The organism is Actinomadura sp. NPDC023710, from assembly GCF_040639875.1.
Taxonomy (GTDB): domain Bacteria; phylum Actinomycetota; class Actinomycetes; order Streptosporangiales; family Streptosporangiaceae; genus Spirillospora; species Spirillospora citrea.
In genome coordinates this window covers 19,058-74,912 of the sequence record NZ_JBFAGB010000041.1, presented here as the reverse complement: position 1 = coordinate 74,912, position 55,855 = coordinate 19,058, and the positions used below count along the sequence as shown (strand labels likewise).

The window sequence follows — 55,855 nt, the reverse complement described above, 5'->3', positions numbered from 1 at the left end:
GGGCGGAAAGCGCAGGCCGCACGCAACGACGACCTCATCAGGGAGGCGGCGCGGGCGGTGTTCACCGCCGACCCCGGCGCGCCGATCTCGGCGGTGGCCGAGCACGCGGGGGTCGGGATCAGCGCGCTGTACCGGCGCTACAAGAGCAAGGAGGACCTGCTCCAGAAGCTCGCCGACGAGGGCATGGACCGCTACCTCGCCGAGGTGGAGGCGGCCCTGGACGACGACGGCGACCCGTGGGAGGCGTTCGCCGCGTTCATGCGCCGCTGCCTGGACATCGGCGCGGGCTCCCTCACCATGCGCCTGGCGGGCAGCTTCGAGGTCACCGAGGCCATGGGCCGCAAGGGCCGCGAGATCCACGTCGCGACGCAGCGGCTGCTGGAGCGCACCCGGGAGTCGGGCGGGCTGCGTCCCGAGATCGAGGTCGGCGACGTCTCGGTGATCCTGGAATACCTGCACGGCATCCGGATCGGCGACGACGAGCGGATGAACCGGCTCCAGCACCGCTACCTGGCGCTGATCCTGGACGCCATGAACCTCGCGGACCGGCACGAACTGCCCGGTCCCCCGCCGAGCTGGCAGGAGCTGGTCACCCGCTATGACGACTGAGCTGGGACGACGCGCGCTGAACCGGGCGCTGCTGGCCCGCCAGCTCCTGCTGGAGCGGCACGCCATGCCCGCGCTGGAGGCGATCGAGCATCTGGTGGGCCTGCAGGCGCAGGCCCCGAACCCGCCCCACATCGGACTGTGGACCCGGCTCGCGGACTACGCGCTCGACGAGGCCGGGGAGCTGATCGCCGACCGCCGGGCGCTGCGGATGGTGCTGATGCGCGGGACGCTGCACCTGGTCAGCGCCCGCGATGCCCGCGCGCTGCGGCCGATCACCCAGGTGATCCTCGACAACCACCTGAAGGCGCGGGCGGCCGAGCTGAGGCACCTCGACCTCGCGGACGTCACCGCGCGGGCGCGGTCCCTGCTGGAGGAGGAGCCGCGTTCCGACAAGGACCTGCGCGCGCTGCTGGCCGAACGGTGGCCGGACGAGGACCCGGCGCTGCTGGCCTGGGCCGTCCGCCTCTCCCTGCCGCTCGTCCAGGTCCCGCCGCGCGGGATCTGGGGGGCGTCCGGGATCGCGCGGCACACGACGCTGGAGAACTGGCTCGGGCCCTCGGCGCCCGACCCGTCCCTGGACGACCTCGTGCGGCGTTATCTGGGAGCGTTCGGGCCCGCGAGCGTCCAGGACGTCCAGCAGTGGGCCGGGCTGACGCGCCTAGGCGAGGTCGTCGAGCGGCTCAGCCCCGAGCTGGTGACCTTCCGCGACGAGAACGGGCGGACGCTGTACGACCTCCCGGACGCGCCGCGCCCCGGTCCCGGCACGGAGGCGCCGGTCCGGTTCGTCCCCGACTTCGACAACCTGCTGCTGTCCCACGCCGACCGGGCGCGGATCATCTCCGAGGAGCACCGCAAGCGCGTCTTCACCGTCAACGGCATCATCCGCGCGACGTTCCTCGTGGACGGCTTCGTCCACGGCATGTGGAAGATCGAGAAGGGCCGGGGCGAGGCCACGTTGCGGATCGAACCGTTCGCCCCCGTCCCGGGACCGGAGCGCGCCGCGCTGGAGGAGGAGGGCATGCGCCTCCTCGCCGCCGCCCACCCCAAGGCGAAGTCGCACGGCGTGGAGTTCGGCTAGCCCTCGCGGGCGCACGGCGCCTCGCGGTCCGGGTCGAGGGAGCCCAGCAGGGCGTGGAGGATCTCGCGGAACTCCAGCATCTGCTCGCGGGTCAGCGGGTCGAACAGGTGCCGCCTGACCTCCGCGACGTGGCCCGGCGCCGCCTTCGCGAGGACGGCGAAGCCCTCGTCGGTCAGCCGGGCGATCGTGGTGCGCCGGTCGGAGGAGGGCTTGCACCGGCTCACCCAGCCGGCCTCCTCCAGCCGGTTCACCGCGTGCGACAGGCGGCTCGGCGACGAATGGACGATCTCGGCGAGCTCGGTCATCGTCAGCGCGCGGCCGGGCGCCTCCGACAGCATCGCCAGGATCATGTAGTAGGTGTGCGGCAGGCCCGAGTCGCGCTGGAGCTGGCGGTCGAGGGCCTCGCCGAGCAGCCGGGACGTCCACAGGAAGGCGCGCCAGGTCTCCTGCTCGTCGTCGTCGAGCCAGTGCGGCCCGGTCGTCGTCTCCCCGCTGATCGTCTCGGCCATGCCCCCAGTCTACCTGACACTTGAACCCTCAAGACTTGAATGTTCAACGAAATCAAGTATCGTTGAACTCTCAAGTAAAGGGAGGGCGGACATGACCAGGATGCCGGTGCTCTATCTCAGCCACGGCGCGCCTCCGCTGGCCGACGACGCCCGGTGGACCGCCGAGCTGGCCCGCTGGTCGGCGGACCTGCCGAGGCCCGAGGCGATCCTCATGGTGTCGGCGCACTGGGAGGAGGCGCCGCTGAGCATCGGCGCCACCCGGCCGGTACCGCTCGTCCACGACTTCTGGGGCTTCCCCGAGCACTACTACACCGTCCGGTACGACGCGCCCGGCGCGCCCGCCCTCGCGGACGACGTGCGCAAGCTCATCCCCGGCGTCCACCAGGACGAGGAGCGGGGGCTGGACCACGGCGCGTACGTCCCGCTCGTGGAGATGTTCCCGGACGCCGACGTCCCCGTGCTGCAGATGTCGATGCCCACCCTGGAGCCGAGCCGCCTCTTCGAGATCGGGCGGAGCCTCGCGCCGCTGCGCGACAAGGGCGTCCTCATCGTCGGGAGCGGTTTCACCACGCACAACCTGCGGGAGATGCGCCCGGACCCGGACGCGGCGCCGCCCGCGTGGTCGGCTGAGTTCGACGAGTGGACGGACCGGGCCGTGCGGGGCGGCGACGTCGACGCCCTGCTCGACTTCCGCGCCAAGGCCCCGGCCGCGCGCATCGCGCACCCGCGGACGGAGCACTTCGCGCCGCTGTTCGTGGCGCTCGGCGCCGACGCCGACGCCGCCTCGCGGCGGCGGTCGGTCATCGACGGCTACTGGCTCGGACTGGCCAAGCGCTCGTTCCAGTTCGGCTGAGCTGTCGCCCGCGCTCCGTCCGGGCTCGTCCGACCGGGGTCAGTCGGTCCGGACGGGCACGTCCATCCGTGCGAAACCGGTGCGCCAGGACGCGACCCGCGGCTTCCACCCGAGGCTCAGCGCCTTGGCGTTGGACGCCGGACGGCCCGTCGCGGCCGCGTGCTTGCCGGCGCTGCCCGGGCTGGGCGCGCCGAGCGCCGCGCTGTAGACGGGCAGCCAGTCCGCCGTGGTGGCCGGGTCGTCGTCGACGACGTTGACGACCCCGGCGGGCCAGTCCAGGGCGGCGAGCGCCGCCGACGCCGCGTCGTCGGCGTGCACGAACGAGGTCCAGGACGGTGCCTCGCGCAGGACGCCAGCCCTCACCCGCTTGGCGATCGCGCCGTCCGGCGCGTACCAGGTCCCGGGGCCGTAGAGCGCCCCGTACCGGAGGACGACGCCGTGCGGCATCTCGGCGACCGCCTTCTCCAGCGCGGCGATGCCCGCGTAGGGCGGCAGGTGCGCGTCGAGCGGGTCGGTCTCGACGGCGGGCGCGTCGCCCGGCACGTACAGCCAGGCGATGCTCTGGGCGACCATGGTCCGCACGCCCGCGGCCTTCGCCGCGTCGACGAGGTTGCGGGTGCCCACGATCCGCAGGCGCGAGTTGGCCTCGAAGTCCTCGTCGCTGAGATCGGTGAGCTGGTGCACCACGGCGTCGGGGCGTACGGCGGCCATGACGTCGCGCACCGCGGCGGCGTCGAGGACGTCCAGCACGACCGGCGCGGCGCCGAGGTCGCGGATCATGCCGGTGCGCTCGGTTCGGCGTGTCGTCCCTGCGACCTCGTGGCCCGCCTGGACGAGCAGCGGGATCAGCCGGCGGCCGACTACTCCGGTCGCTCCGGCGAGGAGAATCTTCAAGGGGGTACCTCCGCGACTTTCACGCCATCGTGCATCGTCTGCTGTGGGGTCTGCCAGCACTGGTCACGCCCGGCGTTCCGCATGGACACCCCCCTGCGTCCGGCCGGACGAAGTCGGACGGGCCACACCGCCCCCCGGCGGCCCGTCCGCCATGAGCGTACCGCCGGGAAGCGCCCGAACGCGTTTCGCGTGCGCCGCGGGCGAGAATTCTTGTTCTCTGACGGGATTCGGCACTGCGAAGGATCGGCGGCACATGAAGATCACTCTTGTCCAGGGCGACATCACCGAGCAGAAGGTCGGCGCGGTGGTGAACGCGGCGAACTCGTCGCTGCTGGGCGGGGGCGGGGTGGACGGCGCGATCCACCGCAAGGGCGGCCCGGAGATCCTGGAGGAGTGCCGGAAGCTCCGCTCGTCCCACTACGGCGGCGGCCTGCCGACCGGCCAGGCGGTGGCGACGACGGCCGGGCTGCTGCCCGCCGGATGGGTGATCCACACCGTCGGCCCCGTGTACTCCTCCTCCGAGGACCGCTCCCACCAGCTCGCCTCCTGCTACCGCGAGTCCCTCCGCATCGCCGACGAGCTGGGCGTCGGCTCGATCGCCTTCCCCGCCGTGTCGGCCGGCATCTACGGCTGGCCCATGGACGATGCCGCCCGCATCGCGGTCGGCACCGTCCGGGGCACCCCGACGCAGGTGGTGGACGCCCGCTTCGTCCTGTTCAGCGAGGCCGCCTACGACGCCTTCGAGCGCGCCGTGGGAGCGCTCTAGCGTTCACTGGTCCCCGCGGGCGCGGGGGAGCGCCTCACTCCTCGTCGTCCTCCTTCGGCGGGGGCACCACCAGGACCGGGCGGTGGGCGTGGTGCAGCACGCGCGTGGACACGCTGCCCAGGATCACCGACCGGGCCCCCGCCAGACCGCGCGAGCCGGTGACGACGAGGGAGGCGTTCAGTTCCTCCGCGACGTCCACGATCGCGGCCCACACCGGCCCGCCGCCGCGCTCGGCGCGCACCGCCACGTCGGTCAGCCCCGCCTTGGCGGCGATGTCGGCGCCCTGCTGCGCGAGCCGCTCGGCCTGCTTCTCCTCCTCGTACTGCTCGCCCTCGTCGAGCCTGCCGGCCACGGGGGCCGCGGCGGCCAGCGGGGCCCAGGAGATCTGGGTGAGCAGCGGCTCCCACACCGTCATGATCACGGTCGGCTCGTCACGCAGGTGCCGGGCGACGTACTCGACCGCCGCCCGCGCGTCGTCAGAACCGTCGTATGCGATGAGAACTGTCATACGATCAACTTCTCCACCCCCGCCCGCCGCGAACGCGAACGCGGAGGTCAGTGGCGAATCTCTCAGGCGCGGGTCGGGGCGCGGCCGGTGCCGGGCGGGCCCGCGAAGGCCTGCGCGACGTCCAGCCAGCGGTCGGCGTCGGGGCCGGTCGCGGTGAGGGCCAGGTCGGCGCGGTGGCGGCGCTGGGTCACCGCCTGGCAGAAGTCGAGGGCGGGGCCGGTGACCGTCTGGCGGGCGTCCGGCGGGCCCCAGGTCCACTCGTCGCCGTCCGGGCCCCGCAGGACGACGCGGATCTCCTCGGCGGGGGGCTCCAGGCCGCGGTTGCGGAACGCGAAGTCGCGGGTGCGGACGCCGATGTGCGCGACGTGCCGGAGGCGGTGCGTGGGCGCGCGGCGCTCGCCGAGCGCGTCGGCGACGTCCTCGCCGTGCGCCCAGGTCTCCATGAGCCGCGCGGTCGCCATGGACGCGGCGCTCATCGGCGGGCCGAACCAGGGCAGGCGCGTGCCCGGCGGGACGGCGGCGAGGGCGTCGACCATCCGGCGGCGGCCCTGCCGCCAGCGGGCGAGCAGCCGTGCGGGCTCCTCCGCGGCCCCCTCCCGGGCGCCGGCCTCGACGTAGCCGCCGGGGTCGGCCACGGCCTCCTCGACGATCCCCGCGAACGCGGCGGCGTCGGTGGCCGCGACGGCCGCCTGCGCGTCCGTCCAGGCCAGGTGCGCGATCTGGTGCGCGATCGTCCAGCCCTCGGCCGGGGTCGGGTCCGTCCAGCGGCCGGCGGCCAGCGGCGCGACCATCGCGTCGACGGAGTCGCCCTCGGCGGCGAGGTCGGCGAGCAGCAGCTTGAGGTCCGGCATCCCGCAATGATCCCGTGCCGCGGGGCGCCCGGTACAGGGCCGGGCGGGATCACGTTCAGCCGAGGAGGGCGCGGGCGGCGGCGTAGTCGGCCTTGCCGTTCGGCAGCCGCAGCCCGCGGTCGGTGCGCACGAACGCCTTCGGGATCTTGTAACGGGCCAGATGGGCGGCGCACCCGGCGCGCAGCTCGTCGTCGGAGGGGGCGCCGGACGGGCCGACCACCGCGACGATCTCCGTGCCCCAGCGCTCGCTCGGACGGCCGACCACCAGCGCGTCGGCGACGCCGGGCAGGCCGCGCAGGACGGTCTCGACCTCCTCCGCGAACACCTTCTCGCCGCCGGTGTTGATCGTGGTGGCCTCCCGCCCGTGCACCTCGACGGTGCCGTCGGCGAGGAGCCGGGCCCGGTCGCCCGCGACGACGAGGCGCTCGCCGTCCACGGCGAGGAACGTGGCCGCCGTCTTCGCCGGGTCGCCGAGGTAGCCGAGCGGGATCGCGTCGCCGCCCTTGGCCAGCCAGCCGAGCTCGTCCTCGCCGGGCGCGAGCCGCCGGGACCGGTCCGCGCTGAGCACGGCCGTGCCCGCCGCCGCGCGGAACGTCCGCGCGGCCGGGCCGTGCCGGGTGACCTGGAACCCGCTCTCCGAGGAGCCGAGGACGTCCACCAGCCGGGTGTGCGGGAGGAGTTCGAGGAGCCGCGCCTTCACGCCGGGGCTGACGCCGGCGGCGGAGTTGATCAGCGTCCGCAGCGAGGCCAGGTCGTGCGGGCGCGCCTCCAGCGCCGCGACGATCGGACGGGCGAACGCGTCCCCGACCAGCGGCATCCGGGTGGCGCGCTCGCGCTCGGCGGTGGCCATCAGGTCGGCGGCGTCCAGGCCGTCCACCCGGTCGGGGAACACCACGCAGCCGCCGCCGCACCAGCCGCCGAGCGCCGACCACGTCCCCCCGCCGTGCATGAGCGGCGGCCCGACCAGCACGCGGACGTCGCTGCGGACGGCCCGCTCAACCGCCTCGCCGAGGTCGGTGAGAGGCGCGCCGTCGCGGCGCCGCATGCCGAGCGGCCCGGCCATCAGGTCGCCGATCCGCCACAGCACGCCCTTGGGCAGGCCCGTCGTGCCGCCGGTGTAGAGGATGTGCAGGTCGTCCGGGCTCGGATGGTCGGCGAGCGGTTCACCGGACGCCCCGGCGAGCGCGTGCTCGTAGTCGAGCGCGCCGGGGAGGAGGGCGGCGCCCGAATCGTCCGCCACCTGGAGCAGGAGCGGGCGGGTGCCGAGCCTGTCGATCACCCGGCCGATCACGTCGGCGAACCGCGCGTGGTAGAGGACGGCGGCCGGCCGGGCGTCGGCGAACAGCTGGGCCAGCTCGTCGTCCACGTACCGGTAGTTGACGTTGAACGGCGCGACCCGTGCCTTGTGCGCGCCGACCAGCCCCTCCAGGTATTCGGGTCCGTTGTACAGGTAGAGCGCGAGATGGTCGTGGGGCGAATCCCACGGCTCGGACGCCGTGCCGTCGCCGTCCCGCGTGCGCAGGCCGAGGCCGTGGGCGTGCAGGACGCCGGCCAGCCGCCGCGTCCGGTCGGCGACCTCGCGCCAGGTCATCCGGCGCTCGCGCCACACCAGGCACTCGCGGTCGGGGATCGCGGCGGCGATGGCCTCGTGCAGGGTCGCCAGGTCGAGCATCGGCACTCCTCCGGGGGACGGGCGTCGGCAGCACCGTAACCGATGACTTACCGAATCTTGTTCAGTGGGTGGTCCGTCGCCGAAGTGAACTGGCGTACGGGGCATAGCGGCGGACGCCCGACAATTACCCCGTGCCCCCTGTTCCGAGGCCGCGGGGGGAGGTGACCCGCGGCACCACCGCCCCCAACCGGCTGCGCCGGATCGACCGCTGGATCGCCGCCACCCAGACCGCCGCACTGCGTTCGGGCGCGCGGCCGCTGGCCGTCGACCTCGGCTACGGCGCGTCCCCGGTCACCACCTTCGAGCTGTACTCCCGCCTGCGCCCGGTGTCGCCGCGCCTGGAGGTCGTCGGCATCGAGATCGAGCCGGCCCGGGTCGCGGCCGGCATCGCCTTCGCCGACGCGACCGGGCCGCACGAAGGGCTCTCGTTCCGGCGCGGCGGTTTCGAGTTGCCGGCGCCGCGCCCGCCGGTGCTGGTACGGGCGTTCAACGTGCTGCGGCAGTACGACGAGGCGGCCGCATGGCGGGCATGGGACGACCTGCGCGCGCGCCTCGCCCCCTCCGGGGTCCTGGTCGAGGGGACGTGCGACGAGATCGGGCGCCGTGCCGTCTGGGTGACGCTCACCAAGGACGGCCCGCGCACCATCACGTTCGCGGCCCACGTGCGTTCGCTCGAACGGCCGTCCGCGCTGGCCGAACGGCTGCCCAAGACGCTGATCCACCGGAACGTGCCGGGCGAGCCCGTCCACGAGTTCCTGACCACGTTCGACCGGTGCTGGGCGACCGCGGCGCCCCACTCGGCGTTCGGTCCTCGCGCGCGCTGGGTCGAGGCCGTGTCGCTGCTGGCGCTGAGTCACCCCGTCCTGTCCCGGCCCCCGTACGGCGGTCGGAACCGGTGGCGCCTCGGCGAGGTCACGCTTCCCTGGAGTGCCGTCGCGCCCCGCTCGCGGTGACGCCCCTACTCGCGGTGAAGCTTGTACGGGGCCGCCTGGACGCGCGGCTGGACGTCGATGCGGTCGATGTTGACGTGCGGCGGGCGGGTGACGGCCCAGGCCACGCAGTCCGCGACGTCGTCGGCGACCAGCGGCTCGGGGACGCCCTCGTACGGCTTGGCGGCCTTCTCCTCGTCCCCGTGGAAGCGGACGAGTGAGAACTCCTCGGTCTTCACCAGGCCCGGCGCGATCTCGGTGACCCGGACGGGCTCGGCGACCAGTTCCAGGCGCAGCACCTCGTTGACCGCGTAGGCGGCGTACTTGGCCGCGTTGTACCCCCCACCGCCCTCGTAGGCGACGTGCCCGGCCAGCGAGGTGATGTTGACGACGTGGCCCGCACCGCTCTCCACCAGCTTCGGCAGCATCGCCTTGGTGACGCGGACGAGGCCGATGACGTTGCTCTCGTACATCGACCGCCAGTCCTCCAGGTCGGCGGTCGCGACGCTGTCCAGGCCGAGCGCCCCGCCGGCGTTGTTGACCAGCACGTGGCAGGCGCCGACCGCCGCCGCGAGCGCGTCCACCGACTCCTGTGAGGTCACGTCCAGGGTGAACGGCACCACCCTGCCCGCGCCCGGGACGCTCTCGGTGATCTCCCTGGCGAGGGCGTCGAGCCGCTCGCGGCGCCGCGCGGCGAGCACGACGTTGAACCCCTCGGCCGCCAGGCGCCTCGCCGTGGCCGCCCCGATGCCGCTGCTTGCTCCGGTCACAATCGCCGTCTTGCGCATGCGTCCAGTCTTCCGGGTGGGTGAGCGTGGATCGGCAGAGTAAGCCAGAACGGCAGCCTATCCGCGCGTCGGTCGCGGGTGAGGTGCGTCACTGTGGCGGAGGGGCGCGCTTGTCCCCCTAGCCGAGGGAACACGGAACCCGGTCGATAGGTTGCACTGGCGGAGGTGGTGTCGGGTGTCGCGTCGTATCAGCCGGGTTGCGACGATCAGTATGCATACGTCCCCTTTGGACCAACCGGGCACCGGCGACGCGGGCGGCCTGAACGTCTACGTGGTCGAGGTCGCCAAGCGGCTCGCCGCCAGGGGCGTCGAGGTGGACATCTTCACCCGCGCGACCTCGCGGGCCCTTCCGCCCGTCGTGGAGCTCGTGCCGGGCGTCCTCGTCCGCAACGTGGTCGCCGGGCCGTTCGAGGAACTCGACAAGGCCGAGCTTCCCCGGCACCTGTGCGGGTTCACCTCCGGCGTGCTGCGCGCCGAGGCGGCCCACGAACCCGGCCACTACGACCTCCTCCACACGCACTACTGGCTCTCCGGCCAGGCGGGCTGGGCGGCCAAGGAGCGGTGGGGCGTCCCGCTCGTCCACTCCATGCACACGATGGCCAAGGTCAAGAACGCGGCCCTCGCGGACGACGACAGGCCCGAGCCGGACGAGCGCGTCCTCGGCGAGGAGCAGGTCGTGGCATCGGCCGACCAGCTCGTCGCCAACACCGCCAAGGAGGCCGGGGAGCTCGTCGACCTCTACGGCGCCGACCCCTCCCGCGTCGCGACCGTCAGCCCCGGCGTCGACCTGTCGCTCTTTCGCCCCGAATCGCCCCTCATCGCCCGCGGCGCCGGCCTCCTGGCGCACCGGACCGGCCCCGCCCGCCGCCGCCTCGGCCTGCCCCGCGACGCCTACGTGCTGCTGTTCGTCGGCCGCATCCAGCCGCTGAAGGCCCCCGACGTGCTGCTGCGCGCCGTCGCCCGCATGCTCGACGACGACCCGGCGCTGCGCTCGCGGCTCGTCGTCGCCGTCGTCGGCGGCCCCAGCGGCTCCGGGCTGTGCCGCCCCGCGGGCCTGCAACTGCTCGCCGCCGAACTCGGCATCTCCGACGTCATGCGCTTCGAGCCGCCGTCGCCGCAGCGGGAGCTGGCCGACTGGTACCGCGCCGCGGACGTCACCGTCGTCCCGTCCCACAGCGAGTCGTTCGGGCTCGTCGCCGTCGAGTCCCAGGCCTGCGGGACCCCGGTCGTGGCGTCCCGCGTCGGCGGCCTGTGCACGGCGGTCTCCGACGGCGAGTCCGGCATGCTGATCCCCGGCCACGACCCCGCCGACTACGCCGCCGTCCTGCGGCGCCTGCACGCCGAGCCCGGCCTGCACGCCCGTCTCGCCCGCGGCGCCGTCCGGCACGCGCACGGCTTCGGCTGGGACGCCACCGTCGACCGGCTGCTCGACGTGTATACCGGTGCCGTGCCGGTGCCGGCCGCCGCCGCCGCGCAGGCCACCGCATGAGCCGAGCCGACCGGGGGCGCGGGGGAGCCGCCCTCCAAGGGGGAGACACGTGACCATCGTCGAGACCATCCGCGAGACGCTGAGATCCAACGAGCTGGAGTTCGAGGAGCCGCGCGAGAACGCGTTCTTCGTCAAGCTTCCCGGGCAGCACAAGCTCGCCACCATGACGTGGCTCATCGCCGGGGACCACTCGCTGCACGTCGAGGCGTTCTTCTGCCGCCGCCCGGACGAGAACCACGCCGAGTTCTACCGGTTCCTCCTGGAAAAGAACGGCCGCATGTACGGGGTCGCCTTCGCGCTCGACGACGTGGGCGACGTCCACCTCGTCGGGAAGGTCCCGCTCGAAGGCGTCTCTCCGGAGGAGATCGACCGCCTCCTCGGCTGCGTCCTCACCTACTCCGACGAGAACTTCGACAAGGCGCTGGAGCGCGGGTTCAAGTCGTCCATCCAGCGCGAATGGGACTGGCGCGTCAAGCGCGGCGAGAGTCTCGCCAACCTCCAGGCCTTCGCCTCCTTCGCGGATCCGGCCAACCGCGAGTGACCCGCGGGGGGCCGATAGGCTCTGGTGCCATGGCGACCCTGGTATTGCTCCGGCATGGCGAAAGCGTCTGGAACGCGGAAGGGCTGTTCACCGGCTGGGTGGACGTCGACCTCTCCGCGAAGGGCGAGAGCGAGGCGACCAAGGGCGGCGATCTGCTGCTCGACGCCGACATCACCCCCGACGTGCTGCACACCTCCCTGCTGAAGCGGGCCATCCGCACCGCCAACATCGCCCTGGACGTGGCCGACCTGCTCTGGATCCCGGTGAAGCGCTCCTGGCGCCTCAACGAGCGCCACTACGGCGCCCTCCAGGGCAAGAACAAGGCGCAGACGCGCGAGGAGTTCGGCGAAGAGCAGTTCATGACGTGGCGCCGCTCCTACGACACCCCGCCGCCGCCCATCAAGGACGACGACCCCCTGTCGCAGGTCAACGACCTGCGTTACGCCGAGCTGCCGTCCGAGCTGATCCCCCGCTCGGAATGCCTCGCCGACGTCGTCGACCGCATGCTGCCGTACTGGTACGACTCGATCATCCCCGACCTGGCGGCGGGCAAGACCGTCATGGTCGCGGCGCACGGCAACTCCCTGCGCGCCCTGGTCAAGCACCTGGACGACATCTCCGACGAGAAGATCGTCGGCCTGAACATCCCCACCGGCATCCCGCTCGTCTACGAGCTGGACGACGACTTCTCCCCGCTCAAGCGCGGCGGCGAGTACCTCGACCCGGCCGCCGCCAAGGCCGCGATCGAGGCCGTCAAGAACCAGGGCGCCGGTAAGGGCGGGAGCACCGCCAAGCCCGCCGCGAAGAGCCCCGCCCCGAAGGACGAGCGCAAGCCCAGGCGCGGCAAGCGCAGGTAGCCCGGAGGGGCCGCCCCCGGCGGCCCCTCGCATGGTGAACGCGGTCGGATGCGGTCACCCGGAGCCGGTGCTCGCGGGGACGGGACGACGGTCGCGGCGGTGGATGTGCACGGCCACGACCAGCCCGGCCAGGGTGAGCACGGCCGCGACGGGGAAGAGCGAGCGCAGGCCCGGCCCGTCGCTGATCAGCGTCCCGCCGAGCCAGCCGGCGAACGCGGCCGCGACCTGGAACCCGGAGGCGTTGACGGCCACCGCCAGCGTCGGGGCCGCGCCCGCCGTGGTCAGGACGCGGGTCTGCATGCCCGGGATGATCGCGAAGGCCAGCACGCCGAGCGCGAAGGTCATCGCGGCGGCGAGCGGCCGGACGCCGCCCACCGCCCAGAACAGCGCCAGGGCGCCGGCCAGCGCGCCGAGGAGCCAGGCCAGGGACGGCATCAGGGCCCGGTCCGAGAGCCGGCCGCCGAGGAAGTTGCCCGCGACCGCGCCCGCGCCGTACACCAGGAGCAGCGCCGGGACGGCGCCCTCGGTGAACCCGCCGACCTCGGTGAGCAGCGGCGCGATGTAGGTGAAGACGGTCACCACGCCCACGTTGCCCAGCGCGGTGAGGACGATCGCCAGGCGGACGTCCCGCCCCGCGAACACGCGCAGCTCGCCCCGGAGCGGGCCGGTCGCGGCGGGGGGCAGGGCGGGGACGAACCGCAGAACCATGAGCAGGGCCACGGCGGTGAGCGCGGCGATCGAGCCGAAGGTCGCCCGCCAGCCGAGTCCCTGACCGATCAGGGTCCCCAGCGGTGCGCCGAGGACGATGCCGAGGTTCAGCCCCAGCGCCACCTTCGCGATGGTGGAGGACTCCCTGCCCGCGGGGGCCGTGGCGGCGGCGGTGGCGATGGCGACCGCGAAGAACGTGGCCACGACCAGCCCCGCGGCGAACCTGGCCGCGAGCAGCACCGGGTAGTTCGGCGCCAGGGCGGAGCCGAGGTTGCCGAGGATCGACACGGCGATGAGGCCGGTCACGAGCGGCTTGCGCGGCAGCCGCGCCGTCAGGACGGTGACGACCGGCCCGCCGACGATCATGCCGAGCGCGTAGGCGCTGACCAGGCGCCCGGCGGCGGGCACCGAGACGCCGAGGTCCGCGGCCACGTCCGGCAGGATGCCCGCGATGACGAACTCGCCGGTGGTCAGGCCGAACACGACCAGCATGAGGGACAGGAGGGAGGGGGGCACGCGGCGCTCCATTTACTTCGAACTCGGATGATTCGAATTAGCAATATCATGATTCGAAGTACAGGCGCTACACTCGGGGCATGGGCGAGCAGATGGAGCGGGACGTGTGCAAGCTGGTCCACCGGTTCGCGCAGCGGCTCGACGTCCACGCCCGCCGCGTCGCCGACGAGGTGGGGATGACCGCCGCCCAGGTCGTCGCGCTCCGCGAGCTGTCGGAGCCGATCACGGCGCGCGAGCTCGCCCACCGCATGGCGTGCGAGGCGTCGAACGCGACCTTCGTCCTCGACCGCCTCGAAGGGCAGGGCCTCGTCGAGCGCCGCCCCCACCCGACCGACCGCCGCGCGAAGCAGATCGTCCTCACCCCGGACGGCGAACGCTGTCGCGCCGACGTCCTCGAACGGCTCGACGCCGACTCACCGCTGACCCCGCTCGCCCCGGCCCAGCAGGAGTCCTTGCGCGACCTGTTGCAGGCGCTCCTGGGGGAGCCGGCCTAGCGGGAGGAGAACCCGGTCAGCGGGTGAGGACGAGGCGGGCGGCGCGGCCCTTTTCTCCTGCGGCCCAGCAGCCGCCGTCGGGCGCGCAGTCGACGGTGTCGAAGCTCCCGGTGTCGAACCGGGTCCACGTGCGGCCGCCGTCGAGGGTGCCGTCGCTGCCCGTGGGCCCCACGGCCAGCGCGGCCGGGCCCGCGTACGCCGGCCACACGGCCCCCGACCGGTACTCGGCCGGCGGGCGGCGCGCGGGACGCCACGTGCGGCCTCCGTCACCGGTCGTCGCCGCGGCCGCCGGGGACGGCTGCCCCGGCCGGTAGTCGCCGCCGACCGCGACGCCGTGCCGGGCGTCGCGGAACGCCACCGCGAACACGCCCTGCGACGGGCCGGCCGGCAGCGGGGTGTCGGCGACGGTCCAGGTGAGGCCGCGGTCCCCGGAGTGGAACACGCGCGAGCGGGACGCCCCGCCCGTCGCCAGCCACACGTCCCGCGGCCCATGGCTCACCAGGCACTGCCCGCTGGCGGCGAACCCGGCCTCGCCCTCCAGCGCCGGGGGCATGCCCCTGGACGGCAGGACCCGCCAGCTGCGGCCGGCATCGCTGGTGGAGATGATCCGGAACCGGCCGTCCACGGGGTCGCCGACGGCCAGCCCGTGCCGGGAGTCGGAGAACGTGACGCAGTCGTAGAACGCCCTGGGATCGTCGTTCCTGAAACCGAGCGTCCAGGTGACGCCGCCGTCCGAGGTCCGGTAGACGCGGGACGCATCGCCCTCGCCGATGGCCAGCACGACCGCCCGCCGCGCGTCGAACGCCTCGATGTCGCGGAACTCCAGGCCCTGCGCGCCCGCCGGGGCGACGTCGCGCCACGTGCGGCCGCCGTCGGCCGTCCGCAGCACCGTCCCGCCGCTGCCCGCCAGCCAGGCGACCTCGCGGCCGACCGCCGCCAGGCCGCGGAACCGCGCCTCGCTCCCGGTCGGGGTGAGCCGCCAGGCGGGCCCGTGCGCCACCGGCCTCGCCTGCGCAGGCACGGCGCCCGGCACCCCGAGGGACGCCGCCGCCACCGCCCCGCACACCCCGGCCGCCGTGATCGCCCGGACCAGCGCCCGCATCGGTCTCATGACGCGCAAGCTAACGAACGTTGATCAAGCCGTCCAGACCCCGGCCCTCCAAGCCTCGCGGCACGGAGCGGCGCGGGCGAGGCCGGCCGGTCAGGCCGAGTCGATGATCTCCTCGGGACGCTGGCCGGTCACCAGGTAGACGACGTTCTCCGCGACGTGCACGGCGTGGTCGGCGAAGCGCTCGAAGTAGCGCCCGGCGAGGGTGATGTCGACGGCCGGCTCGACGCCGTGCCGCCACTTCGGGGACAGCAGGATGTCGAACAGGCGGCGGTGGAGGCGGTCCATCTGGTCGTCGTCGGCGTCCAGTTCCAGTCCCATCTCGACGTCCTGGGACGCGATCACGCTGCCCGTCTTGGCGATCATCCGCTCGGCGATCTGCCCCATCTCCAGGACGGTCGCCTGCAGCTCGGGCGGGACGGCCGACTCGGGGTGGCGGCGCCGGGCCGTCTTGGCGATGTGCACGGCGAGGTCGCCCATGCGCTCCAGGTCGCCGCTCATCCGCAGCGCGGTGATCAGGGTCCGCAGGTCGCCGGCGACCGGCTGCTGGCGCGCCATCAGGTCGAACACCGTCGCCTCGATGTCGGCGTCGATCTTGTTGACGTGCTCGTCCCCGCTGATGACCTCCTCCGACAGCCGCAGGTCGGCGTCCAGGAGGGCGGTCACCGCGCGGGCCATCGCGGACCGGACGAGGCGGGTCATCTCCACCAGGCGGTCGGTGAGGGAGTCGAGTTCCTCGTGGTAGGCGTCGCGCACTTGAGAATCCTTCGATGTGAACGGGGGGCGGGCAGGGCGGACTCGCCCACGCCACAGCCTGCCCCACGGGTGTGAACGCATCCGGTGGCAAAGGTGAACTTTGGGGTAACGAGAAGGCGCTGGCCAGGCCAGAGGGGAAGCGTTACTCCGAACGCCGCCTACGATCCGAGGTGTGGAGGTCGAGATTGTCGCGAGCCTGACAGGGCTCGCCGGGCTCGCGATCGGGCTCGCGACTGGATTGGCGGTGCGGGTGAGCGAGCGAGCCCAGCGGACGGCGGTTGCGACGAACCCGGTGGGCAGCCTGCCGCCGGGCGTCGCCTCGGTCCTGAGCGTCCTGCGGTCCTCGGCCGTCGTGGTGGACGGCGAGGACCGGGTACTGCGGGCCAGTTCGGCGGCACGGGCGTACGGACTGGTCAGCGGCGACCACCTGGTGGTGGACGAGGTGATCGCGATGACCCGGCTCGTCCGCCGCGACGGGGAGATCCGCGAGACCGAGATACAGGTCGGCCCGAACGGCGGCCGCCGCCGGGCCGACGGGCGGTGGTTCGCGGTCCGCGTCGCGCCGCTCGGGTCGCACGGGCTCGTCCTCGTGCTCGCCGAGGACCTCACCGACATGCGCCGCACCGAGGCGATCCGCCGCGACTTCGTGGCGAACGTCAGCCACGAGCTGAAGACCCCGGTGGGCGCGCTGTCCCTGCTCGCCGAGACCGTCGAGGGCGCCGCCGACGATCCCGAGGCCGTCCGCCGGTTCGCCGGCCGGATGCAGTACGAGTCGGTGCGGCTGAACAACCTCGTCCAGGACCTGATGACGCTGTCGCGCGTCCAGGGGGACGAGCCGCTCCCCGAGCTCACCCCGATCACCCTCGACGAGGTGATGGCCGAGGCGCTCGACCGCTGTCAGATCAAGGCGACCGCCAAGGACATCCAGCTCGCGTCCGGGGGCGAGGACGGGCTGCGGGTCCGCGCCGACCAGGAGCTGCTGGTCACCGCGCTGCGCAACCTCGTCGACAACGCCGTCGCCTACAGCCCCGAGCACACCCGGGTGGTGGTGTCGACCCGCCGGTGCGACGAGACGCACGTCGAGATCAACGTGACCGACCAGGGCATCGGCATCCCGGAGGCCGAGATCGAGCGGATCTTCGAGCGGTTCTACCGGGTCGACCCCGCCCGCTCCCGCCAGACCGGCGGCACCGGCCTCGGCCTCGCCATCGTCAAGCACGTCACCAGCAAGCACGGCGGCGAAGTCACGGTGTGGAGCAAGGAGGGGCACGGGTCGACGTTCACGATCCGGCTCCCCCTGATCGACACGCCGCGCCGCCGGCCGGCCGCGACGACCGCAGACCAAGCCCCACAGAACACCGCCCGGGAGGCAACACCGTGACCCGCGTGCTCGTCGTGGAAGACGAAGAGTCCTTCAGCGACGCACTGTCGTACAACCTGCGCAAGGAGGGGTTCGAGGTGGCCGTCGCCGCCACCGGCCCCGACGCGCTGGACATCTTCGAGCGCAACGGTGCCGACCTCGTGCTGCTCGACCTGATGCTGCCCGGGCTGCCCGGCACCGAGGTGTGCCGCGAGCTGCGCGCCCGCTCCAGCGTCCCGGTGATCATGCTGACCGCCAAGGACAGCGAGGTCGACAAGGTCGTCGGGCTGGAGCTCGGCGCCGACGACTACGTCACCAAGCCGTTCTCCACCCGGGAGCTGATCGCCCGGATGCGGGCCGTGCTGCGCCGCCAGGGCGAGGTCGAGGAGCCGACGCCCGCGACGCTGGAGGCCGGGCCGGTCCGGATGGACGTGGAACGCCACGTGGTCAGCGTGGGCGGCGAGCCCGTCCAGCTCCCCCTCAAGGAGTTCGAGCTGCTGGAGGTGCTGCTGCGCAACGCCGGCCGCGTCCTCACCCGGATGCAGCTGATCGACCGCGTGTGGGGCGCCGACTACGTGGGCGACACCAAGACCCTGGACGTCCACATCAAGCGGCTCCGCGCCAAGGTCGAGGAAGTGCCGTCCACGCCGCGCTACATCGTCACCGTCCGGGGCCTCGGCTACAAGTTCGAGCCCTGACGGATATGAAGAACGGCCCGTCCCGGTCGGGACGGGCCGTTCTCATGTGTGCGGGTGCCGGGGCTCGGGATCAGCCGGCGGCCGGGGTCTCCGTGGCGGCATGGGGCTGCGTGGTGGCCGGGGGCTGCGACGACTCCGGCCCGCCCTGCTCGGCGCCCGGGGACGGCGACGTGCTCGCCTCTCCGCCGGGGGTCTGGCCGGGCGTCTGGCCCGGGGTCCGGCCGCCCGGGGCCTGCGGCGTGGCGGGCGTCATCGGCAGCGGGTAGCCGCTGAACTCGTCCTGCCGCGCCACCACGGGCACCGAGAACTCGACGGACCCGGCGCGCTCGAACCGCAACGTCAGCGGCACCGTCGCCCCGGCGAGCAGCTCCTCGCCGAGCCGGGGCAGCACCACCAGCGGCTGATCCCCGCCGGTGCTCGGCGTGGCCGACGGACCGCCGCCCTGCGGGCCCGTGGTGTTCTCCGAGGTCGGGGTCTCGGACACGTTCGGCGTCGCGCCCTGGCCGGTCGGCTCGGGGGTGGCGCCGCCGGAAGGCGCGGCCTGACCGGAAGGCGTGGCCTGGCCGGAGGGCGTGCCGCCCGGCTGCTGCGTCCTCTTCTTGCCGGCCGGCTGCTGCGGGGTGGGGGTCGCCGAGGGCTTGCCCAGCAGCCTGGTGAAGCTGCCCGTCCCGTCCGGGGCGGCGGGCGGCAGGGTGAGCGCGCCGCCCTCGATCTTCGCCTCGCCGCCGAACGCCGGGCTGCTGACCGAGACCAGGCGGTCCTGCCGGCCCTTCACCTGGTTGATGATCACACCGTAGAGGGCCAGGGACGTGCCCGCGGGGATCGGCCGTCCCGCCTCAGGGCCCAGCAGGAACATGTGGCGCAGGTCGATCTGCGCGGCCCCCGGCCTGTCCTTCGGCACCGACACGTTGACGCCCTCGGTGAGCTGCGTGGGGGCGGCGGACTGGGGCTTATCGCCGGCGCCGCAGCCGGAGACCACCGGCGCGATGGCGACGGCGCCAGCGATGGCGAGCACGACCATTCGACGGCTGTTTCGGATCACGGCGGCGGTCTCCTCGCGAAATATCAGATGAAGAGGTGGCTTCAGAAAGTGGTGGGGCTGGCGTGAGATACGCCAGGGGAAGCGTAGCGAGGTCCTGCCGGTGACCCCTCTCCGGGGTGGCCGACACGCCTGGCGGGGCCGTCTAACCGGAACCGAGGCCCTTGATCTTCCCGGTGAGCTCGGGGCCGGACCGGGGCGCCCGGACGACCTCGGTGACCACGCCGTCGGGCTGGACGAAGACGGCGGTGAGGCCGGTGCCCGTCGGGCCGGGCGTGCCGGGCGCGGGCGAGTACGCGCCGGCCAGGACGGCGGCGCGGTCCTCCAGGATCTGCGGCGTCCCGAGGTGGGCGGTGCCCGCGCACGCCCTGAGGTCCTTCAGGGACATGGGCTTCCTGGCGCCGGCGGGACGCGGGTCGGCGACGAGCCAGAAGGTGAGGGTGTACTCCTGCGTCCGGCCGGCCAGCTCCGCCACCAGGGCCTCGCACCGGTACCCGGGCGGGACGATGGCGATCACGCCGGGGCGCACGTCCCGCAGCGGTTTGGAGGTGCGGCCGGCCGTCACGAGGTCGACCCGGCGGTCGGGCAGCAGCCCGCCGACCCTGCCGGGGCTCGCGGTGGGGCGGGGGGCCAGCTGGGCGCTCGTCGGCCGGGGCGCGGGACGGGGACCGAAAGCCGTCATCAGGACGCCGCTCAGCAGCGCGACCAGCAGCGCGCCCGCGATGATCGGGACGGCGACCCCGAACCGGGTCAGCGGGCGGTACAGCCGCCGCACCCGGGCCCTGCGCCGCCGCCTGCGCCTCTCCCGGTGGTAGGCGGTGACGTCCCGCTCCAGCTCGCGGGCGTCATCGGGCACCACGACGTCGACGCGCGGAAGCCCGTAGTCGTCGGGCTCCGGGTCGCCGCCGTCCGGCCTCACGCGACACCTCCCTCGCCGATCGGTGTTCCCGCGGGACGCGCGTCCCCACGCCGTGTCCTGTTGAGACCCTTCCGGGCGCTTCGTACCCGCGCGACCCAGGGTGCTCACATCCCAGTATGGAACCCGCCCGCACCGCCGGCGGAACGATGCTTGTAACCGGGGGCCCGTTGCCGGTAAAGGCGCGGGGGTGGGATCGCGGTGTTCTGTCGGCTACGCTGAGTGGGGGGAACTGGTCGGCGATGCACCAATAAAGGGGTTTGTCAATACCTCAATATGTGGCTTGACCTGCGCATTTGTCGGGAAGGCCGGTTCGGGCACGCTCGTTTCCGTGCTACCCTGGTGTTAGCGGAAGGGGTACTTGTCACATGACTTTCCAGGTCGGCGACACCGTCGTCTACCCCCACCATGGGGCTGCTCGGATCGAGGCCATCGAGACTCGCACCATCAAGGGTGAGGACAGGACCTACCTGGTCCTGAAGGTTGACAAGGGTGACCTGACGGTACGGGTCCCGGTCGAGAACGTCGAGGACGTGGGCGTCCGGGACGTCGTCGGCCAGGACGGGCTGGAGAAGGTGTTCGAGGTGCTTCGCGCACCCTACACCGAGGAGCCCACCAACTGGTCGCGCCGGTACAAGGCGAATCTTGAGAAGCTCGCCTCCGGCGATGTCAACAAGGTCGCGGAGGTCGTCCGCGACCTCTGGCGGCGCGACAAGGAGCGCGGTCTGTCCGCGGGTGAGAAGCGGATGCTCGCCAAGGCGCGCCAGATCCTCGTCAGCGAGCTCGCGCTCGCCGAGAAGACCAACGAGGACAAGGCAGAGGCGCTGCTCGACGAGGTCCTGGCCAGCTGAGCGGTCGGCCTCGTTGAACGAACGGCTCCCTCGGGTGGGCGTCGGTACCGACGTCCACCCGTTCTCGTCCGAGCCCCGCCCCCTCTGGGTCGCGGGGCTCGAATGGCCGGGTGAGGGCCACGGCCTAGCCGGGCACTCCGACGGCGACGTCGCCGCGCACGCCGCCTGCGACGCGCTCCTTTCGGCCTGTGGTCTCGGTGACCTCGGCGCCGTCTTCGGCACCTCGGATCCGCGCTGGTCCGGCGCCTCCGGCGTCGACCTGCTGCGCGAGGTCGCCCGGCGCGTCGACGAGGCCGGTTACACGATCGGCAACGTCGCCGTGCAGATCATCGGCAACCGTCCCAAGATCGGCAAACGGCGCGCCGAGGCGGAGAAGACCCTCACCGAGGCCCTGTCCGGCGCCCCGGTCACCGTCTCCGCCACGACCACCGACGGCCTGGGCCTGACGGGGCGGGGCGAGGGCCTGGCGGCCATCGCCAACGCTCTCGTCCTCCCACCCGCGTAACGGGCGCCGCTACGGCAGAGCCGGGTGGACGGTCCCCGTCACGTCGCCGAGGGCGATGCGGGAACCGGAGGCACCCGGCGCCTGGGCGCGGAGGGTCACGGTGTCGCCGTCCTCCAGGAACGTGCGCTCCGTGCCGTCCTCCAGCAGCAGGGGCTCCTGGCCGTTCCAGCTGAGCTCCAGCAGGCAGCCCCGCTCCTCGCGCTCGGGCCCCGAGACCGTGCCGGACGCGAACAGGTCGCCGGTGCGGAGCGGGGCGCCGTTCACCGTGGCGTGCGCCAGCTGCTGCGGCGGCGTCCAGTACATCGACGCGAACTTCGGCCGCGCCGCGACCCGGCCGTTGATCAGGACCTCCAGGTGCAGGTCCAGCCCCCACGGCTCCTCGCAGCGCAGGTAGGGCAGCGGCACCGGGTTCTGGACGGGCGGCGAGACGCGCGCGGGCTCCAGCGCCGCGACCGGCACCACCCACGACGAGACCGACGTCGCGAACGACTTGCCGAGGAACGGGCCGAGCGGCTGCGACTCCCACATCTGCAGGTCGCGCGCGCTCCAGTCGTTCACCAGCACGAAACCGAACACGTGGTCGCGGAACGCGGCGGCCGGGATGCCGCGCCCGGCGGGGGAGGGGACGCCCACGACGAAGCCGACCTCCGCCTCGAAGTCCAGGCGCCGCGACGGGCCGTAGGACGGCTCCGGCTCGTCCTTCGCCCGCCGCTGCCCGGACGGCCGGATGATCGGCGTCCCCGTCGGATACACGGTCCCTGAGCGACCGTGGTAGGCGACCGGCATGTGCTTCCAGTTCGGCGGGAGCGGCTCGCCCTTCGGCCGCAGGATCCGTCCCGCGTTCGTCGCGTGGTGCTCCGAGGAGTAGAAGTCGACGTAGTCGGCGACCTCGAACGGCCTCTGCATGCTCACGTCCGCGACCGGGATCAGGTGGGGCTCGACCCGCTCGCGGTACGCCTCGTCGGTGAGCAGCTCGGTCACCCGCTCCCGGTTCGCCTGCCAGGCGGCGCGTCCCGCGACCATGAAGGCGTTCAGCGACCCGGAGGCGAAGTACCGCCGGTCCTCCACCAGCCCCACGGCCGACATCTCGGCGAGGTCGAGGACGCGGTCGCCGATGGCCACGCCGATGCGCGGCAGTTCCCCCGGGCGCGAGAAGACCCCGTACGGCAGGTTCTCGATGCCGAAGCCGCCCTCCTGGCTGCCCTCGACCCATGAAACGGTCGTCATGGAGTCATACCTTCCCCCGCCGCCTCCCTTTCATCCGATGCGCGCAGATCAGCCCCGGCGGGAGGAAAGGAGGGTTTCCAGATCAGGGCAAAGGCCCGACAGCCCGCGCCGGGACCGTTCCCTATTCGGCGGGAGGGAGGGGGCCGCTGCGGAAGTTGCCGGACGGCGGCGGGTTCCAGTCGTCCCTGGCCGGACGGTCGCCCGCGTCGGAATCCTCCGCGCCGCGGTCTCCGGCGTCGGGGTCCTCGGCGCGGTCGGCGGGCGGGCCGTCGTCCTCGTCCTCGTCGGCGCCGTAGGGCGGGGGCATCACGATGTCGGGGCGGGTCGTCGCGGCGGCCGGGGGCTCCTCGGCGACGCCGTCCCGGCCCCGGACGAGTTCGACGTCCGTCGGCAGCAGGTCCGGTACCGCGTCCAGCGGCCGGCGCGGCTGCGGCAGCGGGTCCAGCGGCGGCGCCGGTTCCGACGACAGGCTCTCCTCCCAGGCGAAGGAATCGAAATCCTCGGCGACGGGCTCGGGCTTCTCGGCGGCGGGCCACTCGGGCTCGTCCTTGAACGGCAGGATCGGCTCCGGCTCCGGCTCCGGCTCCGGCTCCGGCTCCGGGTCCGGGTCCGGGTCCGGCTCGGGCTCAAGCTCCGGTTCGGGCTCGCGCTCGGGCTCCGGTTCCGGTTCCGCTCCCTGTGCGGCGGGCGCCTCCAGCGCGAGCGGCGGTGCCGCGGGCCCCAGGACCTTGACATGGCCGCGCTGCGCCTCGACCGGTCCCTCATCCCCGGCGGCCGGCCGCGCCACCCGGATCTGCTTGACCATCGTCAGCCACAGCCAGACGGCGATCACGAGCATGGCGTGCGGCGCCACGGCCACGCCCGTCCGCACCGCGTCGTCCGGCAGCGGACCGAACCCGCGGACCGAGTGCTGGACGGAGACGGCGGCGCCCCCGGCGAGGAGCAGGACCAGCAGCGTCCAGCGCGGCAGCCGCGTCCACCAGCGGGCGTTGCGGGTGACGACGAGCGACAGGATGGTCACGGCGGTGAGGGTGTCGGCCATCGCCGGGTACAGCGGTGCCCAGCGGCGGCTCACCCCGCCGGTGACGGCGAGCTCGCGCAGCACGTCGTAGGTCAGCGCGAACGCGCCGCCCGCGAGCGCGGCGACGACGAGACCGGCGGCGGTGGTGAGCAGCCGCCGCTGCACGGGGGTGTAGGAGGGCCGGGTCGGATCAGTCGGCATGTCTCTCGTTCCGGAAGGAGGGGTCCTCCGCCGAGATTAACCAGCCGGGACGCCACCGAACCGCAACTTCTTAGTGATCACTGTGGCGCTGCGCACTATAAGTGGGGAGACGTACGGTATTGGTGACGACAGGCAAGGGAGGCAGTGATGGCGTGCGGCAGGTTCGTGCGTGTCACGCGGGCCCGCGCGGCAGGGTAGCGCCGTCGTGGCGCTCCCCCGGGACCGGCTCGGCGCACCGGTCCGGATCTTCGACGGGCGGGCCGCGGCCCGCCGCACCTGGGCATGGCTGGCGCTGCTGTGCCTGGCCGCCGCGGCGCTCGTCCCGGCGGCCGTCGCCTACCTGCACGATCGCGTGTGGTGGGTGGGCGTCCCGGCGCTGCTCCTGTCGATGGGGTACGCGGCCGCCGCCGGATGGACGGCGGGACGGGACCGGCCGCGCGTCCGGTCCCGCGTCGCCGCCCTCCACACCGGGGGCCTGGCGCTCACCGGGCCGGGCGGCGGGGCCTACACGTGGGACGAGCTCGTCTCGGTGACGGTCGTCGGCGTACCGGGCGGGCCCGGCGGGCGCGTGCGCTGGTGCTTCACGGTCGTCGCCGACGACGGGAACGTGCTGCGGCTCGGCGACGACATCCCCGAGGTCCGGACGCTCGGCGTGGCCGTCGCCCAGGAGGTGACCGCCCGGACCGTTCCCCGCCATCTGGCGGCGGTGAAGGCGGGGGAGTGCGTGCGGATGGGCCCGTTCACCGTCGACCTGGACGGAGTCGGGAAGGACGGCGAGCGACTGCCCTGGGGCGCCGTCCAGGACGTGGTGATCGGGGGCGGGATGGTGACCGTGCAGGCCCGCCCGGGCCGCACGGAGCTGGCGGCGATCGCTTCCCGGATGCCGGACGCGCTGGCGTTCAGCGTCCTGTGCCACCAGGTCAGGGACCTGATCGAAGATTTCTGAAGATTCTTTCGCAGGGAGTGTCGAGAACCGGCCGGCCGCTCCGATCCTCCTTCGACGGACCCGGGGACGGGCCGCCCGACCACGAGGAGAGAACCGTGAAGTACATGCTGATGATCTACAACCGTCCCGGCTTCCTGGAGGAGCTGACGGAGCAGGAGCGGACCGAGCTGTTCGGCGAGGTCGAGGCGATCATGACCGAGCTGTCCGAGTCGGGCGAGCTGGTCGGCGGGGCGGCGCTGGCCGACCCGTCCCTCACCAGGACCGTCGTGGGCAGGGACGGCCGGCCGGCCGTGACGGACGGCCCGTTCCTGGAGGCCAAGGAGCACTTCGCCGGCTACGTCAGCGTGGACTGCGAGACCGAGGAGCGGGCCGTGGAGATCGCCTCCCGCTGGCCGGACGTCAAGTACGGCGGGTACATGGAGGTCCGGGCGGTCATGCACGACTCCGGGACGGAGATGTGAGGACGCCCCCGGCCGTCGAGGACCTGCTGCGCGCCCTCGCGCCGCAGGTGCTCGGCACGCTCGTGCGGCGGCACGGCGCCTTCGACGCGTGCGAGGACGCCGTGCAGGAGGCGCTGCTCGCCGCCGCCGTGCAGTGGCCGGGGGAAGGCGTTCCGGAGAACCCGCGCGGCTGGCTGCTGACCGTCGCGACCCGGCGGCTCACCGACCAGTGGCGCAGCGAGCGGGCCCGCCGCGACCGCGAGGCGGCCGTGGCCGCGGAGGAGCCCGCCGAGCCCGGTCCGGAGGAGGACCGGCCCGGCGACCGCGACGACACGCTGACGCTGCTGTTCCTGTGCTGCCATCCGGCGCTGTCGCCGTCCTCGCAGGTCGCGTTGACGCTGCGGGCCGTCGGCGGCCTGACCACGGCGCAGATCGCCCGCGCGTTCCTCGTCCCGGAGGCGACGATGGCGCAGCGGGTCAGCCGCGCCAAGCAGAAGATCAAGGCGGCGGGGGCGCGGTTCGGGTCCCCGCCGCCGGACGAGCGGGACGAGCGGCTGCGCGCCGTCCTGCACGTGCTGTACCTGATCTTCAACGAGGGGTACACCGCGTCCAGCGGGCCCGACCTCCAGCGTGCGGACCTCACCGCCGAGGCGATCAGGCTCGCCCGGGCGCTGCACCGGCCGCTGCCCGGCGACGGGGAGGTGACCGGGCTGCTCGCGCTGATGCTGCTCACCGACGCCCGCCGCGCGGCCCGCACCGCCGACGGCGGGCTGCTGGTCCCGCTCACCGAGCAGGACAGGACGCTCTGGGACGCCGAGGAGATCCGGGAGGGCACCGAGCTGATCACCGACGCGCTCACCTGGTCGCCGCCCGGCCCGTACCAGGTCCAGGCCGCGATCGCCGCCGTCCACGCCGAGGCCGCCCGGCCGCAGGACACCGACTGGCCGCAGATCCTCGCGCTGTACCGGGTGCTGGCGCACCTGGCGCCGAACCCGATGGTCACGCTGAACGAGGCCGTCGCGCTGGCCATGGTGGACGGGCCTTCCGCCGGCCTCGACCTGCTGCGCACGCTGGACGGCGACACCCGGATGGAGGGACATCACCGGCTCGCGGCCGTCCGGGCCCACCTGCTGGAGACGGCCGGCGACGCACCGGCCGCGCGCGAGGCGTACCGGGACGCCGCCCGCGGCACGACGAGCCTGCCCGAGCGGCGCTACCTCGAATCCCGCGCCGCCCGGCTCGCCGACGGAGACCCCGGCGGGAAAGCCTGAGTCTCCGGCGCGGCCCTCTGCCACGACAGGCCCGGCCCGCACGCCGCCGCTTTCGTCGCCCGGCAGGCGGAGACGTTCCCGTTGGAATGACCCCGTGGCATGTCCGGATGGCCCAGCCCGGCCTGTGCGATGCGCCACGTAGCCGGACGCCGATCCAATAACCTGAACCCGTGAGCCTGCGCCTTTACGACACCGGTACCCGTAGCGTCCGCACGTTCGAGCCCCTGGAAGAGGGCCGCGTGGGGATGTACGTGTGTGGTGCGACCCCGCAGGCGGCCCCCCACATCGGGCATCTGCGCTCGGGCGTCATCTACGACGTCCTGCTGCGCTGGCTGCGCGCGTCCGGCTACGAGGTGACGTTCGCGCGCAACGTCACCGACATCGACGACAAGATCATCGCGGTGTCGGCGGAGCTGGGCGTGCCGTGGTTCGCGGTCGCCGAGGGCAACCAGCGCACGTTCACCCAGGGCTACGACCTGCTCGGCTGCCTGCCCCCGACGATCGAGCCGCGCGCCACCGGGCACGTCCCGGAGATGATCGTCCTGATGCGCCGGCTGATCGACAAGGGCCACGCGTACGCCGTGGACGGCGACGTGTACTTCGACGTCAAGTCCTGGGCGGACGAGTACGGCGCGCTGTCGAACCAGCGGCTGGAGAACATGCGCTCCGCCGGCGACACCCCCAACGAGGACCTCAAGCGCGACCCGCGCGACTTCGCGCTCTGGAAGGGCGCGAAGCCGGGGGAGCCGTCCTGGGAGACGCCCTGGGGGGACGGGCGCCCCGGCTGGCACCTGGAGTGCTCGGCGATGGCGACCCGCTACCTCGGCCCGACCTTCGACATCCACGGCGGCGGCGTCGACCTGATCTTCCCCCACCACGAGAACGAGATCGCGCAGTCCCGCGCCGCGGGCGACGGCTTCGCGCGCTACTGGCTGCACAACGGCCTCCTCACCGTGGACGGCGAGAAGATGAGCAAGTCGGTCGGCAACGTGGTGCTGCTGCCCGACCTGCTGGGCAGGGCCCGCCCGGTCGAGGTGCGCTACTACCTCGCCTCGGCGCACTACCGGTCGCTGATGGACTACACCGACGCCGCCCTGGCCGAGGCCGTCTCCGCCTACCAGCGGATCGAGGGCTTCGTGACGCGGGCCTCGGAGCAGGTGGGCGCCGGTTCGCCGTCCTCCGTCCCGTCCGCCTTCGCCTCCGCGATGGACGACGACCTTGGCGTCCCGCAGGCGCTGGCGGTGCTGCACGAGACCGTCCGGGAGGGCAACAGCGCCCTGGCGTCCGGCGACCGCGACGCGGTGCGGGAGCACCTGGCGGCGGTCCGGGCGATGGCCGGCGTCCTCGGCATCGACCCCCTCTCCCCGCAGTGGCGGGCCTCGGGGGAGGACGACCTGCACCCCGTCGTGGACGCCCTGGTCAAGGTGGCGCTGGAGCAGCGGCAGGCGGCCCGCGCCCGCAAGGACTACGCGGCGGCCGACGCGATCCGCGACGGCCTGTCGGAGGCCGGCGTCCTCGTCGAGGACACCCCCCAGGGTCCCCGCTGGGAACTGAAGCGCGGCTGACCGTGCATGGGGAACCCGCGCGGCGGATAAAATCGAATGTTCGCGGGGGTTCGTCGCCGTCCGCTGAGAACTTGAGCCGCCCGGCAGGGGCGAGCACGCAACCGTCGCGAAGGGCGTAACCGACAATGGCCAAGCGCAAGGGACCCACCCCCAAGGCCGAGGACCGGCACTGGCACGGCAAGCGCCAGAAGGCCCGCGCCGTCAAGAGCGCCAAGCGCACCGGCACCCCGACGCTGGGGCCGGGCGCGCGCGCCCAGGGCCCGTCGGAGAACCGTCCGGCCGGACGCCCCGCGGGCGCGCGGCGCGCGACCGGCGAGGTCCCCGAGCTGGTCACGGGCCGCAACCCGGTCGTCGAGGCGCTGCGCGCGGGCGTCCCCGGCACCGCCCTGTACGTCACGTCCGGAACGGACGAGCGGGTGCGCGAGGCGATCCAGATCGCCGCCGACCGCCGCATCCCGCTGCTGGAGACCGGCAAGAACGAGCTCGACCGGCTGACCGACGGCGCCGTCCACCAGGGCATCGCGCTGCAGGTCAAGCCCTACCGGTACGCGCACCCGGACGACCTGCTCAAGGGCACGGCCCCGCTGGTCGTCGCGGTGGACGGCATCACCGACCCCCGCAACCTCGGCGCGATCGTCCGCTCCGCCGCCGCGTTCGGCGCGACCGGCGTGGTCGTCCCGGAGCGGCGCGCGGCGGGGGTCACGGCCGGCGCCTGGAAGTCGTCCGCCGGAACCCTCGCGAACATCCCGGTCGCGCAGGCCACGAACCTGTCCCGCCAGCTCAAGGCCTACCAGAAGGCCGGGTGCTTCGTCGCCGGGCTGGACGCCGCCGGCGGCGTGACCGTCGCCGACCTGGAACTCGCGTCCGGGCCGTTCGTGCTGGTCGTGGGCTCGGAGGGCAAGGGCCTCGGACGCCTCGTCGCCGACACCTGCGACATGCTCGTCACGATCCCGATGCCGGGGAGGGCCGAGTCGCTCAACGCCGGAGTGGCCGCGGGCATCGCGCTGTACGAGATCAGCCGCCTCCGCGCCTGAGATCGGAAATAATCTCAACGTTCAGATAATTGACGTTGAGGTGAACCAGTCGACAGCCCTCCCGGCGCCGGCCCTGCGCACCCGCTACGCCTCCGACCTCGCCCTCGCCGCCTTCGCCCCCGCGAGCTGGGGCACCACCTACGTGGTCACCACCACCCTCCTGCCCGACGGCCGCCCCCTGCTGGCCGCCACCATGCGCGCCCTGCCCGCCGGACTGGTGCTGCTCGCCGCCACCCACCGCCTGCCGCGCGGCGACTGGTGGTGGAAGTCGATCGTCCTCGGCCTGCTGAACTTCGGCGCCTTCTTCCCGCTGATCTTCTTCGCCGCCTACCGCCTCCCCGGCGGCGTCGCAGCGACGATCGGCTCCGTCCAGCCCCTGGTCGTGGCGCTGCTGTCGATGGGCGTCCTGCGGATCCGCCCGGCCCGCGCCGTCCTGTACTCCGCCCTCGCCGGCACCGGCGGCGTCGCGCTGCTGACCCTCGGCGCCGACGCCCGGCTCGACCCCCTCGGCATCGGCGCCATGCTCACCGCGACGTCCCTCATGGCCACCGCGATCGTCCTGGCCAAGAAGTGGGGACGCCCCGAATCGCCCCTGGTCATGACCGGCTGGCAGCTCACCGTCGGCGGCCTCGTCCTCCTGCCGCTCACCCTGGCGCTCGAAGGCGCCCCGTCCTCGCTGACCGGCGAGAACCTGCTGGGCTTCGGCTACCTCGGCATCGTCGGCACCGCGATCGCCTACGCCCTCTGGTTCCGCGGCATCGACCGCCTGCCCCCGACCTCCGTCTCCCTCCTCGGCCTCACCAACCCGATGGTCGCCACCCTGGCGGGCCTGCTGATCCTCGGCCAGACCCTCACCCCATGGCAGGTCGTCGGCTTCACCATCGCCCTGGGCGCCCTCGTCGCCGGCCAGACCTTCAACCGGAGACCGCAGCCCGCCGCCTCCTGAGGAACGCCCGCTCGGCCCCGTCCTCCGTGCGCTTCAGGGCCTCGCCATAGGCCTCAGCCGCCTCCTCGCCCCGCCCCAACCGCCGCAGCAAGTCAGCACGCACCGCATGGAACAGGTAGTACCGGCCCAGCCGGAGCCCGTCGACCAACTCCAGCGCGGCCCCAGCCCCCTGAACCTCACCGACCACCACAGCCCGATTGAGCGCCACCACAGGACTCGGCGCCACGGCCATCAACTGGTCGTACAACTCGAGAACCTGATCCCACCGGGTGTCCTCGACGTTCGCCGCATCCCCGTGCACCGCGTTGATGGCCGCCTGGATCTGGTACGGCCCAGGCCGTCCGATCTGGAGGCACCGCCGCACCAGCGCCTGCCCCTCTTCCACGAGCTCCCGATCCCAGAGCCCGCGATCCTGCTCGGCCAGCAGCACCAGCTCCCCGTCCCGCCGCCGGGCGTCCCTGCGGGACTCGATGAGCAGCATCAACGCCAGCAACCCCAGCACCTCAGGCTCGTCCGGCATCAACTCCCGCAGCAGCCGCCCCAGCCGGACCGCCTCTGCCCCCAACTCCTCGCGCCCGCCGTACCCCTGGTTGAACACCAGATAGACGACCGCCAGCACGCCGGAGAGCCGTTCCGGCAGATCACCCTCGTCCGGCACCCGGTACGGGATCCCGGCGTCCCGGATCTTCGCCTTCGCCCGCACCAGCCGCTGCGCCATCGTCCTCTCCGGCACCAGGAAGGCCCGCGCGATCTCCGCCGTCGACAGCCCGCCCAGCAACCGGAGCGTCAGGGCGACCCGCGCCTCCATCCTCAACGCCGGATGGCAGCACGTGAAGATCAGCCGCAGCCGATCGTCCTCGACCACGGACGCCTCGACCGGATCCGCCACGTCGAGCAGCACGGCCTGCGCGTACTTCCCGGCCCGCGCGGCCTCCCGCCGCAACCGGTCGATCGCCTTGTGCCGCGCCGTCGTGATGATCCACCCCGCCGGGCTGGGCGGCGTCCCCTCGTCCGGCCACCGTCGCACCGCCTCGGCGAACGCCTCCTGCACCGCCTCCTCGGCGACGTCCACATCACCGAACACCCGGACCAGCACGGCCACCGCGCGCCCGTGCTCCTCCCGGAAGACCCGCTCGATCACCCCTCGCCCTGGAACGGCCGCACCTCGATCGGCAACCCGGTCACCTGCGTGAACCTGGCCGCCACCTTCAACGCCGCGTCCAGGTCCCTCACCCTGATGATCGTGACGCCGCCGATATGCTCCTTGCCCTCCGTCCACGGCCCGTCCGTCGCGATCACCTCGTCCCCCCGCATGGACACCACGGTGCTCGCCTCCGGCTGCTCCAGCCCCCGCCCGAACACCCAGCACTCCTGCAGCTCCAGATCCCGCCGGACCTCAGCGAGCCGAGCCATGATCGGCTCCAGCACCTCCGGCGGCGGCACCTCCCCCACCGGCTGGATGATGTTGAGCACGTAGGACTTCATCTCTCCTCCTCCACGACCACCAGCAGCACCCCTGCCCCTGTCCTTCCCCGCGATGGCCGACCGTGCCCACCTCCGACGCACCCCAGCGTCCCCACCCCACACGAACGAGCCCCCCACACATCGACACCGACCCCAGAAAAACTCCCCGGATCCCCCCGAGCCCCCAAGTCGACTACGATGCGGGACGAGCCCGCCGGCGTAGCTCAATTGGCAGAGCATCTGTCTTGTAAACAGAAGGTTAGGGGTTCAAGTCCCCTCGCCGGCTCCCAGCTCAAAGCCCCCTTCCCGGTGTTGGAAGGGGGCTTTTGCTAACACCGTGGGAGCCACCGTGGGAGCCACGGGAATCAGCCGCCGAACAGAGCGCCGCTCATGGCCTCGGCTGCGGCGCGCTTGTCGTCCACGATCAGGTGACCGTAGGTGTCCTTCGTGATGGCGATGCCCGCGTGCCCGAGGATCTCCGAGACCACATGCAGCGGCGTCCCTTGCGCGAGCATCAGCGAGGCCCCCGAGTGCCGTAGCTCATGCGGATGCCAGTGACCGAGGCCCGCCCGCTGGGCCAGCTTGGAGAACGTGTGCGAGAAGTTGTCCGGGTCGGTGGAGGTGCCCACCTCGGACGGGAAGAGCAGCCCGTGATCCTGCCAGGCTTCACCGAGCGCGAGCCGTGCCTTCGCCTGGTCGGCGTGCAGTGTGCGGAGCTTGCTCATGATCTCTGGTGTGAGCACGAGAGTCCGCCGTGACTTGGCCGTCTTCAACTCGCTCGAGCACGATGCGCGTCTTGCGACCGCTGTTCTCGTCGCGAACCTTGATTCGCTTCACCGCGTGCGTGAGCCGCAGTGTCCCGGCCTCCCAATCAAGGGGCGGCGGCGCTCGCGCCGTTGGCTCGGCCAGCCGCCCGCGCGTCCGGGGCGTGCGGCGTGGGCGCCGGTCCCCGGCCGCGCGCGCCCGGCCGCGCATCGCTGCGTGGTCGCGCTTGCCGGTCGCCGGCCAGGTCCGCTCGGGGTCGCGCCGCCGCCCAGGACAAGCCAGCGCCAGCGCATCAAAGCCGTTCGGCGACGAGCACCAGGCCGTGACCGTGGTTGGGCATCGTTGCCTGTCACGGTCAGTACGGGGAGCCGGTTGCGCGTGTGCTACTGGGAAACCCCGTGGTTCCCCAGACCCCTCCTGGAGCCGGAGGGCACTCCCGCGCGCATCTGTCTGTCAGGGGTTGAGCGCCGTTCGCGTGGGAGCACCCTCCGGACCGGTCCGCGCGTCCGTTGCGGTACGCGCCTAGGCTGCGAGCGTGGCCGATACGAAAGGGACTCGACCGAAGATCCGTCCGGTCGAGCAGTGGAACGACGCATACGGGTTCCTCGACCAGGTCCGGGCGCGCCCAGGGATGTGGGTTCGTGGCCATTCACTGCGCGAGCTGGAGACTCTCCTCTGCGGATACGGCGTCGCGCTGCTGATCCACGAGCTTGACGAGCACTTCGCGTTCGGTCCCAGAGGCCCCTTCTTTGACTGGCTGGAGCAGCAGTACGGCTGGTCCCTGGCGCTCGGGTGGGCTGCGGCGATCGAAGATCATGCCGAAGGTGAATCCCCGCTCGAACGGTTCTTTCAGCTCGTCGACGAGTTCCGTCGCTCTGCTCAGACTTGAGGAGGTTTGGGAGCCACGGTGGGAGCCACGGGGACGGATGATCTTGGATCGGAGTGAACGGGTTCGGACGGGGCGCAGGTCATCGGCCCAGCGTGCGGACGGGTTCGGACGGCGGCAGTGATCGTTTGGGGACCTTGTAAACAGAAGGTTAGGGGTTCAAGTCCCTCGCCGGCTCCCAGCTCAAAGCCCCCTTCCTGGCCTTGGAAGGGGGCTTTGCTTCACAGTGGGAGCCATCGTGCGGAGGCCGGAGGCTGCCGGGCGCGCGGTGTCGATCAGGGGTGTCGTATGCGTCCAGTTTCAGGCGGCGACGACGGGGTCACCGCTCAGTTCGACACCGGCTCGGCGCAGCTCGGCGATCGCGGTGCGGGTGGTGTCGGCGGCGACGCCGGCGGTGTAGTCGAGCAGGACCCGCACCGCGAAGCCCGCGCGCACTCCATCCAGCGCGGTGGCCTTCACGCAGTGGTCGGTCGCGATGCCGACGACGTCGAGGTCGGTGATGTGGCGGGCCCTCAGCCAGGCCGACAGGGGTGTGCCGTCCTGGGCCGAGCCCTCGAAACCGCTCTTGGAGGCGGAGTGCGCGCCCTTGAAGAAGACCTCGTCGACGTGCCCGGAGTCGACGGCGGGCGCGAAGTCCGGATGGAACTCGCCCCCTTCGCTGCCGACGACGCAATGCACGGGGAAGGAGTCCTGGAAGTCAGGGTTGCTGGAGAAGTGGGGGCCCGGATCTATGTGGTGGTCACGGGTGGCGATGACGAAGGCGTACTTCTTGCCGGCCTTCTTGCCGGCCTGCTTGTTGGCGCGCCGGACCAGTTCGGCGATGGCTGCGGCCCGTCCCGCACCCCCTTTCACCGGAACGCTGCCGCCCTCACAGAAGTCCTTCTGCACATCAACAACGATCAGTGCGCGACGCATGGAATGTCCCTCCCTTGGGCGTACTTCTCCTCGACGGCCGCCTTCCGCCCGCGGGCGAACTCGCCCCTGGCGGGTCGATTACCCGACCGGTGTAGTGCGCAGCATGCGCAGGACGGGGACGGCCGTGTAACGGGTGTTGAACAGCACCAGCGGGTGCAGGGGCCTTCTAGCGGATGGGGGTGCATTTCAGCTCCCAGACCCATCCGGGGAGCTCGGCCAGCCGACCAGACCGACGGCGAGCGGAGCGCCGAGCGCCGTGGTGAGGCGTGGCATTGGGGTCTCCCTTTGAATGTCGTGGAAGTCTCCGATTGCCTCCAAAATATCACACTAAGAAGTTATTCAACTACTCTCCGTCAAGTTGGTGTTTTGTCGCTGTCGGCTTCGCCGGAGGCCGCCATGGGCCGATCACGGTAGGCGGCCGGGATACGCGGGAACGCCGCCGTTGAGATCTTGAACGTTTGTGTCTCCGCAGGTTAGGGGCCGGTGCGGGGGGTGGCTGGTCGGCGGGGTTGGCGCCTGCCTGGTGGTGGGTCTGGGCGGCGGCCGACGGTGCCACGTGCGCGTTCGGCGCATGAGCCGTCGCCCGTCACCTCGCCTCGTCTCGTCCTTTCGGGTGAGTCATGCGGTGCTCCAGCCGTCGACGCACGCGAGCCAGGTTCCCTCTAGTCGGATCGGGTCGATGTGGTGCATCCCGGCCCGGTTCCAGGCGTGGCGGACGGCTTGGTCGAACGGGTCGACCGGGATCGGTGTCTCCCGGTGGTGTTGTGATGTGAGGTCGGTGACGGTGAAAGCCCTCACCCCCATCCCGTAGCCGCCGCGGCAGTCTTGGGCGTAGCGCACGAGCTGGTTGTTCCACACGACGGGTCTGCCTGCGGGGCGTGCCTTGCCGGGGTCGCCGGCGACGACCGGGCTGGCGGGATGTTCGGCCCATGGCCCCAAGAGGGTGTCGGCGTGGAAGAGATACAGGTGGTCGTGGTTGTGCGGGCCGCAGGCGTACATCCACCACCGGCCGTCGTGGTGGATCAGTGTGGGGTCGGCGAGAGGCCGGTTGAGCAGTATCGCCGCCAGCCGCCAGCCGGCGGGAAAGGCGTCGGCCATATACAGCCGCACCTGCCCAGTGCGCCGCGTCTCGGGGACCAGGTAGAACCGGCCGCCGTGGGCGAAGACGAACGGGTAGGACAGGTGGAAGTCCTCGGCGAGAACCACTGCGTTGTAAGTCCAGGCTCGGTGGTCGGCACTGTGCGCATGGCCGATTCGCCCCGTACCGGTGGCCCGGTCGTAGATTTCGAAGAACATGTGCGACCGGTCGCCGACCCGCAGCGTGAAGGGGTCGGCGACGAAGGCCGCGTCGAGGTCGTGGATGTCAGCGCGGGTGAGGACCGGATTGGGAACACCTTCGGCCGGTGCCAGGCGCAGCGGGGAGGGTCCTTCGTAGATGCCGATCGACCAGTTCTGCACAGCATCACCTTCTTCCTCGGAGCAACAGGTCGGCGCCGCCCATCACGCGGGCCTTGGCCGCCACCAGATCGGACAGGAGGTGTTCCCAGCGGTCACCGATGGCGGTGATGTCGTAGTGCTGGGCGGTCTGGAAGGCGTTGCCGCCCATCCGCCGTCGCAGCCGGTCATCGGTGATGAGCTCGATCAGCGCGGCGCCGAGGGCGTCGACGTCGCCCGGTGGGACGAGCAGCCCGTCGCGCCCCGGGGTGATGATCTCGCGGGGGCCGCGGGGGCAGTCGAAGCTGACGACCGGAACGCCGCAGCCGAACGCTTCGATGATCGTCCTGCCGAAGCCTTCGTTGTCAGAGCTGACCGCCAGGATCGAGGCCTTGGCGAACTCGGCCTCGATATCGCGGGCGGGGCCCATGAAATGCACGCTGTCGCCGAGCCCGAGCCGGTTCGTCTGGGAGCGGAGGTCTTCCTCCAGTGACCCATAGCCGTAGATGCGCAAGATCCAGCCTGGGTGGGCAGCTCTCACCGCGGCGAAAGCGGCGATGAGCCGGTCGTAGCGCTTGACCTCGACGAACCGGCCGGCCGCCGCGATGATCTGCTGGTCCAACGACGAGCGCAGCCGCCGACCAGGGGGCAGTTCCCCCGGCAGCGCCACCACCGGCGCGGCCTCACCGAGGATCTGGGCGTAGTCCCACCGGTCGCTCTCGGTGCGGGTGACCACCGCGTCCAGCCGCGGATACCAGCGGCCGATCTGCTTCATCATGTCGTCATCGTGAAAGCTGAAGTTGCGGTGCTCTCGCCCCACGACCACCGTGCGGGGCGGCGCGAAGCGGGCGGCGAGCAGGTTCAAGCCGACCCGCGTGCTGATCAGAACGTCGGTCCGCAGCGTCCGCAACGCGCGCCACAGCCGCGGATCACCACGCAGCGGAACATCGCTGCGCCGCGGGTCAGCGCGGGGAATCAACCGGCTCCGGTATCGGTCCAACCTGGCCACCCAGCCCGGCCGCGCACCTTCACGAACGTCAACCAGCGTGCGCAGCCCGACCCGGGGGTCGACCGGATAGAACGGCGACTCGCGCGTCCGCAACACCGTGACGATCTCCACCTGATGCCGTTCGGCCAGGTAGTTGGCAAGAACGATGTTGGACCGGAAGGTGCCACCCATCCCGTAAGCGCTGTGCAGTAAAAACGTGATCTTCACGGCCGCTCCCCGGTCATCATCCATTCCTTCCCCAACCCCAGGATCACGGCGTGTCAATGGCCAGGGGCGGCCGGGCCCGTCCCACGTGTTGCGTACGCGAGGACGGACGAAGATCGATCCTTGTGCGCAGGAGTTAGCAGTACGGGCCGGAGGTGCGCCCGCGCGAAGCTGTCTGTCACGGCGTCTCGTCGTTCGCGCGGGCGCACCCTCCGGGACGGGCATGCATGCTAACGGCGGTGCTGACAACGAGGTCGGATGATTTTGGACTGGTGTGGACGGGCGGGACGTTGCGGCGCCGGTCAGCGGGCACGTGGGGACGTGGCTGCAAGGGGCTGATCTCGCTTGGAAACAGAAGGTTAGGGGTTCAAGTCCCCTCGCCGGCTCCCAGCTCAGAGGCCCCCTGCGACGATCGCAAGGGGCCTCTCGCATCACCGTAGAAGCCATGGGAATCAACCGCCGAACAGCCTGCCAGGCTTCACCGAACGCGAGCCGTGCCTTCGCTTGGTCGACGTGCAGCGTACGGAGCTTGCTGATGATCTAGGTGTGAGCAGGAGAGTCTGCCGTGGCTTGGCAGTCTTCAACTCGCTGAGCACGATGCGGGTTTTGCGACCGCTGCTCTTGTCGCGATCTTTGATTCGCTTCACCGCGTGAGTGAGCCGCAGCGTCCCGGCATCCCGGTCAAGGGGCGGCGGCGCTCGCGCCGTTGGCGCGGCTCATCGCCCGTGCGGCCGGGGCATGCGGCGTGAGGGCCGGTCTCCGGCTGCACGCGCCCGGTCGCGCATTGGTGCGCGGCGCTTATGGCATCGCCATGTGATGGCCTGCGGTGCGGTTAGCGGCTTGTCCACGTGCGCCGAGCGATTGCGCTCGGATGCGTCGGGGCTGGAGCACCTACATCTGGTCATGCGTCCGCTCCCTGCCGCGATCCGCTTGGTCAGGCGTCGATCGGCGGCGAGGAGTTCCTCCTGGCAGGAACTAGATGCCTGCCGATTGTCGCAGCGGTCTGACTTTTCGTTGGACGGTGCCTCGCGATTTAGTGTCGGACGATTTAGGCCTTTTGGTCCGTCCGTTAAGTGGGTGGCCGAGTTGCTGGCCCCGGGGACTGGCGTGAGGTTACCGCTTCCTGGTTGTTGCTGAAGCTTGCCACAGCATCACCGCAGGTCGTTTGGCTGCGTGCTGCATGTCCTGAAGATGCGTCTTCGACACGGGCGGTCTCCCGAGACTGCGCCACTGCACGAATTGGTGGTCTCGTCGTCCGTCCGCGTTGCAAGGTGTCGCCCCTGGGGTGAAGGGCTTTCACTTTCAGTCTCCGAACCCGGCATTGATTGATGTATCCGGGACTTCGGTGGCTCTCCTTCCGCGGCGGCTTGCCGGGGCTCTTGCGTCCGATGCGGAGTGGCGGACGGTTTTCACCAGTGGCGAGAAAAGTAGGGACGCCACGCAGCAAACAAAAACCGGGAGTACCCCATGAAATCGGCATGCGGAAACTCGCGCCGAGAAAACCTCCCTCTCTACGGGGGAGGAGACGTACGTTCCGTCCTCCGGACAAAGGAGGCACGGGACAGTTGGGACGCTCTTATGGAGTGCCCCGAGCGTGCCGTCCTGCTGTGGGACCTCAACGGGGCGACTCTGGAGCTCGCCCCGTCCGGAGGAACACCGCAGCTCGACCTCGACGTTCGTCGGGAGCTCCCCCGATTGGGGGAACGGTACGCCGTCAATGGGATCTTGACGGGATGGGCGTACAACCAGGTCAGCGAGATCGGCCTGGCTGTCCCCGGCTGTCATGTATGGGGGCAACTCGCCTGCGAGCACTGGGACTGCGAGACGCAGACCCGCCGCGAGCTGGTGGAGCCCTCGTCCGGGCTGAGCACGGCCCACGAAAAACTGCACGAGGTGGTGAAGGACCTCCGTCTGGACACCGAGTGCATCTACGCCAAGTCTCACTCGCTCGCTTTCCTCTACCCGGGGAACACCGACCAGACGGTGGTCGAGCGACTGGTCAGCGAACTCGGGGACATCGCCAAGGCCGCTGGGGACCTGACGCTGCTGCAGGACCGCGGCTTCGTCAAGCTCGCACCCGCGAGCCTCGACAAGAAGGTCGCGCTCCAGCGGATCCTCAAGGAATGTGTTCCGTTCGAACCCTCCGTCATCATGGATGTGGGCGATATGCCCGACAGGGTGATCATGGAGGAGCTCGACCGGACGCGCCGCGAGGAGGGCATCCCGACCCTCAAGGTAGGTGTTCGCAACCTGCAGGACGGGGTCGACCTGGTCCTCCCCGGCCCGCCGCGGGGCGTTCTTCCGTTCATGCGAGCGCTGAGGGACGCACCCACCCGATAGCGCCGGCTCTGTAGTCGACCGACTTCGAGGCCGTCGCGGTTCACCTGTGGCCCCCGGATCCCCTGGGGCCGCTCATCCGGTGGCCCTCGGACACCCCGAGGCCACCCCGACCTGTGGCCCCCGGACATCCGGGGGCCACTTCTAGCGACGTGTCCCGTCGACTCGGCCGGCGTCCGTCCCGGCTGTGGTCAGGCGGCTTTGCCGCGGGCGATGTAGAGGTTCATGCCGGTGAAGTCGAGGGTGACGTTGTACGGCTTGTAGAAGCAGTGGGCGAAGTGGCCGATCGCGTCGAATCCCGGCCCGAAGGGCCAGGGGACGTTGACCGGCATGTTCGGGTCCGACTCGCAGTAGACGTCGTTGGCGGCGGCGTCGCCGAGGCGGACCTCCTTCGGGTAGCAGGGGTAGGTGACGGTCGGCTGGCTGTGTCCGAAGGTCTCGATCGGACGGTCGCCGTCGGTGCGGATCCCCAGTTGCTTGGCCGTTTCGCCGGACATGCCCGCGACGATCTCGCCGACTCCGCCGAGGTTCACGCCCACCACCCCTGTTCCGGCGCCGGCGTCGCCGGTGAAGGTGCCCCTGCTGTGGCACATGTGCTCCCGGGCCAGCCACAGCGGCAGGGGCTCGGCGCCCGCCCGTCTGGCGTCGGCGCGTACCTTCCCGGCCGCCTCGGAAGTCGGGCGGCGCAGGATCAGCGCCCCGCTCGCGTAGTCGAAGGTGGTCAGCAGGTGGTAGAAGACCCACGTGCCGATGAGGCCGTCGTTGGTCCTGACGGGCGCGTCGTCGGGTGACTCCGGCTCCGACCAGTTCACGGGGATGTTGCGCAGTTCTATGTCGCCCAGCTTGAAGGACTCCAGCACCCCGTAGTACGACCACATGATGTGGCCTTCGAAGTCGCTCCTCACCTTGTGCACGGGCCGCAGACCGGCCTCCCTGGCCACGTCGGCGGACATGCCCAGCCACCCGGCGCCGGTGTAGAAGCTGAAGAGCTTCGGGGGCCCGCCGTTGACCGAGACCTCGATCTGCGGCTCCGGGTCCACCTGCCGCCAGGGCACCCGCGCGACGTCGCCGTGGATCTCGTACGCGTCGCCGCCGACCGCCGCGAACCATTTGGCGTAGGCGTCCTCGCCGGCCGCCTCCCAGCGCGGTGCGGAGAGGGCGAACTTGTCCTGCCTGATGTAGCAGTCGCCCAGGAGCGAGTTGGTCTCCTTGTCGTCGGGCGCCAGCTTGAGAGCCATCGTGAGGTAGTTCTCCGCCTCGGGGAACCTGTTGCTCAGTAGCCCCACATAGCCGCGCCTGCGGGCCGCGTGCAGGTTCGCGGGGTCTTTCTTCAGGATCTCCTCGTACGCGCGGCCGGCCTGCTCGAACTTCCCCGCCTTGAACAACGCATCGGCGTCCCCGACGGCGTCCGCCCTGGCCGTTCCGCCCAGCAGCGGCGCCGCCGCGGCGGCACCGGCCACCACGGCCGCGCCCCGCAACAGCGAGCGCCGATCCCATGTCCCGTCGTCAGGCAAGTTTTCCCCTCTTCCGTGATCACGTTCCGAGCCGGGGCGGCATGCCCGGCACGGACCGTTGTGGTCCTTGCTCTCACTGAAGACGGACGGGGGTTGCGGTGGCGTATGCGAATCTCGATACGCCCGCGATACGTCCCGATCCCGGAGTCGCCGGTGTTATCGGGTGTTGGGCTCGATGCTTCTCAGGGCCTGCCGGGCGCGTTTCGCCACGTCGCCCTCGCCTGCGGCGTAGTCGCGGAGGACCGGGAGGGCGGGGCGGGCTGCGTCACCCATCAGGCTGAGGTCGTACAGCGTGCGCACCGGGTCGGCGGGGATCTGTTCGATCAGTACGGGCAGCGCCTCGTCGGCGTTGCGGGTGATCCTCCAGAGCGCGAAGGCCGCGGACGCGCGGGCGGGTTCGGCGGGGTCGTCGCGCAGGGTGCGCAGGGCGGGGACGGCCGCACGGGCCCGGGGGCCGAGTTCGCCGAGCCAGCCGCAGGCGTTGGAGTCGAAGCGCCAGCCGCGGCGTCCAGCCTTGCGGCCGAACTCGCGGCGACGATCCAGGACGTTCAGCAGGAGGCCGACGACCTCATCGTCGGCCGGTTCGCCGAGGCCCATCAGAGCGCGGACGGCGGAGAGGCCGGTCTCCGGGTCCGGGCCCGACGCGACCCGCCGGAGGACGGTCAGCGCACGTTCGTCGGCCAGACCCCATTTGCGCAGGAACATGCAACACGCGCCGGCGGTCTCAAGCTCACCGCTGTCGGGGGCGGGGACGTCGAGACGCGGGATCAGCCCTTCCAGGACGGCGGTGACCTCAGGAACGGCCTGTTCTCCATCGGGCCATTCCGCGATCCACGACAGCAGGGCCCCGGCCTCGACGGCAGAGGGAGAACTGGCGAGGCGTGCTCGGGCCTGGGGCCAGAGGTGCTCGGCCAGCGCCGACGCCGCACGGAACCGGTGCTGGAGCTGGAGGTCCAGCGTGCCGTGGCTGATCAGCCGCTGAAGCGGGGGCACGCATCGAGGATCACCGTGCCGCGCGAGCGCGACGAGGGCCTTCTCCGAGACTTCGGAGTCGCTCAGCGAGGCGGCCAGGGCATCGGCGTACGCGTCGTGAGACGGCAGATGGTTCGTGGCCACGGCCGCTCGCCGTACGGCTGGGTCCGGGTGCCGGAGCAGGGACGCGACGATAGGGGCGTGTTCGGGGAATCGCTGGAACAGGCGGTCTGCGGCGTCGACGAGGATCCGGGTGGCCGCTGCGTCCAGTTGGCCGGTCCTCACCCGCTCCAGCATCCGAGCCAGCCAGCGTGAGTGCAGCTCGGGCGTGGGGTGAAGCCAGCCGTCGACGGCCTCGACGGGGCCGCGCGGCGGGAGCCCGACCCACTCGGGGTCGCCCCAGGCCAGTTCGGCCAGGGCCGATCCGGCCTCGCCGCCGCAATGGGTGAGTGCGTCCAGGACCGTGTCGTCCACCGCCTCGGGCCTGTGCAGCAGCAGGCCGAGCGCGGCGCCCAGCGCGTCGGACGGCTCGCGATCCAGGCAGCGCCGCAGGTCGTCATGGGTCAGGGGGCACCGGCCGAGGGCCAGCAGGAGCGCGAGCCTGGTCGGGGCGTCCGGCTCGCTCGCGCTGCCGGCGCGGAGACGGGGAACCGCATCGTCGGGTATGTCCTGATAGGTGAGCACGACGGCCAGGATCCGGCGGATCCGCGGATCCGGGTGGGTGAGCCGCTCCAGCAGCGCGATCGGCCCCGCGCTTGCGGCGGCGCCCAGCCGGTCGACCCAGTTGCCGAGGGTGAACGGGGTTCCGGCCTCCACGTTCAGGTCGGCCAGCAGTGCCTCCAGCGCCGCGCCGCTGCGCCGGCCGGGTTGGTCCAGGTCGACGTCGAAGTCCCGGTGGACCACCGCCTGCCAGTCGAACCCGATCACCGATCCCACGCGCGCACTCTAGCTGGCCGAATCCGCGGATGGAGGGCGCTCCGCCTGGTGAACCGGCCCTGATCGGGTGAACCGATTGTCGTTTTTCTCATGGCGGTGCGGAGGCTCAGTACGCTTGCGTTATGCGGATTGTCGCGGTCGCCGATACGCACACCTTTCACCACGAGCTCGCCGTCCCCGGGGGCGATGTCTTCGTGCACGCCGGTGACCTGTGTCGGCGCGGCAAGGACCTCAAAGAACTCGAGGACGCCGCGGACTGGATCCAAGCCCTTCCGCATCGGACGAAGGTGGTCGTCGCGGGCAACCACGACTGGATGTTCCTGGACGAGCCCGAACGTGCTCGCGCCGTCCTGGCCGACCGTGGCATCCGCTATCTGGAGGACGGCGGAACGGAGATCGACGGCGTCACGTTCTGGGGCAGCCCCTGGCAGCCGGAGTTCAACGAGTGGGCGTTCAATCTTCCCCGGGGCCGTCCCCTCGCGGAGAAATGGGCCCTGATTCCGGACGGCGTCGACGTCCTGGTGACGCACGGGCCTCCGCTCGGAATCGGTGACGCGAACGCCTACCCCGGACGCCACGGTTGTGAGGACCTGCTGGCCCGGGTGCGGCAGATCCGTCCCAAGCTGCACCTGTTCGGGCACATCCACCAGGACGGGGGGCTCTGGCGCCACGGGGAGACGACTTTCGCCAACGTCACCACGTGGGAGGGCGAGCGCGGCCCGACCGTTGTGCGCCTGGAGACCTCGGGTGCCGCGGGCGAGATCGTGCCGCCTGCACGAACCAGCTGAACTGAGCCCGGCCTGGTCGATCAAGCGGTGCCGGGCGGACGCCGCACGGTGACGGTTCCGGATTCGAGGTCGACGTGCGTGCGCGGGGGCGCGCCGTCGTTCTCGTCGTCACGCAACATCAACGAGGAGCGGCGCTGCTCCTGCTGATGGCGGTGCGTGCCGTGGAAGAAGGCGTCCAGTTCGCCGACGGCGACCGCGGAGACCGGGCGGCCCGCCTCGTCCCGCCTCCACGGCAGGTGGAACCTGCGGTGCGCCCACAGGCCGGCGCGGTCGAGGACGGCAAAGGCCACCAGCGCGATCACGAGCCCGGGGATCGTAAGGAACGCGATGACTGCCACAGTCTTCCCAACGGGCCCGGTTCCTCAGCGGTTCCGCGTGGCGGCCTCGTTCTTGGCGGCACGAGGCGACGCCTTTCTTGCGCCTGCTTCCACCCCGGTGGTCACCGACGTAGTGGTGGGACGCGGCACTGGGCCTGCCGGTCGTGCCGGAGGAGTGCCTCCAACGGTCGAGCCCGGGGATTCGGAGTGATCATGGCGGGAAAAATGCGCGACCGATAATCGCCAATTCCGCGTGAGATCGAATTTCTAGAGGCGGGCGCTTGTCCGGCGGCCGGTTTCCTGGACGGTGGGTGATGGCCCTGCCGCTTTCGGGAGCATAACCGCCAAAGGCGTCAGGCCCTGCGCATTTGCTAGGCATGCGCAGCAAACACAAACAAAAAGAAGGACACGAACGTGAACTATAGGAGAAAAGTTCGGTTCACGTCGCCGGAGTGGCTCTTTTGCCATCTCGGCGGCTTCTACAGATGGGTGGTCCGTCACCCGCGGCGTGCCGCGCGGTGGCTCGCGGGGCACCCACAGCGCGCCAAGGTGTGGCTCGTCACGACCGTGGTCGGTTCGCTCTGGCTGGTCGCGGCCTCGGCATCGCATGTCGGAGGGGCGATCTTCCAGCGCACGACGACGGCGGTCATGCAGCCGCTGACGGTAGATCACCAGGTGGCGGCCCTCCAGGCGACCACCATCACCTACTTGTTCGGCGCCCCGCTCTATGTGGCGCTGCTCATGGCGGCGCGTCGGCGGCTGCGGGAGAACCGTCTCCTCGACGCCGTGCCGCACACCGGAAGGCGCGATCGGATCCTCGCCGGTCTCTCGCGCGCGGCCCAGAGGTTCTCCCCGGCGCACAGGCTCCTCTCTCGTCTTGTCGAGAAGGAGCGGAAGCACCGGTGGGTGCTGACGGTCCTGCCTTTCCTGATCAGTTTCGTCAGCGCCAATCTCCTGGCGCAGTTCTACGTGACGAGGCTGCCGTTCTCGGCCGGCAACGCGATCACGACCCTCGGCCCGATCGCCATGGCCATGGCGATCGCGTGGAGGGACGACAGGAAGGGACTTCCGCTGCTTCTGCCGCTGATGTCGGCGGTCGGGGCGGCCCTGATGATCCCCTGGGGACAGCGCATCGACGGTGTCGGCGTACTGGCCGCCCTGTGCGGCGCGGTGTCCTCCGCCGTCATGGTGTCGGGGGGAAAGGCGATGGCCCATGCGGGGATCCTGCTCAAGGGAACGGGTCTGTCCATGGTGGCCGGCCTGCTTCTCGGAGCGCCCTCCCTGCTTCTGGTCCACTGGACCGGGGAGGTCGTCGTCCGCGGAGCCGTCGCAGGTCTCCTCGGAGTCGCCGGAAGCGCCCTCTACTGGCTCGCACAGGCGCCGCTCCACCTCCCGAAGAGGCTGGCCGGTGCACTGTCGGCCAACGGGCCGGCGCTGACCAGCGTGGTGGGGCTCGTCGTCCTCGGCCAGGGCGTCGGCCTGGTCTGCATGGTCGGGATCGCCACGATCCTGATCGCCTCGCTGCTCAACGCCGCGCTGACCGGCTCAGAGGACGAGAAAGCGGCGGAGGTCGCAAAGTACAACTACTAGGCTCCCGCCGGGACGCCGAGTGCGAAGGGAGTGCCGATGGTGCTTCCGAGCGCGGGGCGGACATTCTCCGGCGTGGGCAGAACTGACTTCTGGCAGGCGTGATGCCGAGCCAGGAGGTGAACTGGCGCGCTTCTCTTTGGGTGCGCTCATGTGATGCGGCCCCGAGGAATACCTCGGGGCTGCGTTCGTGAAGCTCGGTGGTCCGGGAACCAGTGACCTGGGAGAGGCGGCTCCCCGCAGGTCGCGGGGAGCCGGTGACTTGATCAGAGGCGCAGGTCAGCGTCCCCCGGAGGTTCTCGCCGCCTCGGCCTCCTCCCTGGTGTCGTACGGCCCGGAGACGATCCGGTCGGACCCGACTTCCAGGACCCACCATTTGTTGTTCTTTCGCTTGCGCACGCGAGTTGCCACGTTGTTCACCAGCTTTCCGTTGCGTCACCGCCCGCACCTAGCGCGGACTGCCGACCTATTACCGTGTCGTTCTCGTGTCGGGGTGCAAGCACAAGGGACCAGAGGTCGGTGCGTGATCGTGCGACAGTGTGCCGGGCAGAGGTCGCGGGTGCCCGAGCGACCGAATTGCGGGGCATATCCTGCGGCGTTGCCAGCGAGATGGCCGCAGGTGTTTCGGAGCCGTGTCAAAGATCAACAGCTTCGGTTCCGAACCGGTGGAAGCCCGGATGGCCGCGGGCGACGAACTGACCTAGCCTGCTGAAGCAGAGGGCAAAACGGTCGTCGAATCTTCGGTGAGCGGTGCGATCCCGCCTGCGGCGGGGCGGGCGGCAAGAGGGTCGCCCCCATCGAAGAGGAGGAGTCGGCCATGCCCTTCGAGGGGAACCAGAGAAGCGACCGTATTCGGTTGCGATCTCCGTGGGCTCTTGGAGCCTTGGTTTCACTGACGCGGCCGGTCTATGAGATCGTCCGCGACTGGCACCGCTGGTAAGCGGTCCGTGGGCCCCACCAATGCGGTGGGGCCCTCGCCATGCCCGCGCCTCGCGGGGAGTTCGGAGGCTCGACGGCGCGGTCAGGTCCGGGTGGCAGGCAAGACGAGGCCGTCCGGCCGGGGTGGGACGTGGCCGGCCGGACGGCGGGGGGAAGCGGGTCAGTCCTAAGTCATCAGGCCCAGTTGACCAGGTCGACGGTGTCGTTGTCGGACGGCGGCTCCTCCAGGGGCTGGCCGGGGTACAGCGGACGGGCCTTGTCCTTGTCCGCGTCGATCAGTACGGCCAGGCTGTGGGTGTTGTTGACCCAGGAGGAGACGTTGTTGGCGGCGGTGCGGTTGCCCATGGGCAGGGAGTTGAGGTTGACCGGGTAGCCGGCGCCGATGCCGTAGGCGGGTCCCTGCCGGTTGTAGTGCTGGTAGAGGCAGAGGGTGGCCGGTGGGCAGCCCTCGGCGTCGTCGAGTTGGACGACGCCGGGCGGCAGGTCCGCCTGGGCGGGCCGAGTCGTGGCGGTGGCGGCCTGGGCGGCGGTCGAGGCCGCGAGGCCGGTCACGGTGGCGCAGGCGGCCAGGGCGGTCGTGCTTACCAGGAGGCGCGCTTTCCAATTGGTCATCGGGGCTCTCCATTCGTATGGCTTGGTTTGCGGCTGGGTTACACCGCGCGACAAGAGTTACACGGAGAGTGATGAGCGACCAGACTGCCATGATGGCCTTATGTGGTCAGATTACTACTGACTGTGAGAACGGGTCGGTCAGGTGCCGCACAGGGCGTCTGGGAGGGCGGCCTTCATGGCTTCGTCCAAGGCGGGCCCGCCGCCCGGGTTCAGGTTGACCATGACGGTGGCCTGCCGGCCGTGCGTGGTGGCGCCTGTGCGGACGCTGAAGCCGAGCATGTCGCCATCGTGGCTCCAGAAGCCGTCCTTGCAGGTGGACGAGTTCTTGACGGGGATCCACTCCAGTCCCAGGCCGTACTCGGAGCCCGAGGTGCGGCCCGTGGGGCGGGTGGTCAGCATCTCCCGCAGTTGTGCCGGCTTCAGCAGGCGTCCGCGGAGGACGGCCGCCATGAAGCGGTTGAGGTCCGAGGCGCTGGAGATCATGCCGCCTCCGGCTCCGGCGACGGTTGGGTTGAGGCGGGTGATGTCCACCAGGTCGGACTGCGGCCGGACGTAGCCGCGGGGATGAGGGCCGGGGATGCCGGGGGCGTCCGTCGGGACGAAGGTGTCGTGCAGTCCGAGGGGACGGATCACGCGTCGGCGGATCTCCTCGCCGTAGGGGTGCCCCGTCGCGCTCTCGATGATCATCCCGGCCAGGAGGTAGTTGGTGTTGGAGTAGCCCCAGCCCTTGCCGGGTTCGAATTCCCGCTGGTGCGGCAGGGCGATGTCCACCAGTTCGCGGGCCTCCCAGTGCCGGAGCGGGTCCTTGAGCACCTCCAGCGGTGACATGTAGTCCAGGACGTCCGGCAGCCCGCTGGTGTGCTGGAGCAGCTGGCGGACGGTGATCTGCCGCCCGTCGTTGTCCGCGCCGCGCACCACGCCGGGCAGGTACCGCTCCACGGGAGCGTCGAGTTCGACGCGGCCTTCGCCGACGAGCTGGAGGACGACGGTGGCGACGAACGGCTTCGTCAGGCTGCCGATCCGGAAGCGGCTTCGGGGGCTGACCGGTGTGTTCGTCCGGATGTCGGCGACTCCGCTGGTGGCCGTCAGACGGCCGTGCCGGTCGTGGACTTGCGCGAGCGCCCCCGGAGCGCCGTCCGGACCGCTCAGGCTCTCCACCACCTGTCGCAGGTTCGTGGGGCGGGGCGTGGCCGCGTTCGCCGGGGTGGCCGAGGCCCCGACCGCCAGGGCCAGGACGACGGCCGCCGCGCCGCAGGGGATCAGGCTTCTTGTGATCATGCATCGGGACGATAAGGAGCGGCGCTTCGGGCGCACATCCAGCGTGTGAGCCATCCGTGCCCTCACCCGTATTGGGGAGCGAAGAGTGGGTTGTCGTGGGCTGGGACGGTTCCTACGGTTGAGTCATGGACGAACGGGGTGTGCGGGGGCCGGGGGCGGTCGAGGCTGTCCGGTGGTGGGGGCGGATGGCCCGGAGCCCGCTCGACACCTACGGGGCCCTCGCCCGACGCTACGGGGACGCCGTACGGGTGCCGTTCGGGCGGAATCGGGCGTTCTTCCTGTTGTCGCGCCCCGAGCATGCGGAGCGGATCCTCGTCGCCAACCAGGACAACTACGTGAAGGCGTTCACGTACCGGCCGCTCCGGGCCGTCCTCGGGGACGGGCTCCTGACCAGTGAAGGCGGGACGTGGCGGCGGCATCGGCGGGTGGTGCAGCCGGTGTTCGCGCAGCGGCATGTCGTCGGGTTCGCGTCGCAGATGGTCGACACGGCCGCTCAAGCCGTCGGACGGTGGCCCGACGGGGTCGCGCTGGACGCGGCGGGGGAACTGCGGCGGCTCACGCTGGGCATCGTGGGACGGGCGCTGTTCGGCAGCGAGCTCGAAGGGGAAGCCGAGAAGACCGGGCGGGCGCTCGAGGCCCTCCAAAGGGCTGCGGTAGCCGGGACCTTCCTGCCCGGGGTGACCGCGAAGCGGGGTGTGTATCAGCGGGTGCCGGGGCTCGGGGGTGCTCTGGAGCACCTTGACGGCATGGTCCAGCGGGTCGTGAAGGGCCCGTCCGGTGGCGAACTGTTGAATCTCCTGAAGGAGAGCGGTCAGTTCAGCGACGCGGAGCTGCGCGACGAGGTTCTGACCCTGCTGCTGGCAGGGCACGAGACCACTGCGGCTTCGCTCGCCTGGACGTTCATGCTCCTGTCGAAGTACCCGGCGGCCAGAGACCGCCTGGAGGACGAGGTGGACGAGGTTCTCGGCGGAAGGGAGCCGAAGGCCGAGGACGTCGACCGTCTGCCGTGGACGAAGGCGGTCCTGTCGGAGGCGATGCGGCTCTACCCGCCCGCCTGGACCATCGAGCGCGACGCGCTGGAAGACGACGAGGTCGCCGGAGTGCGGGTGCCGGCCGGTTCGACGATCGCCGTGCCGCCGTATCTGATCCATCGGAACGCCGAGGTCTGGCCCAATCCGGAGGGTTTCCAGCCGGAGCGGTTCATGGGGGAGCAGAAGCATCCCCGGTACGCGTACCTGCCGTTCGGCGGCGGGCGCCGCATCTGCGTGGGCGCCGGTTTCGCGATGCTGGAGGCGACGCTGGTGCTCGCCACCATCGCCCGGACGCAACGGCTCGACCTGGTTCCGGGCGTGGCCGTGCCCGTCCGGGCGGAGATCACGTTCCGCCCTGCCGGGGCCCTTCCGATGCGGGTCATGCGGAGGTAGGCCGCTCAGGCGGGCCGGATGTTGTGGTTGCGGTGGAAGACGTTCTGCGGGTCGTAGGCGCGCTTGACCTCGCGCAGCCGCCGGAAGTTCTCCGGGGTGTAGGCGGCGGCCGTCCTGGACGTGTCGTGCAGGAAGTTCAGGAACGAGCCGCCGGTCGCGAAGGCGGCGAGCGGAGCGGCGTCGGCAGCGGAGCCGTCGATGGTGAGGGAGAACGGGACGTCCCGGTGCCCGACCGGGCCGGCGTCCGGGGCGGGACGCGCCATGGCGCCGCCCCAGTGCCGCAGCTCGATCCCGGACGCGTCACTGTGGGCGATCGCAGAGATGAGGGCGTCGGGCAGACCGGCGTACAGATGGAAGTGCAGAGGCGCAGTACTGCCCAGCGACTCGGTCTCGGCGTAGGGCATCGTCCTGAAGTCGTCGTGCAGGGGCGGACCCGCGACCTTGAGTAGTGAGCGCAACGCGCGCGCGCCGTCTGCGGCGGTTCCCGCGTAGACGGCGCGGACGGCGACGACCCGGCCGTAGTCCGCGTGGTTCGTCAGCGCGACCGAGACAGTGAGCGCGTCGGGGCGGGTGGGCGCCTCGTCCCGGAAGCGCGTGAGTACGTCGGCGGCCCGTTCGCCGGGGAACAGCGCGACTCCCGCGTAGACCGTCGAGACGGGGTGGAGCCGGAACTCCAGGGACGTGACGACGCCGAAGTTGCCGCTGCCACCGCGCAGTGCCCAGAAGAGGTCGGGGTGGTGGCCGGCGTCGGCGGTGAGGTGCCGGCCGTCGGCGGTGACGAGCTCGGCGCGCAGCAGGTGGTCGGCGGCGAAGCCGAACCGGCGGGACAGCCAGCCGACGCCGCCGCCGAGGGTGTAGCCGGTGACGCCGACGGAGGCGTGCGAACCCGACAGCGGCGACAGGCCGAGCGGCGCGGCGGCGGCGATCACGTCGCTCCAGCGGGCGCCGGCCTCGGCGCGGGCGATGCGGCGGGACGGGTCGACGAGCACGCGGGACATCCGGGACGTCCTCAGCAGCAGCCCCTCGTCCGGCGGGACGACGGTGCCGTGCCCGGTGGCCTGGACGGTCAGGGGCAGGCCGCGCTCGCGGGACGCGAGGATCGCGGCGCGTACGTCCGCGGGACCGGTGGCGTCGACGGTCGGCGGCTCGGCGGTGCGGGTGCGGGGCTGGACGGCGGTGTTCATGGTCTCTTCCTTCCGGAGGAATTTTCTCCACTTAGTTTAACCGTAGCACCAGCCGGAGGTTCTGTCTCCACTTGGCGGCCGACTTCTCTGATGACCTCGCCCGCTGACGCTATAGTCACTATCTTTGATAGTCAATATTCGTGACTAAATAGAATCGGAGGACGGGCCTCCACTACGCTGGGGCGCATGGGTACGAAGCAGCGGCCGCTGCGGGCCGACGCGCGGGATAATCGCGACCGGATCCTCGCCGCCGCCCGCGAGGTGTTCGTCGAGCAGGGGCCGGGCGCGCCGCTGGAGGAGATCTCGCGGCGCGCGGGCACCGGCATCGCCACGCTCTACCGGCGCTTTCCAGACCGGCAGACGCTGACGAGGGCCGTCGCCCTGGACGCCCTGGAGCGCACGCGGGACGAGGTCAAGCGCGCGCGGGACGAGGAGCAGACGGCCTTCGCCGCCCTAGTCCGCTACATGCACCGCGTGCTGGACATCCGCATCGGCGCCGTCTTCCCCGTCCTGCTGGACCAGATCCCGTTCGACGACCAGGAGATCGCCGCCACCCGGGACGAGGGCGTCGCCGTCATGAAGGGGCTCGTCGCCGCCGCCCAGAAGGACGGAGACCTGCGTCCGGACGTCACGCACGGCGATGTCGGGATGATGCTCGTGCGGCTGTCGCGCCCGATGCCCGGTCCGCTGCCGCGGGAGACGGGCGAGGAGCTGGCGCACCGGCATCTCGACCTGCTCATCGACGGTCTGCGCGCCGAGGGCCCCGCAGGACGTCCCCAGGAGCTCGGCGGCCCGGCGCTGACCTTCGACGACCTGCGGTCCATGGGCGGCGACCCGGAAAGGTGACGTCCGGGCCGTAATGGGCACAGGCCAGGACATGAACATCACAGGCATCATCACCGCGATCGTCATCGGTGGGGTCATCGGGGCGCTCGGCCGGCTGCTGCTGCCCGGCCGCCAGCCCATCGGCGTCATCATGACCGTGATCGTCGGTATCGTCGCCGCGCTCATCGGGACGGCCGTCGCGCAGAAGGTCGGGGTGTCCACGACGAGAGGGATCGACTGGATCGAACTGGTCTTCCAGATCGGCCTGGCGATGTTGGGGGTCGCGATCGTCGCCGCTCTCCGGGCCAGGCGCGGCCATCGCCGCTACGAACGCTGACCGCCGTCCCCATAAGGGCCCGAGCGCCATCGTCCCCGCCTGACCTGGGCGGTCGCGGCCACCGCTCCACCGCGGCGGCCGTTTGGCCGTCTCCGGCCGCCGCCATGCGGATCTCGTCAAACGGTGCTTGCGGTCCGCGAATCTTTGCTCTCATAGGGCGACCGAAAGGACGCGGAGAGTGACGAAGGCGGGGGGACCGAATGGCGGGGGGACTTGCGCCCGTTGCGGGACATGAGAGGTTCCTGCTGTTGCGGAGGCGGTTCCGGCGGGCGGCGGTCGTGGTCACGGCCGGGTTCCTCGGGTGGTATCTCGTGTTCGTCGGGCTGGCCGCGTTCGCTCGCGGGTTCATGGCGCGGACGGTCGCCGGGCACGTCAACGTCGCGCTGCTGCTCGGGCTGCTGCAGTTCGTCTCGACGTTCGCGCTGACCTGGGGATACCTGGCGTACGCGCGCCGGAGGCTGGATCCGCTGGCCGGGGAGCTGCGGTGACGGGGCGCGCGCTGACGTTCGGGCTGTTCCTGGCGTTCATCCTGATCACGCTGGCCATCACGGTGCGGGCGCGGGCGACCACGCGCGGCGCCGACGACTTCTACGCGGGCGGGCGGACGTTCACCGGCCCGCAGAACGGGATCGCGCTCGCCGGCGACTACATGTCGGCGGCCTCGTTCCTCGGCATCGCCGGGATCATCGCGCTGAACGGGTACGACGGGTTCCTGTACTCGATCGGGTTCCTGGTGGCGTGGCTGCTCGCGCTGCTGCTGGTCGAGATGGTCCGCAACGCGGGCCGGTTCACGATGGGGGACGTGCTGGTGCGCCGGGTGCGGCGGCAGGCGCCGGTGCGGCGGGCCGCGGCCGTGTCCACCGTGACCGTGTCGGTTTTCTACCTGCTCGCCCAGATGGTCGGGGCCGGGGCGCTGGTGTCGCTGCTGCTCGGCATCCACCGCGGCGAGCGTTTCCTCGGGATGGGCGCGGGCACCGCGAAGACCGTCACGATCGTGGCGGTGGGCGCGCTGATGATCCTCTACGTGGCGTTCGGCGGGATGAAGGCCACGACCTGGGTGCAGATCATCAAGACCGGGCTGCTGATGGCCGGGGCGGTGGTGCTGACGGCGCTGGTGCTCGGCAGGTTCGGGTTCGACGCCGGCGCGATGCTCGGGTCGGCCGCCGACGCGAGCGGGAAGGGCGGGGCGTTCCTGCGCCCCGGGCTCCGGTACGGGCAGGACGTCCCGGGCGACGCCTACCGGACCGTGGTCAACAAGCTCGACTTCATCAGCCTCGCGCTCGCCCTCGTGCTCGGCACGGTGGGCCTGCCGCATGTCGTCGCGCGGTTCTTCGCCGTCCCCGACGGGCGCGCCGCGCGCACGTCGGTGTCGTGGGCGATCGGCCTCGTCGGCGTCTTCTACCTGATGACGCTCGCGCTCGGCTTCGGCGCGGCGGCCCTGGTGGGACGGTCCGCGATCGTCGCCCAGGACCCGTCGGGCAACACCGCGGTGCCGCAGCTCGCGCAGGCCGTCGGGCAGCACGTCGGCGGACGGGCCGGCGGGGACGTCATGCTGGCGTTCATCGGGGCGGTGGCGTTCGCGACGATCCTCGCGGTGGTGTCCGGGCTGGTGCTGGCGTCGTCGACGTCGCTGGCTCACGACTACTTCGGCCAGGTGCTGATGCTCGGCCGCCCGCGCGAGTCGCAGGAGGTCGCGGTCGCGCGGTTCGCCTCGTTCCTCGTCGGCTCGCTGGCGATCGTCCTGGCGGTGGTCGCCCGCGACCTGAACGTGGCGTTCCTGGTGGCGCTGGCCTTCGCGATGGCCGCCTCGGCGAACGTCCCGGCGATCGTGCTGTCGCTGTTCTGGCGCCGGTTCAACTCCGCCGGGGTCGTCGCGGGCATCTACGGCGGCCTGGTCGCGTCGCTGGTGCTGGTCGTCTTCTCGCCCGTCGTGTCCGGCAAGGTCGATCCGGTGACGGGGGAGAGCCTGTCGCTGTTCCCCTCGGGCGTCGACTTCCACCTGTTCCCGCTGGAGAACCCGGGCCTCGTGTCGATCCCGATCGGGTTCGCGTGCGCGGTCGCCGGGACCTTCGCCGGACGGGAGAAGGCCGACCGGGACCGCTACGACGACCTGTCGGTCCGCGCTCTGACGGGTGCAGGATCACAGTGACCCGGACGGCGCCCACGGGTTAGCATGCCGTGCCCGGTTTGATTACCCGTGAGTACGGAAGGCTGAGCCGGGAAGATCCGCGCTGTCCGAGACCGTGCCCTAATGTGCCGAGTGCCCGGGCCAGGGGCGGTTCGCGTGGCAGAATGTCACCCGCCGTGGAGCACGGCGGTCAGCCATAGGGAGGGGCGGCGTGTCCGAAGCCGGTCGGCGCCGTCCTGCGCAAGCCCGACCGGCCGTGCCGTTGCTCCGGTTCGGCGCCCGGACGACCGCGGCCCTCACCGCCCTCACGCTCGGCGGCGCCGTGGCGGTGCCCGCGGCGATCGTCTCCGACACCCCGGCGAAGGGCCGGACGGTTCGCGGGGCGTCGGCCGGCGCCGTGGCCGGGCCGCTGCTGAACGCCCCGACCGACCAGATCCGCTCCCGCGAGTGGCACCTCGACGTCCTGCGCGCCCAGAAGGCGTGGCGGTACTCCAGGGGACGCGGCGTCACGGTCGCCGTCCTCGACACCGGCGTCGACCGGCGGCACCCCGACCTCACCGGGCGGGTCGTCACCGGCCCCGACCTGACCGGCGGCGTCCGCCGTCCGGGCAGCCGCTACTGGGGCCTGCACGGGACGTCCATGGCCAGCATCATCGCAGGCCACGGCCACGGCCCCGAGCTGTCGCAGGGCATGATGGGCGTCGCGCCGCTGAGCAACGTCCTGTCCATCCGCGTCACGCTGGAGAACGACGACCCGCTGCGCCGCGACAACGGGCAGCAGTCCGGCGCCGGCGGCGACCGCGACGCGGTGGCCCAGGGCATCCGGTACGCCGTCGACCACGGCGCCGGGATCATCAACATGTCGCTCGGCGGCGGCCGCCAGTCCTACAACGGCACGCCCTCGCAGGAGAAGGCGATCCGGTACGCGCTCTCCAAGGGCGTCGTGCTCATCGCCTCCGCCGGCAACGACGGCTCGGGAGCGAACCGCAGGAACTTCCCCGCCGCCTACCCGGGCGTGATCGCCGTCGGCGCGCTCGACCGTCGCCTGCGCCTGTGGAAGGACAGCAACCGGCGCTCGGGCGCCGCCGTGTGCGCGCCCGGTGTCGAGATCGTCAGCGCGGACGCCAGCAACGGCTACGTCGTCGGGACGGGTACCAGCGCCTCGTCCGCGATGGTCGCCGGGGTCGCCGCGCTCGTCCGCTCCCGCTACCCGAGGCTGAGCCCCGAGGAGGTCAGGCGGGCGCTCGTCCAGGGCTCGCCGGCCCGCGCCGCCCACCCCACCGGGTCGCCCGAATGCCACGGGGCGGTCGACGCGGTCCGCACCCTCGTCGCCGCCAACCAGATCAACAAGACCTCCAGCGGGCCGGTGGAGACGCCGCCCCCGGCCGCGACGCCCCAGCCGGCCGCGCAGTCGCCCGGCCGCGACTCCGGCGTGCTGTTCCCGCTCGTCCTCGGCGGCGGGGGGCTGCTGGTCGTGCTCGGGCTCGTGCTCGGGTGGCGGCAGCGGCGGCGCCCCGAGGAGGACGCCGGGGACACCGACGCCGTCGCCGACTACGGCCTGCCGTCCGCCCCGGCCGCGCCGCGCGAACCCGCGGCCGCCGTGCCCGCGGCCCCCGCCGAGACGTACGCGGCGCCGGTGGTCGCGCCGGTCAACGCGCCGCTCTTCCAGAACAACGAGGTCTACCCGGGGCCCGCCGTCGTCGAGGAGCCTCCGCTGCCGGGCGCCCCGCCGCAGGCCGCCCCGCTCTGGGACGCCCCGCGGCCCGAGCCCGACCCCGCCGCGTTCACGCCGCCGGACCCCGGTTTCGCCGAGCCCGCGCCGTCGTCCGGCTGGGACGGGCGGCCGCCGCCCCCCATCGAGCCGAAGCAGCCCCCGATCATGCCGAGCGAGCTGCGCCCGTTCGTCCCCGGCGAGTGCACCGCGGGCGGGCACGGGAAGCACAACGGGCACGACCCCCTCAACGGGCACGACCCCCTCAACGGGCACGACCCCCTCAACGGGCACGACCCCCTCAACGGGCACGACCCCCTCAACGGGCACGACCCCCTCAACG

At 71.8% G+C, this 55,855-nt stretch carries 54 protein-coding genes and 1 tRNA gene (1 of these 55 only partly in view); 30 read left to right on the top strand and 25 right to left on the bottom strand.

Features of this window, described 5'->3' with window-relative positions; genetic code table 11:
- Positions 1-609, top strand: partial view of a TetR/AcrR family transcriptional regulator gene (locus AB0H37_RS35850; RefSeq protein ID WP_329095604.1) — the 3' portion only. 27 nt of this gene lie to the left of the window's left edge; the window shows 609 of its 636 coding nt (coding positions 28-636); its start codon lies beyond the left edge, outside the window; its stop codon occupies positions 607-609.
- Entirely contained in the window at positions 599-1,687 is a 1,089-nt protein-coding gene (locus AB0H37_RS35845; RefSeq protein WP_360617122.1) for a winged helix DNA-binding domain-containing protein, read from the top strand. The genes AB0H37_RS35850 and AB0H37_RS35845 overlap by 11 nt, the downstream gene beginning before the upstream one ends.
- Here AB0H37_RS35845 and AB0H37_RS35840 read toward each other — a convergent pair.
- The gene (locus AB0H37_RS35840; protein ID WP_329095600.1) at positions 1,684-2,196 is read right to left on the bottom strand and encodes a MarR family transcriptional regulator; all 513 of its coding nucleotides are present in this window, start codon (positions 2,194-2,196) and stop codon (positions 1,684-1,686) included. The two genes, AB0H37_RS35845 and AB0H37_RS35840, sit on opposite strands and share 4 nt — an antisense overlap.
- A 91-nt stretch (positions 2,197-2,287) precedes the next feature.
- On the opposite strand from AB0H37_RS35840, the gene AB0H37_RS35835 reads away from it, so the two are divergent.
- Positions 2,288-3,049, top strand: coding sequence for a class III extradiol ring-cleavage dioxygenase (locus tag AB0H37_RS35835; RefSeq protein ID WP_360617120.1), 762 nt, complete (start codon positions 2,288-2,290; stop codon positions 3,047-3,049).
- A 39-nt stretch (positions 3,050-3,088) separates the two neighbouring features.
- Here AB0H37_RS35835 and AB0H37_RS35830 read toward each other — a convergent pair whose 3' ends face one another.
- A complete protein-coding gene (locus AB0H37_RS35830; RefSeq protein WP_360617119.1) occupies positions 3,089-3,943 on the bottom strand; it encodes an NAD(P)-dependent oxidoreductase in 855 nt (284 codons plus the stop codon).
- Between the two features lie 253 nt (positions 3,944-4,196).
- Here AB0H37_RS35830 and AB0H37_RS35825 point away from each other — a divergent pair, with 253 nt between their 5' ends.
- Complete coding sequence (locus tag AB0H37_RS35825; protein ID WP_329095594.1) at positions 4,197-4,709, top strand: O-acetyl-ADP-ribose deacetylase; 513 nt, start codon at positions 4,197-4,199, stop codon at positions 4,707-4,709.
- A gap of 34 nt (positions 4,710-4,743) precedes the next feature.
- Here AB0H37_RS35825 and AB0H37_RS35820 read toward each other — a convergent pair whose 3' ends face one another.
- From AB0H37_RS35820 to AB0H37_RS35810, 3 genes are all read right to left on the bottom strand, one after another.
- Positions 4,744-5,217: a universal stress protein gene (locus tag AB0H37_RS35820; protein WP_329095592.1), complete on the bottom strand. Its 474-nt coding sequence runs from the start codon at positions 5,215-5,217 to the stop codon at positions 4,744-4,746.
- 62 nt (positions 5,218-5,279) lie between these two features.
- Positions 5,280-6,068: a TIGR03084 family metal-binding protein gene (locus AB0H37_RS35815; protein ID WP_360617118.1), complete on the bottom strand. Its 789-nt coding sequence runs from the start codon at positions 6,066-6,068 to the stop codon at positions 5,280-5,282.
- 55 nt (positions 6,069-6,123) lie between these two features.
- Positions 6,124-7,740 carry an AMP-binding protein gene (locus AB0H37_RS35810; RefSeq protein ID WP_360617117.1) on the bottom strand — a complete coding sequence of 539 codons (1,617 nt, stop codon included), beginning with the start codon at positions 7,738-7,740 and terminating at the stop codon, positions 6,124-6,126.
- A 131-nt stretch (positions 7,741-7,871) separates the two neighbouring features.
- On the opposite strand from AB0H37_RS35810, the gene AB0H37_RS35805 reads away from it, so the two are divergent.
- Positions 7,872-8,693, top strand: a complete 822-nt coding sequence (locus AB0H37_RS35805) for a class I SAM-dependent methyltransferase (protein WP_360617116.1) — start codon at positions 7,872-7,874, stop codon at positions 8,691-8,693.
- Positions 8,694-8,698: 5 nt separating this feature from the next.
- Here AB0H37_RS35805 and AB0H37_RS35800 read toward each other — a convergent pair whose 3' ends face one another.
- Positions 8,699-9,457: an SDR family NAD(P)-dependent oxidoreductase gene (locus AB0H37_RS35800; RefSeq protein ID WP_360617114.1), complete on the bottom strand. Its 759-nt coding sequence runs from the start codon at positions 9,455-9,457 to the stop codon at positions 8,699-8,701.
- 175 nt (positions 9,458-9,632) lie between these two features.
- On the opposite strand from AB0H37_RS35800, the gene mshA reads away from it, so the two are divergent.
- Genes mshA through AB0H37_RS35785 form a run of 3 tightly spaced genes read left to right on the top strand, consistent with a single transcriptional unit; the run spans position 9,633 to position 12,344 of the window.
- Complete coding sequence (gene mshA / locus AB0H37_RS35795) at positions 9,633-10,946, top strand: D-inositol-3-phosphate glycosyltransferase (RefSeq protein WP_360617113.1); 1,314 nt, start codon at positions 9,633-9,635, stop codon at positions 10,944-10,946.
- 49 nt (positions 10,947-10,995) lie between these two features.
- Positions 10,996-11,487: a YbjN domain-containing protein gene (locus AB0H37_RS35790; protein ID WP_179832370.1), complete on the top strand. Its 492-nt coding sequence runs from the start codon at positions 10,996-10,998 to the stop codon at positions 11,485-11,487.
- A gap of 29 nt (positions 11,488-11,516) precedes the next feature.
- Positions 11,517-12,344: a phosphoglyceromutase gene (locus AB0H37_RS35785; RefSeq protein ID WP_179832371.1), complete on the top strand. Its 828-nt coding sequence runs from the start codon at positions 11,517-11,519 to the stop codon at positions 12,342-12,344.
- Between the two features lie 54 nt (positions 12,345-12,398).
- Here the strand turns inward: AB0H37_RS35785 and AB0H37_RS35780 are convergent, their stop codons facing one another.
- Entirely contained in the window at positions 12,399-13,568 is a 1,170-nt protein-coding gene (locus AB0H37_RS35780) for an MFS transporter (protein ID WP_329095579.1), read from the bottom strand.
- 80 nt (positions 13,569-13,648) lie between these two features.
- On the opposite strand from AB0H37_RS35780, the gene AB0H37_RS35775 reads away from it, so the two are divergent.
- Positions 13,649-14,062 (top strand): MarR family transcriptional regulator, encoded by a 414-nt coding sequence (locus AB0H37_RS35775; RefSeq protein WP_329095577.1) that lies wholly within the window; start codon positions 13,649-13,651, stop codon positions 14,060-14,062.
- Between the two features lie 16 nt (positions 14,063-14,078).
- On the opposite strand, the gene AB0H37_RS35770 is transcribed toward AB0H37_RS35775, so the two are convergent.
- Together AB0H37_RS35770 and phoU are read right to left on the bottom strand one after the other, a co-directional pair.
- Positions 14,079-15,173, bottom strand: a complete 1,095-nt coding sequence (locus AB0H37_RS35770; RefSeq protein ID WP_360617111.1) for an oxidoreductase — start codon at positions 15,171-15,173, stop codon at positions 14,079-14,081.
- A gap of 90 nt (positions 15,174-15,263) precedes the next feature.
- The gene (gene phoU / locus AB0H37_RS35765; RefSeq protein WP_360617110.1) at positions 15,264-15,926 is read right to left on the bottom strand and encodes a phosphate signaling complex protein PhoU; all 663 of its coding nucleotides are present in this window, start codon (positions 15,924-15,926) and stop codon (positions 15,264-15,266) included.
- 172 nt (positions 15,927-16,098) lie between these two features.
- Between phoU and AB0H37_RS35760 the strand changes: the two genes are divergently transcribed.
- Positions 16,099-17,307, top strand: a complete 1,209-nt coding sequence (locus AB0H37_RS35760; RefSeq protein WP_360617109.1) for an ATP-binding protein — start codon at positions 16,099-16,101, stop codon at positions 17,305-17,307.
- Positions 17,304-17,984 (top strand): response regulator transcription factor, encoded by a 681-nt coding sequence (locus AB0H37_RS35755; RefSeq protein ID WP_179832376.1) that lies wholly within the window; start codon positions 17,304-17,306, stop codon positions 17,982-17,984. The genes AB0H37_RS35760 and AB0H37_RS35755 overlap by 4 nt, the downstream gene beginning before the upstream one ends.
- A 70-nt stretch (positions 17,985-18,054) precedes the next feature.
- Here AB0H37_RS35755 and AB0H37_RS35750 read toward each other — a convergent pair whose 3' ends face one another.
- Positions 18,055-19,026, bottom strand: coding sequence for a hypothetical protein (locus AB0H37_RS35750; protein ID WP_360617108.1), 972 nt, complete (start codon positions 19,024-19,026; stop codon positions 18,055-18,057).
- A 142-nt stretch (positions 19,027-19,168) separates the two neighbouring features.
- Positions 19,169-19,942 carry a hypothetical protein gene (locus tag AB0H37_RS35745; protein WP_360617107.1) on the bottom strand — a complete coding sequence of 258 codons (774 nt, stop codon included), beginning with the start codon at positions 19,940-19,942 and terminating at the stop codon, positions 19,169-19,171.
- 365 nt (positions 19,943-20,307) lie between these two features.
- Here AB0H37_RS35745 and AB0H37_RS35740 point away from each other — a divergent pair, with 365 nt between their 5' ends.
- Together AB0H37_RS35740 and ispF are read left to right on the top strand one after the other, a co-directional pair.
- Positions 20,308-20,790, top strand: coding sequence for a CarD family transcriptional regulator (locus AB0H37_RS35740; protein ID WP_021599843.1), 483 nt, complete (start codon positions 20,308-20,310; stop codon positions 20,788-20,790).
- Between the two features lie 34 nt (positions 20,791-20,824).
- A complete protein-coding gene (gene ispF / locus AB0H37_RS35735; protein ID WP_329095563.1) occupies positions 20,825-21,295 on the top strand; it encodes a 2-C-methyl-D-erythritol 2,4-cyclodiphosphate synthase in 471 nt (156 codons plus the stop codon).
- A 9-nt stretch (positions 21,296-21,304) separates the two neighbouring features.
- Here the strand turns inward: ispF and fahA are convergent, their stop codons facing one another.
- Both fahA and AB0H37_RS35725 read right to left on the bottom strand, forming a co-directional pair.
- Positions 21,305-22,522 carry a fumarylacetoacetase gene (gene fahA / locus AB0H37_RS35730; RefSeq protein ID WP_360617106.1) on the bottom strand — a complete coding sequence of 406 codons (1,218 nt, stop codon included), beginning with the start codon at positions 22,520-22,522 and terminating at the stop codon, positions 21,305-21,307.
- A 121-nt stretch (positions 22,523-22,643) separates the two neighbouring features.
- Complete coding sequence (locus AB0H37_RS35725; RefSeq protein WP_360617105.1) at positions 22,644-23,744, bottom strand: DUF2637 domain-containing protein; 1,101 nt, start codon at positions 23,742-23,744, stop codon at positions 22,644-22,646.
- Between the two features lie 205 nt (positions 23,745-23,949).
- Between AB0H37_RS35725 and AB0H37_RS35720 the strand changes: the two genes are divergently transcribed.
- The 6 genes from AB0H37_RS35720 to AB0H37_RS35695 all read left to right on the top strand — a co-directional run bounded on the left by AB0H37_RS35720 (position 23,950) and on the right by AB0H37_RS35695 (position 29,946).
- Positions 23,950-24,690, top strand: a complete 741-nt coding sequence (locus tag AB0H37_RS35720; RefSeq protein ID WP_360617104.1) for a DUF6585 family protein — start codon at positions 23,950-23,952, stop codon at positions 24,688-24,690.
- A gap of 104 nt (positions 24,691-24,794) precedes the next feature.
- The gene (locus tag AB0H37_RS35715; protein WP_360617127.1) at positions 24,795-25,151 is read left to right on the top strand and encodes a YciI family protein; all 357 of its coding nucleotides are present in this window, start codon (positions 24,795-24,797) and stop codon (positions 25,149-25,151) included.
- Positions 25,148-26,401: a sigma-70 family RNA polymerase sigma factor gene (locus tag AB0H37_RS35710; protein ID WP_329095555.1), complete on the top strand. Its 1,254-nt coding sequence runs from the start codon at positions 25,148-25,150 to the stop codon at positions 26,399-26,401. The genes AB0H37_RS35715 and AB0H37_RS35710 overlap by 4 nt, the downstream gene beginning before the upstream one ends.
- 170 nt (positions 26,402-26,571) lie before the next feature.
- Positions 26,572-27,966 (top strand): cysteine--tRNA ligase, encoded by a 1,395-nt coding sequence (gene cysS / locus AB0H37_RS35705; RefSeq protein ID WP_360617103.1) that lies wholly within the window; start codon positions 26,572-26,574, stop codon positions 27,964-27,966.
- A 125-nt stretch (positions 27,967-28,091) separates the two neighbouring features.
- The gene (gene rlmB / locus AB0H37_RS35700) at positions 28,092-29,000 is read left to right on the top strand and encodes a 23S rRNA (guanosine(2251)-2'-O)-methyltransferase RlmB (protein WP_329095551.1); all 909 of its coding nucleotides are present in this window, start codon (positions 28,092-28,094) and stop codon (positions 28,998-29,000) included.
- A gap of 40 nt (positions 29,001-29,040) precedes the next feature.
- Positions 29,041-29,946, top strand: coding sequence for an EamA family transporter (locus tag AB0H37_RS35695; RefSeq protein ID WP_360617102.1), 906 nt, complete (start codon positions 29,041-29,043; stop codon positions 29,944-29,946).
- Here the strand turns inward: AB0H37_RS35695 and AB0H37_RS35690 are convergent.
- Both AB0H37_RS35690 and AB0H37_RS35685 read right to left on the bottom strand, forming a co-directional pair.
- Positions 29,915-31,087 (bottom strand): sigma-70 family RNA polymerase sigma factor, encoded by a 1,173-nt coding sequence (locus AB0H37_RS35690; protein ID WP_360617100.1) that lies wholly within the window; start codon positions 31,085-31,087, stop codon positions 29,915-29,917. The two genes, AB0H37_RS35695 and AB0H37_RS35690, sit on opposite strands and share 32 nt — an antisense overlap.
- On the bottom strand, positions 31,084-31,431 hold the full coding sequence (locus AB0H37_RS35685; protein WP_179832399.1) for a YciI family protein: 348 nt from the start codon (positions 31,429-31,431) through the stop codon (positions 31,084-31,086). The genes AB0H37_RS35690 and AB0H37_RS35685 overlap by 4 nt, the downstream gene beginning before the upstream one ends.
- Before the next feature lie 192 nt (positions 31,432-31,623).
- Between AB0H37_RS35685 and AB0H37_RS35680 the strand changes: the two genes are divergently transcribed.
- Positions 31,624-31,696, top strand: a tRNA-Thr gene (locus tag AB0H37_RS35680).
- Positions 31,697-31,775: 79 nt separating this feature from the next.
- Here AB0H37_RS35680 and AB0H37_RS35675 read toward each other — a convergent pair.
- Positions 31,776-32,183: a tyrosine-type recombinase/integrase gene (locus AB0H37_RS35675; RefSeq protein WP_360617099.1), complete on the bottom strand. Its 408-nt coding sequence runs from the start codon at positions 32,181-32,183 to the stop codon at positions 31,776-31,778.
- Positions 32,184-32,710: 527 nt separating this feature from the next.
- On the opposite strand from AB0H37_RS35675, the gene AB0H37_RS35670 reads away from it, so the two are divergent.
- On the top strand, positions 32,711-33,064 hold the full coding sequence (locus AB0H37_RS35670; protein WP_360617098.1) for a hypothetical protein: 354 nt from the start codon (positions 32,711-32,713) through the stop codon (positions 33,062-33,064).
- A 297-nt stretch (positions 33,065-33,361) separates the two neighbouring features.
- Here AB0H37_RS35670 and AB0H37_RS35665 read toward each other — a convergent pair whose 3' ends face one another.
- The 3 genes from AB0H37_RS35665 to AB0H37_RS35655 all read right to left on the bottom strand — a co-directional run bounded on the left by AB0H37_RS35665 (position 33,362) and on the right by AB0H37_RS35655 (position 36,626).
- The gene (locus AB0H37_RS35665; RefSeq protein WP_360617097.1) at positions 33,362-33,976 is read right to left on the bottom strand and encodes an isochorismatase family protein; all 615 of its coding nucleotides are present in this window, start codon (positions 33,974-33,976) and stop codon (positions 33,362-33,364) included.
- A 618-nt stretch (positions 33,977-34,594) separates the two neighbouring features.
- Positions 34,595-35,434 (bottom strand): hypothetical protein, encoded by an 840-nt coding sequence (locus AB0H37_RS35660; protein ID WP_360617096.1) that lies wholly within the window; start codon positions 35,432-35,434, stop codon positions 34,595-34,597.
- A gap of 4 nt (positions 35,435-35,438) precedes the next feature.
- Positions 35,439-36,626 (bottom strand): glycosyltransferase family 4 protein, encoded by a 1,188-nt coding sequence (locus tag AB0H37_RS35655; RefSeq protein WP_360617095.1) that lies wholly within the window; start codon positions 36,624-36,626, stop codon positions 35,439-35,441.
- A gap of 1,575 nt (positions 36,627-38,201) precedes the next feature.
- Between AB0H37_RS35655 and AB0H37_RS35650 the strand changes: the two genes are divergently transcribed.
- The gene (locus AB0H37_RS35650) at positions 38,202-38,963 is read left to right on the top strand and encodes a hypothetical protein (protein WP_360617094.1); all 762 of its coding nucleotides are present in this window, start codon (positions 38,202-38,204) and stop codon (positions 38,961-38,963) included.
- A 188-nt stretch (positions 38,964-39,151) separates the two neighbouring features.
- Here AB0H37_RS35650 and AB0H37_RS35645 read toward each other — a convergent pair whose 3' ends face one another.
- Positions 39,152-40,474: a tetratricopeptide repeat protein gene (locus AB0H37_RS35645; protein ID WP_360617093.1), complete on the bottom strand. Its 1,323-nt coding sequence runs from the start codon at positions 40,472-40,474 to the stop codon at positions 39,152-39,154.
- 156 nt (positions 40,475-40,630) lie between these two features.
- Positions 40,631-42,382, bottom strand: a complete 1,752-nt coding sequence (locus AB0H37_RS35640; protein WP_360617092.1) for a hypothetical protein — start codon at positions 42,380-42,382, stop codon at positions 40,631-40,633.
- 122 nt (positions 42,383-42,504) lie between these two features.
- Between AB0H37_RS35640 and AB0H37_RS35635 the strand changes: the two genes are divergently transcribed.
- Entirely contained in the window at positions 42,505-43,170 is a 666-nt protein-coding gene (locus AB0H37_RS35635; protein ID WP_360617091.1) for a metallophosphatase domain-containing protein, read from the top strand.
- 20 nt (positions 43,171-43,190) lie between these two features.
- Here AB0H37_RS35635 and AB0H37_RS35630 read toward each other — a convergent pair whose 3' ends face one another.
- The gene (locus AB0H37_RS35630; protein ID WP_360617090.1) at positions 43,191-43,472 is read right to left on the bottom strand and encodes a DUF6191 domain-containing protein; all 282 of its coding nucleotides are present in this window, start codon (positions 43,470-43,472) and stop codon (positions 43,191-43,193) included.
- Between the two features lie 564 nt (positions 43,473-44,036).
- On the opposite strand from AB0H37_RS35630, the gene AB0H37_RS35625 reads away from it, so the two are divergent.
- On the top strand, positions 44,037-45,077 hold the full coding sequence (locus AB0H37_RS35625; RefSeq protein WP_360617089.1) for a hypothetical protein: 1,041 nt from the start codon (positions 44,037-44,039) through the stop codon (positions 45,075-45,077).
- A gap of 1,110 nt (positions 45,078-46,187) precedes the next feature.
- Here AB0H37_RS35625 and AB0H37_RS35620 read toward each other — a convergent pair.
- Positions 46,188-46,625 carry a peptidase inhibitor family I36 protein gene (locus AB0H37_RS35620; RefSeq protein WP_329095484.1) on the bottom strand — a complete coding sequence of 146 codons (438 nt, stop codon included), beginning with the start codon at positions 46,623-46,625 and terminating at the stop codon, positions 46,188-46,190.
- A gap of 138 nt (positions 46,626-46,763) precedes the next feature.
- Positions 46,764-47,903, bottom strand: a complete 1,140-nt coding sequence (locus tag AB0H37_RS35615) for a serine hydrolase domain-containing protein (protein ID WP_329095482.1) — start codon at positions 47,901-47,903, stop codon at positions 46,764-46,766.
- A gap of 125 nt (positions 47,904-48,028) precedes the next feature.
- On the opposite strand from AB0H37_RS35615, the gene AB0H37_RS35610 reads away from it, so the two are divergent.
- Positions 48,029-49,327 carry a cytochrome P450 gene (locus tag AB0H37_RS35610; RefSeq protein ID WP_360617088.1) on the top strand — a complete coding sequence of 433 codons (1,299 nt, stop codon included), beginning with the start codon at positions 48,029-48,031 and terminating at the stop codon, positions 49,325-49,327.
- A 5-nt stretch (positions 49,328-49,332) separates the two neighbouring features.
- Here the strand turns inward: AB0H37_RS35610 and AB0H37_RS35605 are convergent, their stop codons facing one another.
- Positions 49,333-50,511 carry an FAD-binding oxidoreductase gene (locus AB0H37_RS35605; protein WP_360617087.1) on the bottom strand — a complete coding sequence of 393 codons (1,179 nt, stop codon included), beginning with the start codon at positions 50,509-50,511 and terminating at the stop codon, positions 49,333-49,335.
- 186 nt (positions 50,512-50,697) lie between these two features.
- On the opposite strand from AB0H37_RS35605, the gene AB0H37_RS35600 reads away from it, so the two are divergent.
- From AB0H37_RS35600 to AB0H37_RS35580, 5 genes are all read left to right on the top strand, one after another.
- Positions 50,698-51,357, top strand: a complete 660-nt coding sequence (locus tag AB0H37_RS35600; RefSeq protein WP_179832429.1) for a TetR/AcrR family transcriptional regulator — start codon at positions 50,698-50,700, stop codon at positions 51,355-51,357.
- 31 nt (positions 51,358-51,388) lie between these two features.
- The gene (locus AB0H37_RS35595) at positions 51,389-51,673 is read left to right on the top strand and encodes a GlsB/YeaQ/YmgE family stress response membrane protein (protein ID WP_179832430.1); all 285 of its coding nucleotides are present in this window, start codon (positions 51,389-51,391) and stop codon (positions 51,671-51,673) included.
- 248 nt (positions 51,674-51,921) lie between these two features.
- Complete coding sequence (locus AB0H37_RS35590) at positions 51,922-52,161, top strand: DUF485 domain-containing protein (protein ID WP_229810728.1); 240 nt, start codon at positions 51,922-51,924, stop codon at positions 52,159-52,161.
- Positions 52,158-53,822: a cation acetate symporter gene (locus AB0H37_RS35585; protein ID WP_329095473.1), complete on the top strand. Its 1,665-nt coding sequence runs from the start codon at positions 52,158-52,160 to the stop codon at positions 53,820-53,822. The genes AB0H37_RS35590 and AB0H37_RS35585 overlap by 4 nt, the downstream gene beginning before the upstream one ends.
- Positions 53,823-54,012: 190 nt before the next feature.
- Positions 54,013-55,855: S8 family serine peptidase (locus AB0H37_RS35580; protein ID WP_360617086.1), on the top strand; the 1,843-nt coding region annotated here is incomplete at its 3' end.

Excerpts from the sequence above, each read along its gene's own strand:
- AB0H37_RS35775 (WP_329095577.1), top strand. The coding sequence starts at position 13,649 with ATGGGCGAGCAGATGGAGCGGGACGTGTGCAAGCTGGTCCACCGGTTC.
- rlmB (WP_329095551.1), top strand. The coding sequence starts at position 28,092 with ATGGCCAAGCGCAAGGGACCCACCCCCAAGGCCGAGGACCGGCACTGG.
- AB0H37_RS35595 (WP_179832430.1), top strand. The coding sequence starts at position 51,389 with ATGAACATCACAGGCATCATCACCGCGATCGTCATCGGTGGGGTCATC.
- AB0H37_RS35665 (WP_360617097.1), bottom strand. The coding sequence starts at position 33,976 with ATGCGTCGCGCACTGATCGTTGTTGATGTGCAGAAGGACTTCTGTGAG.
- AB0H37_RS35825 (WP_329095594.1), top strand. The coding sequence starts at position 4,197 with ATGAAGATCACTCTTGTCCAGGGCGACATCACCGAGCAGAAGGTCGGC.
- AB0H37_RS35770 (WP_360617111.1), bottom strand. The coding sequence starts at position 15,173 with ATGAGACCGATGCGGGCGCTGGTCCGGGCGATCACGGCGGCCGGGGTG.
- AB0H37_RS35845 (WP_360617122.1), top strand. The coding sequence starts at position 599 with ATGACGACTGAGCTGGGACGACGCGCGCTGAACCGGGCGCTGCTGGCC.
- AB0H37_RS35840 (WP_329095600.1), bottom strand. The coding sequence starts at position 2,196 with ATGGCCGAGACGATCAGCGGGGAGACGACGACCGGGCCGCACTGGCTC.
- AB0H37_RS35815 (WP_360617118.1), bottom strand. The coding sequence starts at position 6,068 with ATGCCGGACCTCAAGCTGCTGCTCGCCGACCTCGCCGCCGAGGGCGAC.
- AB0H37_RS35725 (WP_360617105.1), bottom strand. The coding sequence starts at position 23,744 with ATGCCGACTGATCCGACCCGGCCCTCCTACACCCCCGTGCAGCGGCGG.
- AB0H37_RS35715 (WP_360617127.1), top strand. The coding sequence starts at position 24,795 with ATGCTGATGATCTACAACCGTCCCGGCTTCCTGGAGGAGCTGACGGAG.
- AB0H37_RS35615 (WP_329095482.1), bottom strand. The coding sequence starts at position 47,903 with ATGATCACAAGAAGCCTGATCCCCTGCGGCGCGGCGGCCGTCGTCCTG.
- fahA (WP_360617106.1), bottom strand. The coding sequence starts at position 22,522 with ATGACGACCGTTTCATGGGTCGAGGGCAGCCAGGAGGGCGGCTTCGGC.
- AB0H37_RS35810 (WP_360617117.1), bottom strand. The coding sequence starts at position 7,740 with ATGCTCGACCTGGCGACCCTGCACGAGGCCATCGCCGCCGCGATCCCC.
- AB0H37_RS35610 (WP_360617088.1), top strand. The coding sequence starts at position 48,029 with ATGGACGAACGGGGTGTGCGGGGGCCGGGGGCGGTCGAGGCTGTCCGG.
- AB0H37_RS35785 (WP_179832371.1), top strand. The coding sequence starts at position 11,517 with ATGGCGACCCTGGTATTGCTCCGGCATGGCGAAAGCGTCTGGAACGCG.
- AB0H37_RS35635 (WP_360617091.1), top strand. The coding sequence starts at position 42,505 with ATGCGGATTGTCGCGGTCGCCGATACGCACACCTTTCACCACGAGCTC.
- AB0H37_RS35600 (WP_179832429.1), top strand. The coding sequence starts at position 50,698 with ATGGGTACGAAGCAGCGGCCGCTGCGGGCCGACGCGCGGGATAATCGC.
- AB0H37_RS35800 (WP_360617114.1), bottom strand. The coding sequence starts at position 9,457 with ATGCGCAAGACGGCGATTGTGACCGGAGCAAGCAGCGGCATCGGGGCG.
- AB0H37_RS35685 (WP_179832399.1), bottom strand. The coding sequence starts at position 31,431 with ATGAAGTCCTACGTGCTCAACATCATCCAGCCGGTGGGGGAGGTGCCG.
- AB0H37_RS35650 (WP_360617094.1), top strand. The coding sequence starts at position 38,202 with ATGGAGTGCCCCGAGCGTGCCGTCCTGCTGTGGGACCTCAACGGGGCG.
- AB0H37_RS35740 (WP_021599843.1), top strand. The coding sequence starts at position 20,308 with ATGACTTTCCAGGTCGGCGACACCGTCGTCTACCCCCACCATGGGGCT.
- AB0H37_RS35835 (WP_360617120.1), top strand. The coding sequence starts at position 2,288 with ATGACCAGGATGCCGGTGCTCTATCTCAGCCACGGCGCGCCTCCGCTG.
- AB0H37_RS35620 (WP_329095484.1), bottom strand. The coding sequence starts at position 46,625 with ATGACCAATTGGAAAGCGCGCCTCCTGGTAAGCACGACCGCCCTGGCC.
- AB0H37_RS35820 (WP_329095592.1), bottom strand. The coding sequence starts at position 5,217 with ATGACAGTTCTCATCGCATACGACGGTTCTGACGACGCGCGGGCGGCG.
- AB0H37_RS35605 (WP_360617087.1), bottom strand. The coding sequence starts at position 50,511 with ATGAACACCGCCGTCCAGCCCCGCACCCGCACCGCCGAGCCGCCGACC.